The organism is Streptococcus sp. E17BB, from assembly GCF_041807725.1.
Lineage (GTDB): Bacteria > Bacillota > Bacilli > Lactobacillales > Streptococcaceae > Streptococcus > Streptococcus entericus.
In genome coordinates this window covers 1-48,994 of the sequence record NZ_JBGTZC010000016.1, presented here as the reverse complement: position 1 = coordinate 48,994, position 48,994 = coordinate 1, and the positions used below count along the sequence as shown (strand labels likewise).

The window sequence follows — 48,994 nt, the reverse complement described above, 5'->3', positions numbered from 1 at the left end:
GAAGGTCAACAATTTGTTGCTTAAAGTCATCACTAAATTGACGACGGATTTTTCTAGACATAGAGTTCTCCTGTTTTCTTTAGTGTAGAACACTTTATAAATTCTGTCTAGTTTAGTGTAACCGACTCATTTCATACTCTTAAGTGGTTAACTTTATTTTAGGACTTGCCAAGCTAAATATTTTAGACTTTTTTCAAAAAAATATTGACAATTCATTTCCTATGTGTTAAACTATAATGGTTGGTGAAACATCTAAAAATTATGTTAGGCGAACGTAGTTCAGTGGTAGAACACCACCTTGCCAAGGTGGGGGTCGCGGGTTCGAATCCCGTCGTTCGCTTTCTTTGTATGAGGCTGGGGTGGCGGAACTGGCAGACGCACAGGACTTAAAATCCTGCGGGGGCAACCTCGTACCGGTTCGATTCCGGTCCTCAGCATTTTGATAAGCACCCTTAGCTCAATTGGATAGAGTACCTGACTACGAATCAGGCGGTTAGAGGTTCGACTCCTCTAGGGTGCATTTTCGGGAAGTAGCTCAGCTTGGTAGAGTGCTTGGTTTGGGACCAAGATGTCGCAGGTTCGAATCCTGTCTTCCCGATGAAGAAGTTTGTAAATGCTAGGCGATTGTCTAGTTTTTTATCGTCTTAAAACAAGACGAGATAAAAATTACTCTATTCAGAATATTTTTTGATAATTTGACAAGCCAAGGTGGCAAGATAGAATGAATATCTAATTATATTTACCTAAGACAAGACTTCTCGCTCAGTAGTGGTTTAACTGGTTACATGTCATCATCTGCTGAATAGATGCACTTACTCTGTCACATAATCTTCATTCAATGTCAATCGCCTGACATTTAGCAATGCTTAATAGAGCTCAAGAAGTAGAAAAAACTCATCAAACGGGATACTAATAGAATCTCTTGATGAGTTTTTCATTTCATTAGTGGTTTTGCTTATCGCTCAACTAGAAGCGCTGTTCCCATACCACCGCCGATACAAAGGGTAGCAAGCCCACGTTTGGCATCACGTTTCGCCATCTCATGCAGAAGGGTGACCAGCACCCGTGCACCAGATGCCCCGATAGGGTGACCAAGGGCGATGGCACCGCCGTTGACATTGACGATGTCTGGGTTGATGCCAAGTGCTTGGTTGACGGCGCAGGCTTGGGCGGCAAAGGCTTCATTGCCCTCTACTAAGTCTAAATCGGCCACTGCCCAGCCTGCCTTGTCCAAGACCTTCTGGCTGGCAACAATGGGACCACAGCCCATGATTTTCGGATCCAGCCCAGCATTAGCATAGGCAGCAATACTGGCCAGAATAGGCAAGCCCAGCTCCTCTGCCTTGTCACGGCTCATAACAACGACAACAGCCGCTCCATCGTTGATTCCAGAAGCATTGCCAGCTGTAACCGTACCGTCGGGTTTGTAGGCTGGACGGAGCTGACTCAGTCTCTCCATAGTAAGGTTGGCACGCGGATGCTCATCCTGATCAAAAATTATCGGTTCACCACGACGTTGAGGGATGTCAAGGGGAATAATCTCATCCTTGAAACGACCAGCTGCAATGGCAGCCAGCGCCTTCTCCTGAGAGCGGAGCGCAAAAGCGTCCTGAGTCTCACGGCTAATCTGATACTGGTCTGCCACGTTTTCTGCGGTGATGCCCATATGGGTTTGGTCAAAGGCATCGGTCAGACCGTCCTTGAGCAAGGTATCGACCATTTGGACATGACCCAGACGGATCCCCCACCGCTGATTGAGGAGGACGTGAGGCGCTTGGCTCATGCTTTCTGTACCGCCAGCGATAACGATGTCAGCATCCCCCAGACGAATCGCTTGAGCCGCCAGTTGCACGGCCTTTAGACCTGAACCGCAGACCTTATTGATGGTCATAGCAGAGCTGGTCACTGGCAAACCTGCCTTCAGAGCGACTTGTCTGGCGACATTTTGTCCCAGACCAGCCCCCAGAACATTGCCCAAAATCACTTCGTCAACGGTCTCAGGTGTTAGACCAATCTTGTCCAAGGCACCTTTGACCACTGCGACGCCTAGGTCAACAGCTGATAAGTCCTTGAGGCTACCTCCAAAACTACCGATGGCCGTCCGAACGGCAGCAACGATGACTGCTTCTTTCATCTTTTCTCTCTTTTCTGATAAGTATTCTTCAAACGACCGTGGCAGAGGTAGTCAATGGTCTTGAGGTCAGCGACAGTTCGACAATTCAGCGCGCACATGATCAGGCGTAAATCGTCCTTCCAACCCTCGACGATTGCGATGACCTCTTCAAGCGGCTTGGTCTCAATCAGCTCCAAGACGGATCGAGATAAACCGACCGCCTTAGCTCCCAAGACCAGGCACTTGACCATATCCAGTGGATGTCTGACCCCACCAGATGCCAAAATCTCCACCTCATCGGTCAAATCTTGCAGGTTGAGCAGGGTCTGCACCGTGCTCTGCCCCCAGTCGTCCAGATAGGCACGATGCCCACCACGCTGGTTCTCAATATAGGCAAAACTCGTCCCCCCACGGCCTGAAATGTCGAAGGTCTTGACACCCATATCCCTAGCACGCAGCACCGTTTGTCGATCCATGCCAAAACCGACCTCCTTGAGGACGACAGGCACTGGTAACTTCTGAACAACAGCCGCTAGGTTGCTCGGCCATTGGGCAAAAGCCCGCTCCCCTTCAGGCATAAGCAGCTCTTGCATCAGGTTGACATGCACCTGAAGAAAGAGGGGCTCAACCGCCTCGACAGCTTGACGCGCCAAGGCGTAGGGCTTGTCAATGCCGATATTGGTGGCCAATAGCAGAGCTGGATGGCTGGTTTTGGTCGGAAAACTGTCGTCATTAGGGTTTTTAAGGGCAGCGCTGTAAGAGCCCGTCACTAGGAGAAGCCCACAGCGCTCTGCCAACTCTGCGAGTTTCAGGTTGATAGCCTTAGCCCACTCGCTCCCTCCGGTCATAGCGTTGATGTAAAAGGGAACCTCCCACTTGCGCCCAGCAAACTGGGTCGTCAGGTCAATATCTGCCAAGTCGACATCAGGCAGGGAGCAGTGAATCAGTTCCAGCTCATCGAAGCCATTATAGGGCGACTGATAAGCTAGCGCATGCCTGATGTGATCATCTTTACGATTACTCATGGGGTACCTCAATCCAAAAACGTTTTTTACGGCTGCCATCATCAGGGTCCTGATAGGTGTTCTCATACTGCCCACCACAGGCCAGGATGGTCTTTTCAGACCCCAGATTGGCCTCATCACAGGTGACCAAGACACGGTCAAGCCCTAACTGACCAGCCTCAAGCAGAGCCAGTCGCAACTGCTCCTTGGCGTAACCTTGCCGCCGTTCCTCTGGGTGAATGGAATAGCCGATATGTCCAGCAAAGTTAACCAGAAAAGGCTGGTCTAGAGAGTGCCTGATATTGCAAATGCCGACCATTTTCTGGTCTGATTGACGGAGGCATAGAAAGGTGGACGAAGGGACACGGCCTTGCTCAACACCTGCTGGGGTGGTGATGGCAGCGACATGACGCAACCAGTCCTCTAAATCCGACAGGGTTTCCAAGCGTGCCCCACCGTGGAGGTGTTCTCCTGATTGATCAAAAGCTGCTCGATAAGCCAAAATCTGCTCACCATAAGCTGCCGATGGTACCACTAATGTCAACTCACTCATCAAACCTCTCCTTATAAATCAACTGAATGCCCTGATCTTCCCAGCGGTCAATCAGGGTCTGGCTGTCCGTCTCATCAAACACAAGGGCAATCCCACAATCACCACCTCCTGCTCCGCTGGACTTGGCAACGGCGGATAGACCAGTTGTCGCTTGACACAAACGCTCAAGAGCTGGGGTCACAATGGCTGGGTGCAAAGCGCTCAGGAGCTGACCCGCTTGTGCGAGTCGGGTCATCACCCCTGTCTTATCCCCAGTCGTTAATGCTTGGTAAAGACCGTCAACTGTCAACCGACTAGCTGCTAAGAAGTCAGGCGGGATAGCGGACTTAACCTGATTGACCAAGTCGCTAGAAATGGCAGGTTGGCCTGTCCAACCGACCAAAAAGTCCGCTGCTAGCGCTAAGCGCATCGGTTTAATGACATAGCCCCAGTCGGCTGATAGTACTTCTGACAAGGGCTGATGCGCCAGCCAGTCTGCAACCTGTTGGCGGTCAAAGGACTGATAATAAACCCAGTCCTCATAGGCGATACAGGCCAAGTCACCCAGCGACCCATTGTCTCCACGCTTGAGGAGGACAGCCGCTGCTAAACGAAAGAGCAGGTCTGCTGACAAGCCTAGGGCATAGAGCTCTGCCATGGCTCGCAGGGCTAAAAGCACCACCGCGCCAGAAGACCCGATACCGAGCTTGCGACCATCACGCGCCATCTGGCTGGTAATGGTCAGAGCAAATGGCCGCAAAGGCTGCCCCAGATAAGCCTCAAACAACGCAATCGTCTCCTGAATCAGAGCGTAGTTGCAATCAGGGGTCAAATCCACCCCATAATCAAAAAGGTCAGACCGTAAGGCAAACGCCTCCGCCCAGTCGATGGTTGCCGTCATGCCAATAGGAATCGGCACCAGCAAGGCTGGTTGACCCGCCGTCAACACGGCATACTCCCCCGCCAAATAGAGTTTCCCGCAGGTGTGAACTGTCCGTGTCATAGGCGCTTGGTCCTCGAGACAATCACCCGATAGTCCCCAGCGAAAATCGCCTCCAAATCCTCCAAATCCTCCTCGCGGCAGAGAACCTTGACATTTGGGCCAGCGTCCATGGTGAAATAGCAGAGCCAGCCTTGTTGACGCAATTCTAGCACCCGCTCCATGGCGATGTAACTGTCTTCAGTCAGGTAGGAGAAGGCAGGAGTAGCCGTCCGTGTGGTGGCATGCATGGCCAGAGCATTTCGCTCCGTCAATTCACCAACTTTTTCAAAATCATTAGCTTCTAGGTGCTGTAGCATGGCAGTATAGTCGTCTTCAGATTGTCTGACCCAGTCCGCCCAGTTGGTCGAGATCTCCACACAGCGCTTCATGCCCTCACGGCTGGATATTGTTTTTTTTTGGTCGTTCAAAACCAGCATAATCATGCCCAATTTCAAGTCCGTCTGCACACGGAAAATCTCCCCAGTGTCCTTGTCCCAAGCCGCCAAAGGGCCAAAGAAGGACCTAGCTGACGAACCTGAAGCAAACTTAGCCACCTGAGCTAACTCTGCCTGACTGAGCCCTGTCTCAAAAAAGTCAGCCGCTGCTTTAACCAAGGCCGACAGACCAGACGAACTCGACGACAAACCAGCTGCTGTCGGCATATTATTGTGGGTATCAATCCGCACAAAAACTGACTTGTCCTTGCGGAACAAGTCCAAGACCTGGCTCATCTTGCTCTGCTCAGCTTCATCTTGCAGGACGCCGTTGATATAAAAAGCATCTCGGTCTGACACCGACAGGGTCGTCTCGGTAAACATATTTTCCAAGGTCAGGGAAATACTGCTGGTCGCAGGTCGCATGCTTGCTGCGTCCGCCTTTCCCCAGTACTTGACGATAGCGATATTGGCGTAAGATCGCACGCTTACAGGTTCTCTATCCACGTGTTGACAGCTCCTTTTTCTCTTAGGTTTTGAGCAATGGCTTGCGCAGCCTCATCAGTATCGGTCAGGGCAATGACACAGCCCCCGAGACCGCCACCGCTCATCTTGGCACCAAAGGCACCCGCAGACAAGGTAGCCTCGACCAGCTGGTCCGCTTCTGGACAGGAAACGCCTAAGGCGGCCAGTTTGCGGTGAGCTTGGGTCATCAATTCCCCCAGACTAGGCAAGTGTCCTTCAGGCAGGCGCTCTAAAAAGCTTTGAGCTAGACCACCAAGGTCTGATAGCATAGGCAAGGCAGTCTCACCTTGTTTGGCAATCCATTGAACCGCCTGACTGGTATTGCCATAAACACCCGTATCCGCAATAATCAAATGGGCTTTTAGACGAACTGGACAAGGAGAAAAGCCCTGACCACGTTGGTAACAAATAGGCATATCGCTTAAGCAAGTCTTAGCATCCAGCCCAGATGGGTTACCGTGAGCCACCTGCTCTGCCTTGTTGACCAAATCCTCCAGTAGTTCATCTGATAAGGGTTGATTATAGTAGTCAAAAACCGCTCGAATGACCGCAATCGCTACCGCTGCTGATGACCCCATGCCACGTTGCTCTGGGATGGCTGAATTGACCGCATAAGCAATGCGAGGCTCTGCGATGTCTAAAACCGTCAATGCCACTGACAGTGCTGTATCAATCGGATCCAGCGGGTCGATGACTACGGGCAGATCACAAGCGGTGACCTGACAAATGGCTGTCACTCGAGGTAAGGGCAGGGCAAGAGCGGGATAGCCATAGACCACCGCATGCTCACCCATCATAATAATCTTACTGTGGGCAAGACCCACACCGACTGTTTTTTTCATCTCTTCTATTTTAGTATAAAATGCCTGAAAATGCGATTATTTTTTGCTGGGTAGACTAAATTTCAGACCTTAGCCTGATAGGCGTCAAAAAAAAAACTGGGGTAACCCAGTTTTTTTTTTTTTGACTTAAATCACACCTTGAGCGGACATGGCTTCAGCCACCTTGAGAAATCCAGCGATGTTAGCTCCAACGACCAAGTTACCTGGTTGTCCAAATTCCTCAGCAGCAGCGGCAGCATTCTCGTAAATGGTTTTCATGATGCCATACAGTTTCTCATCGACTTCCTCAAAACTCCAAGCCAGACGTTGGCTATTCTGGGACATTTCAAGCGCAGATGTCGCAACACCGCCTGCATTGGCAGCCTTGGCAGGTCCAAAGAGTACGCCATTTTCTTGGAAGGTCGTCACAGCCTCAAGGGTTGACGGCATGTTAGCACCTTCTGCAACAGCAATGACACCGTTGGCAATCAGGGTCTTGGCATCGTCCTCATTGAGCTCATTTTGAGTGGCACATGGGAAGGCAAGGTCAGCTTTAACGGTCCAGATTGTTGACTCTCCAGTCGGCACAAACTGGGCTTCTGGATGATAGTCGAGGTATTTAGAAATCCGCTCGCGCTCAATTTCTTTTAAGCGTTTCAAGGTCTCAAGATTAATCCCATTCTCATCAATGATGTAACCAGAGGAGTCGGAGCAAGCAATAGGTTTAGCACCTAGTTGATACAATTTCTCAATCGCATAAATGGCGACATTACCTGAGCCCGAAACGATAGCTGTTTTTCCTTCAAAATGATGACCGATAGATGCCAACATTTGCTCTGCAAAGTAAACTGTTCCATATCCTGTAGCCTCTGTTCGACCAAGTGAGCCACCGTAGGTCAGGCCTTTCCCTGTCAAGACACCATTTTGGTAACCGTTGAGGCGTTTGTACTGTCCAAACATGTAGCCAATCTCTCGCGCGCCAACACCAATGTCCCCTGCTGGCACATCTACATCTGGACCGATATGACGCTGTAATTCAGTCATAAAGCTCTGAGTAAAAGCCATTATCTCACGGTCAGACTTGCCTTTAGGATCAAAATTAGATCCCCCTTTACCGCCCCCAATTGGCAGGCCAGTTAGAGAGTTTTTGAAAATCTGCTCAAAGCCCAAAAATTTAATGATGGACTGGTTCACTGATGGGTGAAAACGTAAGCCTCCCTTGTAAGGACCGATAGCCGAAGAGTACTGAACTCGATAGCCACGGTTAACTTGAACCTGACCTTGGTCATCAACCCATGGCACACGGAAGGAGACCACGCGTTCAGGCTCAACCAAACGCTCCAAGATATTGTCGTCAATGTATTGAGGGTATTTGTCAAAAACAGGAGCAAGAGAGTCAAAAACCTCCTCAACTGCCTGCAAAAATTCCGCTTCATGGGCATTATCTGCCTTTACCTGTTCGAAAACACGCTTCACATATTCTTGTCCTTTTGTCATTTGTTTTCCTTTCGTTTTCAAGAAATTTCAATATATAAAACAGTATAAATTTTCTGACTAATTTTGTCAAGGCATTTTTTGAAAAAAATACCCCTTAAATCTCAATTTAAGAGAGAAAGTGGGTATGTTTAGTGTATTAACCTAGCTGCCTAGTCCTTAATCAAGGATGTCGAGTGAACCGCACGATTATCTCGGTCAGGATAGATGTAGTTGAGGGCTTGACTGACTGCCAGAGGTGCTTCGCCAAATCCTGTCGCAATCAAATCAACTTTGCCTGGGTAACTAGCCGCATCACCAACAGCGTAAATTCCCTCTTGGCTGGTCTCTAAGAGCGGTGAGACCAGTAGGCTGGAACGTTTGCTGTCTAATCCCCATTGTTTGAGGTTCTTGTTTGAGGTCGCAAAGCCAAAGCTGACAATCAAGCTATCTAGAGGGATATCAACTGTTTCATCTGATTTGACCTTTTGAATGGTCAGTTGTCTGACCCGTTCGTCATCTCCTGTTAAGGTTAGTGGGACATAGGGTGTCATCAGACGGACGCTTGACTGCTGGAGTAACTCCACGCTGTGTTCGTGGGCTCTGAAAGCCTCCCTACGATGAATAAGTGTGACTGATTTGGCAATAGTTTCTAAAGCCAAGGCCCAATCCACCGCTGAATCGCCACCGCCACAGATGACCACATCTTGTCCAGCAAACTGGTCTAACTGGCGGACATTGTAAAACAGGTTGGTGTCTGCGTAACGCTCTTCACCCTCAAGTCCGAGTGGTCGAGGTGAGAAAGCACCATTGCCACAGGCGATGATGATACTTTTGGCCTCATGCCGACCCTTGCTGGTCGTCAAGGTAAAGTGGTCGCCAGTCTTGTCGAATGACAAAACTTCCTCCTTGAGGCAGTAAGTCACGCGGTCAGTAAAGCGTTCCAGTTGCTGGAGAAGCTTGGCTGTCAAATCACCTCCAGAAATCTCAGGGTAGGCTGGGATATCATAGATGGTCTTCTCAGGATAGAGAATGGCAGGCTGTCCCCCCAGCTCTGATAGGCTCTCGATAACCTTGACCGTCGCCCCACGCAGACCGGCATAAAAGGCGGTAAAGAGTCCCACAGGACCTCCTCCGATAATCGCAATATCAACAATTTCTTGTGTCATGGTACTCCTTTTTTAATCGGCTTCACGCCGATTGGTGATATTTTTTTGGAAATAGCTGAGCAGTCCTGCTCGGCAACCTTAGGCATCTGATGAGGGTAGGTTAGTCAGTAGGCTATGGACATCCTGGGCGCCTCTGGCATCATCTAAACTGGAGAAGAGCGCATGCGCTTTTTCAAGATAGTCTCTATTTGAAAGAATTTCACCCAAGCCTCGATAGGCACAGGCCTGAGCAACGACATTGTCTGTCTGGAGAGCATGGTCAAGGCTTTTGTGCATGATGGTCTCAGCTCTGCCATTGTCGCCCAAAAGATAGGTCAGATAGCCCACTTCATAGAGGTGAACCGCCCAAATCAAGTGGTTTTTACGAAAATGCCTGCGAATCAGCTGCTCCTCATGTGCCAACTGCTCTTGAGCAGCCGTGTAATCCCTTGCCATACGATAAACCATGGCTAGCTGATGATAGGCTTGGTGCTGATGGCTATGATTCTGCTCTGCCTGAGCCTTATTCAGATAATGCTGGTAGCTAGCCAAAGCAGCCTCTGTCTGTCCCAGCTCAGCATAGACATAACCGTAGGTTGAAAGATAATCATAATAGGCTGAAGAACGCTCAGGCACTTCGAGACGATCTAGCAGTGCCAAAGCTCCCTGTAAATCCCCCTGATCCATTAGATCAAAGGCTTGGTAGATGGACTCGCGCCATTTTTCTGACTGAATCGTGTCTAAAATCTGAGCCGTTTCCTCCGTCATCTGATACTGTGCCAACAAATCTGGTCGGCGTTCCAAGGTTTTTTTCAGGGACTGCTCCAAGCGCCAGAGGCGAATATTCTCATGGTGACCGCTCATGAGGACATCAGGCACTACCATACCACGGAAATCATAAGGGCGGGTATACTGAGGGTATTCCAAGAGACCTGATGAGAAACTGTCGTCTTGGTGACTGGCTTCTTTGCCAATGACCTCTGGAATCAAACGCACCGTCGCATCCACCATAGTCATGGCGGCTAATTCTCCGCCCGTCAGGACAAAATCCCCCAAGGAGACCTCATCGGTCACCAAGGTCTTGATCCGCTCATCATAGCCCTCATAATGCCCACAGATAAAAATCAGCTGCTCTTCCTGAGCCAGCTCCTCTGCAAAGGCCTGGTCAAATCGGCGACCAGCTGGGTCCAATAAGAGCACACGCGGTTTTTCTCTCTTCTCCAAAACCTCGATGCAATCAAAAATCGGCTGGGCACGGAGCAACATACCCTGACCACCCCCGTAGGGCTCATCATCGACATGACGAGCTTTTTCCGCATAATCTCGAAAGTTATGGTAACGAATGTCCAAAATCCCCTTATCCTTGGCCTTGCCAACGATGGAATGCTCCAAAGGCGCAAACATCTCTGGAAAAAGGGTTAAAATATCAATCTTCATCGTCCAATCCCTCTAGCAACTCGACATCCACCCGACCGGCTGCGATGTCAACCTTGAGCACCACTGGTGGAATGTAAGGCAGCAATAAGTCTCGCTTGCTTTTACGCTTAACCACCCAAACATCATTGGCACCCGGCTGGAGAATCTCCTTGATTTGCCCAATCAAGACATCGCCTTCGTAAACATCCAGACCGATAATCTCATGGTAGTAAAAATCGCCCTCTTCCAAATCAGAGAGATGTTCTTCTGCGATTTTGAGGGTATACTCCTTGTATTTCTCAACCTCGTTGATGTGGTAGAGCCCCTTAAACTTGATGATATCAAAGTTCTTTTGCTTGCGGTAGCTGGCAATTTCCACCTCCATGACAAAGTTGTCCTTAGGATCAAAAAGGGCTAACTTACTGCCTTTTTTGAAACGTTCTTCTGCAAAATCCGTCACAGAAAGGACACGCAGATCCCCTTGTAAGCCTTGGGTATTGACAATTTTTCCGACGTTAAAATAATTCATGAGTTCTCCAATTTGATTTTTTATCTATTTTACCATAAAACAGGCAACTATGCAGGACATACTGATTACACTTACCTCTATTGGACATATAAAAAACTACTCTTACTTAAGCAGCAAGAGTAGTTGTCCAGAGCAAATCTACAGGACTTGCTTTGACCGCCTTAACGACGGATTTCTTTGATACGAGCAGCCTTACCTTGAAGGGCACGCAAGTAGTAAAGTTTCGCACGACGGACTTTACCGTGGCGGATAACTTCGATTTTGTCAACACGTGGTGTGTGGAGTGGGAAAGTACGCTCAACCCCGATACCACCAGAAATCTTACGAACCGTATACATTTCTGAGATACCTTGACCTTTACGAGAGATAACAACACCCTCGAAAATCTGGATACGCTCACGAGTACCTTCGACAACTTTCGCGTGAACGCGAACGGTGTCACCAGGACGGAAAGCAGGGATATCAGTACGCAATTGACCTTCGGTCAAACTTTGAATTAATGGATTCATGTATTTACTCCTATCTTTGTCAATCATAGGTGCTTTTAAACCCAGCGGATAAACTGTATTTTTGTGCGTCCATTACACACATCGTCTATTGTACCACACTAACAAGTAGTTTGTAAAGGTATGGAATTATTTTTTTCTCAGTAGAATGAGTGATGGTTTATTTTAGGAAATGAGGACAAGACTTAGAAAAAGTACAAACTATCAAACTTATGGTTATTTTATAATTTGACGCTCAAAACCTGACTAGACCAATTTTTTTGTTGACTTCTAAAAAATAAAGTGATATGGTTGTTTAGTGATAAATGAGGTCTGTAAATCTGACTAGACCAATTTTTGGAGGAAGAGAACATGTGTGGAATTGTCGGTGTTGTTGGCAATAAAAATGCAACAGATATTTTGATGCAAGGTTTGGAAAAGCTGGAATATCGCGGCTATGATTCAGCTGGGATTTATGTGACATCCGGAGCTGATCAATCACGGTTGATTAAATCAGTCGGTCGTATCGCCGATTTGCGTGATAAACTGGGCATTGATATTCAAGGGACAGCAGGGATTGGTCACACCCGTTGGGCGACTCATGGGAAGCCTAGCGAGGTTAACGCCCACCCTCACCAGTCAGAAGATCAGCGCTTTACGTTGGTGCACAACGGTGTGATTGAGAACTATAAAGAGATTAAGGAGACTTATTTAGCGGATCACCAGTTTCTTGGGCAGACGGACACGGAGATTGCAGTGCACTTGATTGGGCATTTTGCCCAACAAGGTTTCTCAACACTAGAGGCTTTTCGTCAGGCCTTAAGCGTGATTGAAGGTTCATACGCCTTTGCGCTGATGGATAAGGCTGACGCAAGCACCATCTATGTGGCTAAGAACAAGTCGCCGCTCTTGATTGGTCTTGGTGATGGTTACAATATGGTTTGCTCAGACGCCATGGCGATGATTCGTGAGACCAGCGAGTACATGGAGATTCAGGACAAAGAGCTGGTTATCGTGACCAAGGACAAGGTGACAGTCTCAGACTATGCTGGTCAGCCGATTGAGCGTGCGAGCTACATTGCTGAACTGGACTTGTCTGACATTGGCAAGGGCACTTATCCCTACTACATGCTCAAGGAAATTGACGAGCAGCCTGCTGTCATGCGCAAACTTATTCAAAATTATACGGATGAGTCAGGTCAGTTAGTCGTTGACGAGGCGGTTATCAAGGCTGTTCAGGAGGCAGATCGCCTCTACATCATCGCAGCAGGGACATCTTACCATGCTGGTTTTGCAGCGAAGACCTTCTTAGAAGACTTGACCCAGACACCTGTTGAGTTGGGTATTGCTTCAGAGTGGGGATACCACACGCCTTTGCTCAGTCAGAAGCCACTTTTTATCTTCATCAGTCAGTCAGGTGAGACGGCTGATAGCCGTCAGGTCTTGGTCAAAGCTAACCAGATGGGGATTCCTAGCCTAACCGTGACTAATGTCCCAGGATCAACCTTGTCTCGTGAGGCAGACTATACCTTACTTCTCCATGCTGGACCTGAGATCGCAGTAGCATCGACCAAGGCTTATACAGCTCAGGTGGCGACCTTGGCGATTTTGGCGACAGCGGTTGGTCGGGCGATGGGCAATATCCGAGCAGAAGCCTTTGATGTGGTCAGAGAGCTCTCGCTGGTTGCCCAGTCTATCGAGGCCAGCCTGTCAGAGAAAGAAGCAATCGCCAGCAAGGTGGAGCAACTCTTGTCAACCAGTCGGAACGCCTTTTACATTGGTCGCGGCAGCGATTATTACGTTGCCATAGAGGCCAGTCTAAAGCTGAAAGAAATCTCCTACATCCAGTGCGAAGGATTCGCTGCTGGAGAACTCAAGCATGGGACTATCTCCCTCATCGAAGATGGCACACCAGTCATCGCTCTGCTATCTAACAACAAAACGGTGGCTAGCCATACGCGTGGTAATATCTCAGAAGTTGTTGCTCGTGGAGCCAGTGTCCTAACCATCGCAGAAGAAGGCGTAGCACAAGCTGAAGATGATATTGTCGTGACGGCGGTGCACCCCTACCTGTCACCGATTGCCATGGTGATACCGACCCAACTGATTGCTTATTACGCTTCCTTGCAACGGGGCTTGGACGTTGACAAGCCGCGTAACCTGGCTAAGTCTGTCACTGTTGAGTAAGAAAATAGTATGTCTGTTTATCAGTCGTGTGACGATTTTAACAGACATACTATTTTTACATGGGTTAATCTTTCGTACTGGGACTTTTAGCCGCTACTCAGGTTCTTAATGAAGGCTGTTCTTTTTGCTCAGTTTAGCTTGTCTAAAAGCAAGACTGCTCGACATCAGTAAGCTTAAACCACCTAAGACATTCCAAAACGCTGATTGTTCTCCTGTTTTAGGTAATTTTTGGCTAGTGGAGAGTTGAACTGGGAATTCGGAAGTTTTACGACGGTTAACTTCTATATGCTTTTCTTGGCTAAGGGGAGCGCTTAGCTGATGCAGTTGTTGTTCTTGCAGAGCTGATTCGTTACGAGCATTAGTGGTTCTTGAATCTGATTGGATGTCCCGTGTTTTTTGGACCCCAGCATTTTCTGTACTAATTTCTGATATTTTATTAGTTTTAGAGTTGTCTTCGTGGTTTGTTTTTGGCAATTGTTCTTCTAATACCGTTACTGTAAACTCTTTTTCTACTGTTTGTCCATACTGATCTTTCAAAATGACCTTGAAGGTTACTTTTCCTTTTTTGCCGTATGCAATAGGAACGCTCCATTCAGCGGTAACACCTTCAGGTAATTCCAAGAGACCGTTCAAATCATAAGTCTCAGAAATGTTGATCGTTTCTTTTCTCAATCTTGCGTTCAGGTGTTTATCGCTTACCACTGTAAAGGTGAAATCTCTTTCGTTGACTTTACCATTTCTAAACAGTCTGACCCTAGCAGTTACTTGCTCTGGTTTTGAACTATCTGGAACCGTAATCGGACGAATTAGAGTAGCACTGACATCTTTAGGTAAATTTAAGATCTGGATGATGTCATTAAGCTCATCTTTTTTGAAAATTTGTTTGGTCAATTTAGCTGTGATAGATGAGTCTTGGTTAGAGGCTAATTTAGCGGTTAAAACTTGGGTTGTCTGGCGACCAAAAATGTCTGACAAGGCAATTGTTGTTGTGACTTCACCCATGTCACTAATTGATGTTTCAAGAATGTCAGCCTTAGCATACTTAGGAACATCAATCAGTTTAGTTATCGTTGTCAACTCATCTGCTGTGATGACTTGCTTTTTCAATGTCGCTGTTAGACCAAATGGTTTTTCACCGATGACGTGCGTTTCTTCCGCAATATTCCCAGCCTTATCAACTGCTTTAATCCGAACGACATAAGTATTAGGGGCTTCTTCCAGTTTATAATAGTTTAAAGGCTTTTCGCCGTAAAAGTCAAACGGTTTACCATTGATGGTGACGATGTTGTTAGGGGCTGTTTCGTCCCAACTCAAAATATTATCGTTTAGTTCGATTTCAGGAATATCTGTTTCGGCCATCGTTGGCTTTAAGTTGGTAGTGATTGTTGGGGCTTGATTATCCTCTTTAACTGTTAATCTGATTGTTCGCGCATTTTCTTGATCATCCATCAGTTTGATTTTGATTTCATCATCTTTTTTTACAGTTAATTCATGTTTGAACGGTTTCTCATTATCACCCTCTTTTTGGTATTGGTGATGGGTTGCGATATTGTTGCCGTTTACAGTCAATACCCATTTTGGACCATTGTCTGCGACGGTTCCCTCCAAAACAACACGTCCATTTCGAGCATAGATAATGCCCTCGATACCAGTTAATGCACCATCAGCCATATTGTCTTTTTCATCGTCTAAATCAATCTGATTTTTCAACTGCAAGCGTGGCGCGTGCTCATCGTAGTAGAGGATATTGCCTTCTTCCATGACTAATTTATCGTCTTTATCATAAATTTTGATATTGATGATGTTAAAGCCTTCTTTGATGAGGACGGGAAAGTCTTTGTAGCGGTATTGCCCAGTTGCTTTGAATCGTTTGCTAAATATTGGAGCATAGTCTTTTGATTGTCCCATCTCGGGATCTGTTGCACTTTTGTTAGTTGTGGTTACGATAGCATAGTGCCCATCTTGGATAGCCATATTTAAATCATAATAAAGCTTTCCATCGTGTTCGTTAATTTTATTTTTTCCAGTAAAGCTACCATACATGGACCAGTTGAACATGTTGATGTAGGCAGGTTGGTCTTCAGCCACTTTTTCTTCATGAGGTTCTGGCTTGATATCCTGATCAAAGAGGGATTTTATGGCTTCGTCTAACAGTGACAATCTACGGCGAGGTCGGCCTTTCTCTTCGTTTAGAATAAATTCTTTTTCTTCCGATGGGTTGCCGGCAAAGTCCATAGCCCGCACTCTCAACCGATAAGCGTTCAATTTATCAACATCTTTGATTTCATAGGTATTCTCTGCGACTTTATCTACTGCAACACTTTGACTATCAGCCATGGCAAGTACTTTCCAAATCTTATGATTATCGGTGGTTTTGATGGTGACTTTGCTCTTATCTTCGCTTAATTTAGCAGTTAAGGTAGGATCAGTATTATCTATTCTAAATGGCAGATACATTGTTTGAACTGGAGCTGTATCGTGGATTTTGGTTCGGATACGGTAGTAGTATTGCCCTTCTGGAACAGTATCATCGTCTCCAATCTCAGGATTATAAACTTTCCCTTCCCACCTAAGGTCGGCCTCTATTGCAGCATTTGCAGCGTTAGCGTGGTTAGCCTCGGTCAACGTGCTGTAGAATAACTTACGTTTGAAATGTCCTGTTTTAACAACTTGTAGCACCTTACTGTTTTCTTCTTTTCCATCAACGATGGCCACTTCGTAATCCCGAACATTTCTCAAGAATGATAAACGAGGAACAACGTTCCGACTACTTGCTTCAGAAGTATCATGGCGGTTGGTAAAGGCGATGTTATCAGGGTTTGGAATATCACCTTTGTTTTCTACACCTTTTTCAAGGTAACTAACAACATTATGTCCTTTTTTACCGTCGTAAGCTGTGAAGATACCGGTTAGCCCAGCTTGGTTAGATTTCTCCCATCTAGGGGCATCAATCGCAGCCTCAGCACTCCAATCTCCCTTGAAGCCAAAGTAAGGTAAGGAGAGTTCAGGCTGAGTTTTATCTTTTGGTACAAAGTAAATAAAGCCTTCAACAAAATCATCTTTAACCTGTCCAGTTTTCAGTTTGAAAGTGACAGTTGCAGAACTATTTGGCTGAATTAGTACCTGGTGGTCACTGGTTAACTCCCCGCCATCAACTGCTATAGGGTGAACTTCGTTAATATGTTCTGTAAAGATTCCTGTCTCATCTTTGGTGAAAATGGAACTTGTAGCTTCGCGCTCAGTTTTGGTTTTCTTGATAACAGTCTCAGACAGAACTTTACTGTGTTTGATGTCAAATTGTTGCGCAGTATCTCCAAAATTGTATAAGGTTGCGGTAAATGTCACCTCATCAGATTTGATTTCTTTCAAGGTGACAACGCCTTTTTTGCCTGTTCCAGTTGCAAATACTTTGGTGGATAAAGCGGCATCAGCATCAACTAGACCAGCACCTTGTACTCTTGGAGAGTATTCCAAATCACCAGTAGTTGAACCGAGATCTTTTAGAGGCTTAGCAGTGTTCATGAGCAAGAGCTTGTTAAGCTCTACATTTGAAAATCCTTTGTAAAATCCTAGGCGCTCTTTGCTGCCAGTGATTCCTTTAATTTTATCGGAAAGGAGCGTGCTGACTCCTGCAACATATGGAGATGACATAGAAGTTCCTGACATCACACCGTAACTGCCATCGTTAAAGGTCGAACGAATGTCTTGACCTGGAGCAACTAAATCAGGCTTGAGTTCTAAATCGCTGGTCGGTCCCCAGCTAGAAAATCCTGCAATGCGGTCATGTTGTGAGAGCACATAGGGTGATTTTTCGGTAGTGAATCGAAGCTTAATGTTTTTTGTATCACCGATATTAGCGATTGGTTTGACTAATTGTTCACCAGCTTTCCCAGAAACTGAGACATACCAAAAATCAGAAGTTCTAATATGTTCGTAGGACGTAATGAATTTTTCTCGGTAATCTTCACGGCTAGCATGTAGAGGAGCATTGATCAGAATAGCCCCAATAGCTCCAGCATCTTTTAGGCGTTCAGCTTTTTTATAAACAGCATCTTCACCACGATAGATTAAGGCAACCTTTCCTTTAAGCTTGTCTCCTAGTGTGTCAACATCTTTTTGCGTAGCAAGGTTAGCATTAATCAGTTCAACAGTCTGTTCCTGTCTTGGTTTGAGGCCTTGGGTGGCTTTTCCGACATTCCAATGTGGGTAAGATTCCCCATCGACAATCATGTTTTCTGCGTACAGCACCTTGTTTTGAACAGCTCCAACGCCGATAGCTTGAGGAGTTGCTGCAAGAGCAACCATGGCGGCACTATCTTTCATCGCTAAACCACGGTTAGCATAATGGTCATAGGTACTGCTAGAGGTAGAAGAGGAGTAATTTCCGATTGAGGAGACAATAACAACCCCTTTATCCACCGCATTTTTGATTGTTTCACCATGGATATCTCCAGGTAATCCAGAACCCTCAAGTCCCAGGCTTAAGTTAACCACATCTGCCCCGTGTTCAACGGCATCATTGATTGCGTGATCCACTGCATCGTTTGCTCCTGGAGAGATTTTTTGAGTACTGTCAGAAAAGGTTTTATAGCCGAGCAGTTGCGCATTTGGAGCGACACCGACAACACCGTTAGGGTCTTTACTGTTTCCTGCTAAGATACCTGCGACATGCTGTCCGTGAGGGTCTGGAACATCATCCCTTAGTCGAAAATTCCCCTCAGTATAGTTATAGCCGTGAGGAATTTTAGCGGTAAAGTCGGTGTTCCCATCTTTATTCTCGGACGGTGTTATTTTGCTAGAAGAAATAGCGTCATCGTCTAATCTCAAGTCTGGGTGATTGGTGTCGACTCCGGAGTCAACCAGTGCGATAATTTTGCCCCGCCCATCGACATGGTGTTTTTTACGAATATCTTTCAGCTCTTCTAACGCCTCTTTCAATGGTGCTTGATCAGAAGAGGCTTTATTTAGTTCTGACTCTTCCTTGTTTGGAGTATTGGCTTGTCCAATCTCGTTATTGATCAGAGGTTGTTCAATTTCATCAGCCCATGCCAAGGATGTGCTAGCGCTTCCGATTACAACAGATGTTGCAATTGCAACGGATATTTTTTTATTCATGATATTCTCATCTTTCTAAGTACCTCCATTCACAGAATAAATTAAGATGATTAAGATTAAAAATTAAGAATTAAATTCCCTTATTCACAACAATTTTATTAAGTCTATTAAAACGAGGGTCTCTTAATTAGACGGGATTGTTCTTCTTTGTGCAGTGTTTTATGGCATTTCTTCGGAACTAGAGGGGATATAGCGAAGTTCAGAAAATATAGCATAATTGTTTACTGGAGTTAAGAAAGGACATATCGTTGAATTAGGAGTCAATGTTCGCCCAAGAAAAGCAATCAGGACATATTTTAGACCGAAAACCGCATATTAAAATAGATATTTCGCATAAAAACTACCCGAAAAGCTTATTCGAACAGTGTTCTAATATTCTCAATGAGATCAAAGATAAATAGAGCAAAAAGTTACCTCTTTAACTAATAGCAAGTGCAGCACTCAATTGATATTGTTTAGAAAGTGACTAACTTTTATGCAGGGAATCTGCTTTCTCTAGTTGCTCTCGTGATCTAGATTTAAGGTGTGAATATCGGATACAATCATATTTTACTAATAAGTTATTTAAATTGTCAAGTTTTATTATTCTAACAATGTACCAGAATAGCGGAACGAGTTTATAATTGTATCGACATTTTCTACTGCGTTTTCCCCTAAATCCGTCACCAATTTAGCCAAGATAGGGTTTTTATGCTATACTAGACAGAGATGAAGAAGATTTGGACAGCACTGGCAAAATATGCCAGCTTTGAAACCGCTGGATTGGTCTGTCGACCAATCCGTTTTGAGGATAGAGATGCCTTTTATGAGATGGTCAGTGTTCCTGACAATGCTCGCTTTATCCTACCCTTAGTTACCTCGCAAGAGCAGAGCGATGAGCTGCTGGTGCAGGCCTTTATGACGCGACCGCTAGGGATTTGGGGCATTTGTCAGAAACCGACAGATGAGCTTATCGGGCTGATTCGCTTGGATCGTTTAGATGTAAACAATGGCCGAGCTGAACTGGGCTACCTGCTCAAGCAATCCAAGTGGGGTCAAGGGTTGATGACGGAAGCTGTTAAAACCTTGACCTTTACAGCCTTTTATGAAATCAGGTTAAAGGAGCTCATCATCGTCTGTGATATTGACAATAAAGCCAGTCAACGTGTCGCTGAAAAAGCAGGTTTTCGCCTCATCAAGCGTCACCGTGGTAGTGACCGCTATACACATCAGATTAGAACCTACCTAACTTATCAACTCACATCGGGAGATTATCGCTATGAGTAAGCATCAAGAGATACTGATTTATCTGGAAAAATTACCCGTCGGTAAACGGGTCAGTGTTCGGAGCATTTCCAATCACCTCAGGGTCAGTGACGGAACCGCTTATCGTGCCATAAAAGAAGCGGAAAATCGCGGTCTGGTTGAAACAAGACCACGAAGTGGGACCGTTCGTGTGGAAAAGAAAACCAAGGAACGCTTGGATCGCTTGACCTATGCGGAGATTGCCAGAGTCAGTGATTCAGAAGTATTGGCGGGGCACTCGGGTCTGGGTCACGAGTTTAGCAAATTCTCGATTGGTGCCATGACGCGGGACAATATTCTTCGTTATTTGGTGAAGGGTGGGCTCTTGATTGTTGGAGATCGCGAAGCGATTCAGTTACTAGCCTTAGAAAATGCTAATGCCATTCTTGTGACAGGGGGCTTCAAGATTTCAGACCGTGTGATTGATACATCAAACAAGCTCGGTATTCCTGTCATGGTGACCAGCTATGATACATTTACCGTAGCGACCATGATCAATCAAGCCCTATCCAATGTCCGTATCAAGACGGATGTCAAAACTGTTGACCAAATTTACCAGTTCAAAAATGACTATGGCTGCTTGCTGGATACCGACCATGTCAGTGATTACATCATGATGCTCAAGCACCATAACCATGTCCGATTTCCGGTTGTGGATAAGCACGATACGGTACTTGGCGTCGTCAGCATGCGCGATTTAGCTGGTAAAGATGGCGATATCAGCATTGCCGAGGTCATGTCCAAAGACCCTGCTGTCACCACGCCAAATGTCAGTCTAGCCACCATCAGTCAGAAAATGATTTTTGAAGATTATGACATGCTACCAGTGGTTAACGAAAACCATAAACTGCTAGGTGTCGTGACCAGACGGCGGGTCATGGAGAGCTTGCAAGATAGTAAAAATGCCAATCTCCATACCTATAGTGAGCAGATTGTGTCCAATTTGAAATTAGAAAACGACACTTATCAGTTCGCTGTTGAACCAGCCATGGTGGACAACTCTGGTAACCTTGCTCAGGGCATTTTAGCAGAACTCATCAAAGAGGTTGTTCACCGCCGCTTAATGTCTAAAAACAAGAAAAACATCATCATTGAGCAGATGGTGATCTATTTCCTTCAGTCAGTTCAAATTGACGATGTCCTTACCATCGTACCAAACATCATTACTGAAACGAGACGCAGTGCTGCCATCGATGTCGAAATTCACCTCAACAGCCATGTTGTCGTCAAGGCACTGGTGACCAGTAAGATGAGCTAGGCACCTGCTGATATTTGGCTAAAATTAGTCAGCCACATCAATAAAAGAGAGGGGCGGATGGCCCAATCTCCGTTATATTTAGAAAGAGAATTTATGATTACTTTAAAATCCCAACGAGAAATTGATGCCATGGATCGTGCTGGTGACTTCCTAGCCAGCATTCATATCGGTCTGCGTGAGATTATTAAGCCAGGAGCAGACATGTGGGCTGTGGAAGAATATGTTCGCAAACGTTGCAAGGCGGAAAATGTATTGCCGCTGCAAATTGGTGTGGACGGTCATGTCATGGACTATCCTTATGCGACCTGTTGCGGTCTCAACGATGAAGTTGCGCATGCTTTTCCGCGTCACTATATTCTAAAAGAAGGTGACTTGCTCAAGGTTGATATGGTCATGAGCGAACCTTTGGATAAAAGCGTTCTTGATGTCTCCAAACTAAACTTTGACAATGTTGCTGAGATGAAAAAGCACACCCAGTCCTATAAAGGCGGTTTGGCAGACTCTTGCTGGGCTTATGCGGTCGGTCAGGTATCTGATGAGGTTAAAAACCTGATGGCAGTCACTCGGGAGTGTCTTTATGTCGGGATGGAACAAGCTGTCGTTGGCAATCGTATCGGGGATATTGGCGCAGCCATTCAGCAATATGCTGAAGAACGTGGCTACGGTGTGGTGCGTGATTTGGTCGGTCACGGTGTCGGTCCAACTATGCACGAAGAGCCTATGGTACCGCACTACGGTGTGGCTGGACGAGGCCTGCGCCTCAAGGAAGGGATGGTCTTGACTATCGAACCGATGATTAACACAGGCACTTGGGAGATTGATACGGACATGAAGACAGGTTGGGCGCACAAAACCTTGGATGGTGGCTTGTCCTGTCAGTATGAGCACCAATTTGTGATTACGAAGGACGGTCCTCGCATCTTGACCAGTCAGGGTGAGGATCGTACCTACTGATGCTAAAAGAACGATTTCAAACGTTAAAAGCCCACCCTCTGGTTCAGAAGTTTATCAGTCACTACCAGAGTGCAGAGATTGATTTGTCTAGCATTGCAGTTGCCTATTATTTATTATTGACACTTTTTCCCTTACTGGTACTGGTGGCTAATATTTTTCCTTATTTCAACATTGATACCGCTGATTTACTAACCTTTTTACGGGAGCAGTTGCCTAAGGAGCTCTATGATATTGTTGCTGGTTTAGTGGAAAATATTTTCAATCAACCTCTGACAGGTTTGGTTTGGCTGTCTTTGGCGACTGGTTTTTGGACCATGTCCAGAGGGTTTTTCTTCCTGCAAAAGGCAGTCAACAAGGCCTACGATAACAGTGAAGAGCACCGAGATTTTCTATTGGGGCGCTTGATAGGGCTCTTGTCAGGTGTTATTCTCATTGTTTTCCTAGCTCTGGGTATCGTCTTGTCTACCTTTGGGCGCAGTTTGCTGGATTTGCTCCACCAGCGTTTTGCTTTAGTGACAGAGCTCTATGAGCTTCTGGGGACCTTGTTGCAACCCATGGTCTGGCTTGTTTTTGGGATTGCTCTTCTTATTTTGTACTATCTTTTGCCCAATATTCGGATCACCAAAAAGCGCTATTTACTCCCTGGAACGCTCTTTACCAGTTTTGTCTTATTAACAACAACTAACCTTTTTGGGACTTACGTCAGTCAGACCATCATGCGGATGGAGAATTTGCGATTTCTTGGTTCTGTGGCACTTTTTGCCCTTATGATGTGGTTTATTCTCTTTAGTCAGGTTTTGATTTTTGGGGCAGTCTTGAACGCTTCCTATCAGGCCTATCGCGAAGGGGAACTGATTCCTAGACGAGGAACTGTTAAACAGCTGGTTACAGGGCAAAAGGAGTAAGGGATGCGTCTGGATAAATTTCTAACAGAAGTCGGTTTGGGCTCTCGGACAGAGGTCAAGACCTTGCTTAAGAAAAAACTGATCACGGTCAATGGTCAGGTCATCACTTCGCCCAAGGAACAGGTCGATGAGTTAGCTGATCAGGTCTCTTATCAAGGGGAGCCTCTGCTCTATGAGGATTTGGTCTACTACCTGCTTAACAAGCCTGCAGGTGTCATCTCAGCGACTGAAGATAGCAAGCAACGGACGGTTTTAGACCTGCTGGATGACACTGCTCGCCACAAGCAGGTCTTTCCTGTCGGTCGTCTGGACAAGGATACGACAGGCCTCCTGCTCTTGACCAATAACGGACAGCTGGCACACGCTCTGCTGTCCCCAAAAAAACACGTCGACAAAACCTATGAGGCAGATGTAGATGGGCTAATGGATGAGGATGACGTGGCGGCTTTTGCGGCCGGCATTACCCTTAGTGACCACCAGTGTCTACCGGCGGTTTTGGAGTTGTTGGACATGGCAGAGCAGACCAGTCGGGTGCGGATTACCATTCGAGAAGGGAAGTTCCATCAGGTCAAGCGCATGGTGGCTAGCCGTGGCAAGACCGTGACCGGTCTCAAGCGCCTCAGCATGGGACCATTGAACCTGCCTGATGACCTGCCTGAGGGGGCTTATCGTCGATTGACCGCAGACGAAGTCACAGCGCTTTTAGCGCTAGTGTAGGAGGTTATCATGTTTTTGGAGATGTTTCTGGAATTGCTGGCGGACCTATCTGTACTCTTTGTCGAAGATGTGGCGGCAGATCGCCCAACACCGTTGTCATGGCTAATGTATGCCCTGGCTTGGGTGATTTATCTGCTTCATCTCTGCCTTTTGGCTGTTCTTGCTCTTGCTACTGTTTTGCTGATTCGAACTGAGCTGATTGAAGCAGAGCAAGTGGCATTGATTGGGGCAGGTCTCATCTTGTTGTTTGCGACTGTTTTTTGGTTGTTGCGCTGCTTGAGGTTGACCAGACTAATCTGGCGAGCAAGTGTGCTAAGGTTGAGGAGGAAGAGATGATGACATCCATTCAAGCCCAGTGGGCTTATCATAAGTACTGGGTCATGGGACACTCGCAAGCTCATTACAATGCTATTCGCCTGCTTTTTAAGGGCAATGACTGGTCGGCAGATAAAGAAAAGGATTTTTATCGCCTCTTGGCTGAAGCGCAAGCCATTGCCCCGACAGGGGCGACCCTGAGGACTGCCTACCAGCACATCTGGGGTTATTTTAAGAAAGTAGCCAATGATGAAGAGCGGGATGCCTATAAGGAAATGATTGGGGACGAGACGACCTACGAGGAGTTGGGTGAGTTTTTGGTACAGATGATTGAGAATTACCAGCCTAAGTATTTGGTGAATTCTAAGTTTTACGAGGATGGGGGATTGTAGATGGGAATGGTCAGTTTGCGTTTGGCTAATGAGCGGGATAAGAAAGCCATTTTGTCTTTGATTGCTCAGTTTTGGCTGGTTCATAATCAGGAACAGGTGGTCGATGAGGTGCTGTTAACACACTATCAGACTTGGACAGGGCAAGGGCATTTGTTTTATCTGGTGTCTTATGGTTCAGAACTTATTGGTTTTGCCCATCTGGGTGCTCGAGGTGGTGCTATTGATTGGCTGGCAGATTTTTTTATTCGTCCTGACTATCAGGGACGAGGTTTTGGGCGTCAGGTCATGAGACTCTTGGAAGAAAAGGTTAGGGCTTACTCTGCCTCGCTTTATATTGAAGTGGCGGCGAGAAATCTGGCGGCCATAGACTTGTATACATCACTAGGCTATGATTGCTTGAATACTCTTACTATTCGTAAGGATTTTCAACCAGAGGTTTTTGATACGGTGCAGACGGCGTTCATCGCTGGACATGAGTTTGTCATTAGGCGGTATAAAGACACGAGAAGGGACGACAATTAAGATGGCTGTTTTTAACATCGAGTATTTTTCGCAAGTTTTGGACATGGAGTGGAACGTCAATGTTATCTACCCAGATGCTAGTCGAGTGAATGAGCCCGACTTGACGGACATTCCTGTGCTCTATCTCTTGCATGGCATGAATGGCAACCACAACAGCTGGCTTAAACGCAGTCACATCGAGCGCTTGGTTCGTCAGACCAATCTGATTGTGGTTCTGCCCAACACCAGCAACGGTTGGTACACGGATACCCAGTATGGTTATGCCTACTATACCGCCATCGCTGAGGAGTTGCCGCGCGTGCTCAAGCGTTTCTTCCCTAATATGACTGACAAGCGCGAGAAGACCTTTATCGCAGGTCTATCCATGGGTGGCTATGGTGCCTTTGCCTTAGCTCTCAAGACCAACCGCTTCGGTTATGCGGCTAGCCTATCTGGAGCCCTCACTTTTGAAAACTTTACAGCCAAGGAGCTGGCCAAGCCCGCTTACTGGCAGGGCGTCTTTGGTCAGGTGGATGACTGGACGACCTCTCCTTATGCTTTGGAGACAATGGCAGAGCAGCACGACAAAGAGACCCAGTTCTGGGCCTGGTGCGGTGAGGAAGATTTTCTCTATCAGGCTAACCTGACGGCTGTTGACCGCTTGAGAGAGCTAGGATTAGAGGTGACTTTTAGCCACTCCGCAGGAACTCACGACTGGTATTATTGGGAAAAGCATCTGGTTGACATTCTCAACTGGCTACCAATCGACTTTGTCATGGAAGAGCGACTGGACTAAAGCAGCAACAGACAGCTAGTCAAACCTGTTAAACCGATGAAGGAAATCATTCACTCAAGGATTAAGTCTACTTGCTCTTGCTATTTCATTTTAGGACAGCAGTCGACAAGAGGGGAGTATGACTTTTCTGAAAAAAACACTTGTGATAGTGAAACTGTTACAGGTGTTTTTTCATCCCTAAGAGAGTGAAGACGAGGTGATTCGGCTAGCTTTTGTAAACCTGTTTGTGTTATAATTTGAAAGATACATCATTTAGAAAAAAGAGTGAGGACAAACGTGATTAAAATTGCACTATTAGGATTTGGAACGGTAGCCAGTGGTGTGCCATTCTTGTTGGAGGAAAATGCCAGCAAGATTGAGCAGGCTGTCGGAGGACGACTAGAGATTTCCAAAATTCTGGTTAAGGACGAATCAGAAAAACAACGTCTTGTAGAGGCTGGTCAGGACTATCATTTTGTTACCGATGTGGCAGAGATTATGACTGACCAAGATATTGCGATCGTGGTTGAGTTGATGGGACGGATTGAGCCGGCAAAAACCTTTATCAGTCAGGCATTGGCAGCAGGCAAGCACGTGGTATCAGCTAATAAAGACTTGATTGCGGTGCATGGCAAGGAACTGTTGGCGCTGGCCAATCAGCACCAGGTTGGGTTTTACTATGAGGCGGCGGTGGCTGGTGGCATTCCGATTTTGCGGACACTAGCAAACTCTCTGACAGCTGATAAGGTCACTCGTCTGTTGGGGGTGCTCAACGGCACCTCAAACTTCATGCTAACCAAAATGGTGGACGAAGGCTGGTCTTATGAGCAGGCACTGGCAACTGCACAGGAGCTGGGTTATGCGGAGAGCGATCCGACCAACGATGTCGAGGGGATAGATGCGGCCTACAAGGCTGCTATCCTTAGTCAGTTTGGTTTTGGCATGACGGTTGATTTTGAGACCGTTCGTCACAGTGGGATTTCGACCATCACGCCTGCTGATGTGATCATGGCTCAGCAACTGGGCTATGTCATCAAACTGGTTGGTGATGTGCGTGAAACAGCATCAGGCTTATCAGTTGAGGTGGCGCCGACCTTCTTGCCAAAATCGCATCCGCTGGCTAGCGTCAACGGCGTCATGAACGCTGTTTTTGTGGTGTCTATCGGTATCGGTCAATCCATGTTTTATGGACCAGGAGCAGGTCAGAAACCGACAGCGGTGTCTGTCGTGGCGGATTTGGTCAAATTGGGCAGAGCCATCACAAATGGTCAAGTGATTTCAGCTTTTAATGGTTTTGCTCAAGAGACTCATCTGGCTCAGCCTGAGGACGTGACGAACTCCTACTATTTTGCTCTGTCCATCAAGGATGAAGCAGGTCAGTTCTTTAAGTTAGCTCAGCTATTTGCCAAGGAAAACATCTCCTTCCAACAGGTGCTACAAACTGAAGGGGACGGCGAGACCGCTCGTGTTGTGATTGTCACCCACGAGATGAGTTTAGTACAGCTGGATCGGGTACGGACGCAAATTGCAACAGCAGATCAAGTAACCCTGCTCAATCACTTTAAGGTACTGGGGGTGTGAGATGAAGATTATCGTTCCAGCGACCTCAGCCAATATCGGACCGGGTTTTGACTCGGTTGGTGTGGCAGTGTCCAAATACCTGACGGTTGAGGTGCTAGAGGGTACAGAAAACTGGATCATCGAGCATGACTTGGGTGAGGAGATTCCTGCTGATAAGACCAACTTGCTCATTACAACAGCGCTTGAAGTGAGTGAGAACCTGTTGCCACATCGGTTAAAGATGAGCAGTGATATTCCTCTGGCTCGAGGGCTGGGGTCATCGAGTTCCGTGATTGTGGCGGGGATTGAACTGGCTAATCAGCTGGGGAACTTGCAACTGTCTGATGAGGATAAATTACGGATAGCCAACAGCATTGAAAGGCATCCTGACAACGTTGCCCCAGCGATTTTTGGTAATCTCGTCGTGGCGTCTTATGTGGATGGGGAACTGAGCCATCTGGTAGCACCCTTTCCTGTCTGCTCGCTCTTGGCTTACATTCCGAGCTATGAGCTCAAGACTAGCGAGAGCCGTGGGGTCTTGCCTGAGACCTTGTCTTACAAGGAAGCAGTAGCGGCCAGTGCGGTATCCAATATGGCTATTACGGGCCTATTGACAGGTGATATGGTGCTGGCTGGCAAGGCTATTCAAAATGACCATTTCCATGAGCCTTACCGTCAACGTCTCGTCAGAGAATTTGCCAGTGTCAAATCGACTGCTCTGGCAGCTGGTGCTTACGGGGTCTATCTGTCAGGAGCAGGTCCAACCATCATGATTTTAGCCCCTAGAGACAAGGTAGAACTCATCAGTCAGGCGGTCAACCGTTTGGGTCACGATGGTGAGCTAGTGCAGTTGATTGTCGACACCCAGGGGCTAAGGGTAGAAAAGTAAGCCAGCAAAGGTGCAGTTGCTTGTGGCGGGAGTTGACCTCCTCCCATTTGCTAAAAAAGGTGACATTTGTCCATTGCCAAGTGCTTTTATAGCCTTTAGTTGCGTTATACAAGGTGACATGCAAGATGCACATCACTAAGAAAATCATGCCGCTAGCTATCATGAAAAGTCGCTTGCAAGCCTGACTTGAGGCTTGCAGTGAGAGTCTGTCAGAACAGGACACGTACCGTTTTCAGACTTTTCTAGACCACGATGAATGGGGGCTGGTCGTTGATGAACTACTTGACATGCTTAATCAGGGTGAGTTGGCGATTGAACCAGATGTAAAAGATGACTTGCAGGACATGGCTAAGGAAACGGAATGTTGTGATAGAGGAAAGGAGAAAGACGAATGGAAGAAGAGCTGATCCGTCAGGATGCCACGGGGCTGGCAGAGCTGATTCGCCAAAAAGAGCTGACGGCGCGTGAGCTGGTGGAGAAGACTATCCAGCGTATAGAACGTCTCAATCCGCTCATCAATGCGGTTGTCAGTACCCAGTACGAGGAGGCGTTAGCGATTGCTGACCAGTTAGACCGACAAGGGACGTCAGACCGTCCTTTTGCGGGTGTTCCTATCTTGCTCAAGGATCTAGGTCAAAACCAAGCAGGGCAACTCTCGACTTCTGGCTCACGGCTTTTTGCCAATTATCGTGCCAGCACCACAGATAACCTGGTCAAACGATTGGAGGAGCTTGGTTTTGTCATTCTTGGTCGCACCAATACGCCTGAGTTTGGCTTCAAAAATATCTCTGACAGTAGTTTACACGGTGCAGTCAATCTCCCTCGAGAGTTGACCCGAAATGCAGGCGGATCTAGCGGAGGCGCAGCAGCAGCGGTGGCAGCTGGGCTTGTGCCGCTAGCAGGAGCTAGTGATGGCGGCGGCTCTATTCGGATTCCGGCTAGTTTTAATGGCTTAATCGGACTTAAACCTAGTCGTGGTCGGGTGCCAGTTGGTCCGACGTCTTTCAGAGGATGGCAGGGAGCGTCTAGTCATTTTGCCCTGACCAAATCCGTTCGTGACACCAGAAATTTGCTCTGGGACTTGCAGACTTGCCAGCTGGAGAGCCCATTTCCTCTGCCGACCTTATCTCAGGAAAGCTTTTATCAGCCGATTAAGACATCGTTAAAGATCGCCTATTTTCCCCAGTCTCCTGTGGGAACACAGCTGTCAGAAGCCGCTCAAGCAGCGGTGACAGCAGCAGCCCGGGCCCTGCGTGACTTGGGGCATGATGTGGTTGAACTGGACGACTACCCTGTCGATGCGGTGGCGCTCTTGCAGTCTTATTACCTGATGAACAGTGTGGAAACCGCTCAGATGTTCGCTGAGATTGAAGAGGAGCTGGGGCGGTCGGTAAGCCTTGATGATATGGAACTGATGACCTGGGCCATTTATCGGAGTGGCTTGACCATTCCAGCTCAGATCTATTCAAAAACGCTGCAAGACTGGGATCGGTTCAGTCATCAGATGGCGGTCTTCCATGAGACTTATGATGTGCTGTTAACCCCGACAGTGGCTGATGTGGCGCCTCTACACGGTCAGTTAACCCCATCTGATGCGGTGCGTCAGCGATTAACCCAAATGGATCTCTACACCATGAGCCATCAGCAGGAGCTGATTTGGGAGATGTTTGCTCCAGCCCTTGCAGTGACACCAATCACAGCGCATGCCAATCTGACAGGACAGCCTGCGATCAGCCTGCCAACCTATGAGCGATCAGACGGTTTGCCGATTGGTGTTCAACTCATGGCAGCTAAGGGTCGGGAGGATATGCTCCTTTCAATAGCTGAGCAGTTGGAACAGGCAGGTGCTATAAAACAGCTGGCAGTTAGCCAACTGTTATAGGTTAGAAATGTGAGTTGTTCGGTTAAAAACGCTTGCCAAAAGTGATTTGACGTGTTAATCTATAGAACGTGGTAGGTTTACCAACAAAAAATAGGAGATAACTAACTCATGTTGAAAAAACTAAGTGCTCTATTTACTCTTGGCTTGTCGCTGGTTCTAGTGGCTTGTTCTGGCAAGTCAGCTGATACTGCTAAAGAAACCACCCAGTGGGAAAAGATTGAACAAGCAGGTGTCATTAAAGTTGCAACGCCAGGAACCTATTGGCCGACGTCGTTTCATAATGACAAGGACGAATTGACAGGGTACGAAATTGAGCTATTAAACGAAATTGCTAAGCGTCTCGGTGTCAAGGTGGAATACCAAGAACTGGCTTTTGCAGAATCCTTTGCTTCTGTTGATAACGGTAGTGTTGACCTTTTTGTGAACAATCTAGACAGTACCCCAGAGCGTGAGGAAAAGTATAATCTCTCTGTTCCTTACAAATACTCTGTCAGTGGGATGATTGTCCGTGCAGATGGGTCATCAGGCATCGAAAAAGCTGACTTGTCTGACTGGAAGGGCAAAAAAGCTGCTGGTGAAGCAGGAACCAACTTTATGAAATTGGCAGAAAAACTTGGTGCAGAATTGGTCACTTATGACAACGTGTCAGGCGATGTTTACCTGCGCGACGTTGAGAATGGTCGAACAGATTTCATTCCAAACGATTACTACACCCAAGCGCTCTATGTCGAAATGATGAAGGAACAGTTCCCTAACCTTGCCATGGGTAAAGCCAAGTATAACCCAACCAAACAAGCCATGGTGATGAACAAGGCTGATAACAGCTTGAAACAGAAAATCGATCCAATCATTGAAGAGATGATTGCTGATGGCACTTTAAAAGCTTTGTCTGAAAAATACTATTCAGGTGCTGATTTGACTAAGCCTGAAGAGGGTGCGGATAAATTGCCAGTAGTTGATTTTTCAAAATAAAACATCATAGAGGGACAGCCAACCAGACTGACAGCAGTCGGTGCTGTCGCTCTTTTTTGATGAAAAGTCCTAAACGTTATATGGATTAGTAGGTCATGCTGAACTTTTTTAAGAGGAGGTGACTAAAAAACCTCCCAAAGGAGGTCTTTAAAGTGGTTACTAGAACATAAACGATATCGAAGCGATTGCTGCTAGGATAGCGAAAACTATTTTCCAAGCAAGGGTATGCTTTTTGAAAAGTTTATCAGAAAAAAGAACGATCAAAAGGCAGATCCAAAAAAAGATGACTTTATATACTATGAAAAGTTACCACTTGCGCTTAGCGCATTCTTTCTAATGTCTTGCGACGATGTGTTTAACATCGCTTGAGTGCTTATTATATATTATAATTGTATTATATCAAAAAATACAAAATGTTTCAAATCGTGCGTGAATCCTTGAACGAATCGATGGATAGAAAGCCTAGAGGAAGCTTTGGAAATGGCAGTGTTGAGTGGAAGACGAGCTTTTTCAAGATAGGTCTAATGAATGTTAAGGCTTGACTGTTAGTGAATGAACCAGGCTTGGCGGTCTGACATATTGAAAAGTACAGTTGAGGTTTGGCGCTTGACTTAGCCTCTCATCTTCTCGTGTTGGAGATCAATAGCATAAATAGATCAAAAGGAGAAAAAATATGGATATTCGCTGGGAAGCAATGTTTAACCCTGAGGTGGCCAAGGAAGCTATCCCCAAAATTTTAGAGGGCTTGCCCTGGACCTTGGGCTTATCACTGATTGGTTTTGGCTTAGGAACACTATTAGGCTTTTTCGTGGCAGTGGCTCGGTTGTCGCGTTTTGCTCCCTTGCGCTGGCTGGTGCAGGCACATTTATCCCTGATGAGGGGGATTCCTATGATGGTGTTTCTCTTTTTGATTTATTTTGGTCTACCTTATGTTGGGATAAAATTTGATGCGGTAACCTCTAGCATTTTGGCTTTTAGCATCATGTCTAGTGCTTACATTTCAGAAATAATTCGCTCCTCCTTGCAGGCGGTTGACAAGGGGCAATGGGAGGCGGCACGTGCTCTAGGGTTACCCATCGCTAGCATCTACCGTAAGGTGATTATTCCCCAGGCGTTTAGGATTACCTTACCGCCGTTGAGTAATGTCTTATTGGACATGGTTAAAAGTACAGCCATTACCGCCATGATCAGTGTTCCAGAGATGTTTCAAAAGGCAAAAATCGTCGGTGGAGCCAGGTGGGACTACATGACCGTTTATATTTGTGTGTCGCTGATTTATTGGGTGATTTGTACCCTCTATGCTTTGGGGCAAGCAGAGCTGGAAAAGCGGCTTCAGGTCTATTAACTGGTTCAAGGATGGTTTGATTTTTTAGGTTAAGTCCTGTACAATAAAGCCAAAAAAAGGAGGTCGAAACATGGCACATTCAACATGGCATGACTTGATTAAGTCAGAGCTACCTGAGGGGTATTTTGCCAACATCAATCATTTTTTAAATGACGTTTATGCACAGGGAACAGTCTATCCGCCAAAGGATAAGGTCTTTGCTGCCCTGCAAACAACAGCCTTAGAAGAAGTCAAGGTGGTTATTTTAGGTCAGGATCCCTATCACGGCCCCATGCAAGCGCAGGGCTTGTCTTTTTCTGTTCCTAATGACCTGCCTGCTCCGCCATCTCTCCAAAATATCCTCAAGGAGCTAGCTGACGATTTGGGTGAGCGGTCTCATCATGATTTGACACCATGGGCTGAGCAGGGGGTTTTGCTCTTAAACACCTGTTTGACGGTGCCTGCTGGTCAGGCCAATGGGCATGCTGGTCTTATCTGGGAGACCTTTACAGATGCGGTTATCCGGGTGGTTAATCAGCAAGCGCAACCAGTTGTTTTTATCCTCTGGGGATCTTATGCACGAAAGAAAAAAGCACTGGTGACTAACCCTCAGCATTTGGTGTTAGAATCAGCCCACCCTAGCCCCTTATCGGCTTATCGTGGTTTTTTTGGCAGCCGTCCTTTTTCAAAGGCAAATGCATTTTTGACTAGTCGGGGCTTGCCAGAAATTGATTGGATCCGTTAAAGACGAATGTTTTGTAAAAATAAACTATTATTACTTTATTCTTGAACGATATTCCTGTATAATAAAAAGTGTAAACCATTTTTATTATTGGAGGATATGATGAAGAAAACATCGTTGCTATTGCCAACATTGTCTGGTCTCTTTTTGTCTGCGACAATCTTGTCCACAACAGTTCAGGCAGAGGAGACAGCTGGAAGTCAGCCATCATCTGACCAGGTTACCATTCTTCACACCAACGACATTCATGGTCGAATTGAGGAAGGACGTGATGTGATTGGTATGGCCAAGCTTGCGACAGCAGTGGAAGAAGCCCGTCAAGAAGGACCGACTTTAGTCCTAGATGCTGGTGACGCTTTCCAAGGTCTACCGATTTCTAACTCGACTAAGGGTGAGGACATGGCTGAGCTCATGAACGACATCGGCTATGATGCGATGGCAGTTGGGAACCACGAGTTTGACTTTAGTTTGGAACAGGCTGAAAAGTATAAACAATCTCTGAACTTTCCGCTTCTCAGTGCCAACACTTATGTCAATGGTGCTCGTCTGTTTGAAGCGTCCACGATTGTTGACAAGACACCTGACGTCTCTGGTGATGAGTTTGTCGTTATCGGTGTGACCACACCTGAAACATCAACTAAAACCCATCCAAATAACGTTAACGGCGTTGAGTTTCGTGATCCGATTACAGAAGTGAACAATGTTATCACTGAGATTGAGGCACGCCAGTCCTATAACAACTACGTTATCCTAGCCCACTTGGGGATTGATAGCACAACTCCTGTGGCATGGCAGGGCAGTACCCTAGCAGAAGCCTTAGCAGCTAACGAACTCTTGAAAAATAAGCGGGTGATTGTCATTGACGGGCACTCACATACTGTTTCTCAAGCCAAATATGGCACTAATGTGACCTACACGCAGACAGGAAGCTACCTTAATAATATTGGTAAAATCACGCTTTCTCAAGCAGGTGTAGAAGCTGGTCTTATTACGATGAAAGACGGCAAAGCTTTAACAGCTAACTCAGCTATTGCTGAAAAGGTAGCTGCCATCAAAGCAAAATACGATGCAGAGAACGCTGTTGTTGTTCTGGACAATAGCCTTGTTGAGCTTAATGGCGACCGCGAAAATGTTCGCGTTCGTGAAACCAATTTGGGGAATTTGGTTGCTGATGCCCTTTGGGACTACGGTCAAACAGGGTTCAGTCATCCGACTCATTTAGCAGTGACAAATGGTGGTGGCCTTCGTGCGACCATCGCTAAGGATAAACCAGTGACCAAGGGTGATATTATTGCTGTTTTGCCATTTGGTAACATTATTTCCCAGATCGAAGTGACTGGTCAGCAGATTAAAGACATGTTTACCAAGTCATTGGGTTCTATCACACAGCAAAAGGACGGTCAGCCGGTTCTTGATAGCAATGGCAATCCCTTACTTGAAGCTAGCGGTGGCTTCCTCCATGTGTCTGGGGCATACGTCGTCTATGATACCAATCTACCTGCGGAGGAACGGATTTTAGGCATTAAAATTTATGACAAGGTAACTGACAGCTATCAGGACTTGGATTTAACCAAGACCTACTACCTAGCAACCAACGATTTCCTAGCAGCAGGTGGTGATGGCTACAACATGCTCGGCGGTAAACGCGAAGAAGGGCCAAGCATGGATAGCGTGCTCTCCGATTTCCTCAGAAAAACTGAAATTTCAGAAGAGCGTTATGGCCAAATCAATCCAGAAACTCGTCTCGTTTCTGTTAAAAAAGACCTGGATACCGATGGCGATGGTTTTGTAGATTATGTAGAGCTTCTAGCTGAGACGAATCTAGAAGACAAGAACGATTATCCAGGTAAAACAACTCCTCCAGTAACTAGCCAACCGACAACGTCTACCCCAACAGCTGAAATCCAGACAAACCAGCCGACAGCATCATCAGTGTCAGCGCAAACTCCAATAAACTCTAGCAAACCAAGCTTGCCAAATACAGGAGAGCAAGGCTCAGGCGTTGCTCTTCTCGGAAGTGCAGCCCTTGTTGCAGCTCTAGGATTGGCTGGTTTGAGAAGACGCTCTAAATAAGCTAATAAACACTAGATTGGTGATGCCAGTCTAGTGTTTTGTCATGTTCACTGATGCACTTTGTATGGTATAATAGTCCTATGCAAGAACAGATGAAAACCTTGGTTGAGCAACTCAACCGCTATGCTTATGAGTACTATACCTTGGATAATCCCAGTGTGTCCGACAGTGAGTATGATCAGCTCTATCGTCAGCTGGTTGAGTTAGAGACTGCTTATCCTGAGTTTGTCTTATTTGATAGCCCAACCCATCGTGTGGGTGGTGTGGTTTTGGCAGGTTTTGACAAACACCAGCACGCCTATCCCCTCTTTTCCTTACAAGATGTCTTTTCTTTAGAGGAGTTAGAAGCATTTGACCGTCGAGTAAAGGCGGAGTTCCCACAAGCGACCTATCTGGCAGAGCTAAAGATTGATGGGCTGTCAATTTCGCTGACTTACGAGGCAGGGAAACTCGTTGTGGGTGCGACACGTGGTGATGGGACAATCGGTGAGAATATCACCGAAAACCTCAAGCGGATTAAGGATATTCCCCTGACTCTGCCTGAGCCCGTCGACCTGACTGTTCGGGGAGAGGCTTATTTGCCACGGGCTGCCTTTGACCGTATCAACACAGAGCGGCAGGAAGCAGGCGAGCCTGTCTTTGCCAATCCACGAAATGCGGCGGCGGGGACCTTGCGTCAGTTGGATACGGCTGTGGTTGCCAAGCGTCAGCTGGCGACCTTCCTCTATCAGATAGCAGGGGCAATCAGCCTAGACAGTCAGGAGGTGGTGTTAGCCAATCTGCGCCATCTGGGCTTTTCGGTCAACAATCGTTCGCTCATATCTAGTGATATGGCGGAAATTTGGCGATTTATTGAAGAAATAGCCGAGCAGAGGAACAGTCTTCCATACGATATAGATGGGATTGTGATCAAAGTTAACAGTCTAGCCATGCAGGAGGAATTGGGGGTTACGGTTAAGGCGCCCAAGTGGGCTGTCGCCTATAAGTTTCCGGCTGAGGAAAAAGAAGCCGTTATCCAGTCGGTGGATTGGACCGTTGGTCGGACAGGTGTGGTGACACCGACTGCCAATCTGACCCCAGTCCAGTTGGCAGGAACGACTGTCAGCCGTGCGACCTTGCACAATGTTGACTACATTGCGGACAAGGATATTCGGATTGGAGATACGGTTATCGTCTATAAGGCGGGTGACATCATTCCAGCTGTTCTGCGTGTGGTAGAAAGCAAACGTACCCTGCAAGAGCCTATGGCAATTCCAACCACCTGCCCCTCCTGTCAGGCAGAACTGGATCACTACGCTGACGAAGTAGCTCTGCGATGCATCAACCCGCTCTGTCCTAGCCAGATGAAGGCTCGTCTGGAACATTTTGCCAGTCGTGATGCCATGAACATCGCAGGTCTAGGTCCATCTGTGGTTGAGAAATTATTTGCCAAAGGGCTGGTACATGATGTGGCTGATCTTTATCAGTTGACCATCGACCAGTTGCTGACCTTACCAAATGTCAAGGAAAAATCAGCTACCAAGCTCTACGAAGCTATCCAAGCTAGTAAAGATAATTCAGCAGAGAAACTGCTTTTTGGCTTGGGCATTCGGCATGTGGGCAGTAAAGCCAGCAAGCTCCTCCTAGAAAAGTTTGGGAGTATACAAGCGCTAGCGACGGCTGAGGAAGATGACATCGCTGGAATAGATGGTTTAGGTGGGGTGATTGCCACCAGCCTGCTCAGCTATTTTGCCACGGAAGGCGCTAAACAGGTCCTTTCGGAGTTCGAGGCGAGGGGAGTTAATCTCGCTTATCTCGGTCAACGGGTGGCGGCAGATGCTCAGCTGTCGGGACTAACCGTAGTTTTGACGGGTAAGTTGGAGCGCCTGACCCGAAGCGAGGCTAAGGAAAAGCTAGAAGCCTTTGGCGCCAAAGTCTCAGGCGCTGTGTCTAAGAAAACTAGCCTTGTCGTTGCAGGTGCAGATGCGGGGAGTAAACTAACCAAAGCGCAAGAACTGGGTATTCCGGTCCGCGATGAAGCTTGGCTCGAGAACCTGTAGGAGGTAACGAAATGCAAAAACGTGCACGATTGATTTATAATCCAACCTCTGGTCAGGAGCTGATGCTCAAGGCAGTGCCGGAAATTTTGGAGATTCTGGAAGGTTTTGGCTATGAGACGTCTGCCTTTCAGACTAAACCAGAGGCGAATTCAGCGCTTGAAGAAGCCAAGCGAGCTGCTTTGGCAGGTTTTGATTTGATTGTTGTTGGTGGAGGGGACGGTACGATAAACGAAGTGGTCAACGGCATTGCACCGTTAGATAAACGTCCAGCTCTTGCTATTATTCCAGCCGGCACCACCAATGACTATGCTAGGGCTTTGAAAATTCCGCGTGGGAATCCTGTTGCAGCAGCAAAACTGATTGGTAAAAATCAGGTCTTGCAGATGGATATTGGGCGAGCTTACGGGGAGCGGTATTTTATCAATATCGCTGCAGCGGGTAGCTTGACAGAGGTGACGTATGCTGTGCCTAGCCAACTCAAAACCATGTTTGGTTACCTCGCCTATCTGGTTAAGGGAGTGGAGTTATTGCCTCAATTGACCATGATTCCTCTTCGGATTGAGCACGATGAGGGTGTTTTTGAAGGGGAAGTCTCTCTCATCTTTGCAGCCTTAACCAACTCGGTTGGAGGGTTTGAGCAGCTAGCACCAGATGCTCAGCTGGATAATGGATTTTTCACCTTGATTTTAATCAAGACAGCTAATTTGCTGGAAATTTTAGATTTGATTCGCTTGGTCTTAAACGGTGGCAAACATATCGAGGACAAGCGTGTGGTTTACATCAAAACCAGAACCATCACCATTCACCCAACAAGTGATCAACGCATGATGATTAACCTGGATGGCGAATATGGCGGTGATGCCCCAATTAAGTTGGAAAATCTAAATAAGCATATTACCTTTTTTGTCAATACAGATGACATTGCCGATGAGGCGATGGCGGCTAGCCCTGCCGAACTCGAACGCCTTGCTATGGCCCAAAAGTTTAGTCATGAGGTAGATGACTGGGAGAAAAGGGCTCCAAAACAAGAATAGAAGGGGATAAAAACAAGCAAAATGGTACTAGAAAACCGTGTAACGGTTCATTTTCATAGTCGGTATAAAAATTATTTTGACCTCAATTTGTGGCAATGGCGGGACTTTCAAGAGGGAAAAGAAGCGCATTTTCAACGTTTTGACAGCTTTGGTGCGGTCGCGAACCTCACCTACCCTGCTCCTTATTTCCTCCCCAAGGTCTATGTGATGATAAAGACGAAAAACTGGGGGGAAAAAACGAGTGACTACGCCATTCACCGTGAGTTTGGTATGAGAAAGACCGAGATTTGGTTGGTAGATGGTGACGAGATGGTCTATTATTCCCGTCAGGCAGCAGTAGCTAGCCCTCACTATGGGCGTCGTCAGCCGCATGCCTATGATATGGCGGTCAATAGCAGAGCTTTTGATCACAAGTGGGGATTCTCAGGTTGGTTAGGGGCTAGGTATAGTCCGGATGCAGCTGAGTTTCGCCTCTGGGCACCGACCGCTGAACGCGTTGAACTAATTTTTTATCAGTCTACTGAGGATAGAGCTAGTGTCCGTGAGGTGTTCGAGATGGAGCGAGGTCAGGTCAGCAGCCCGGGTGACCATCAGCAAAACACCTGCGGTGTCTGGTTTGCGACTATACCTGGTGACCATAACTATCAGGCTTATCGCTACCGGATTTACTACCGCAAGCGAACCTTTAAGCACAGTAGGGATCCTTATGCCACAGCGACAACAGCTGATGGGAAACGGTCAGTCTTGATTGCACCTGAGGAGTTAGTTCCGACAGGATTTGAGGTTGTTCATGGTGCAGCAGCTTCTTGGCGACTGGATAATCCTAATCAGGCCGTCATCATGGAAATGCATATCCGTGATTTTTCGAAGTCCCCTACCTCTGGTATTTCTCCAGAACATCGAGGGAAGTACTTAGGGGCTATCGAAAAAGGAACGATTAACCAGTATGGGGATAAGACAGGCTTTGATTATGTGACGTCTCTGGGGGTAAACTATATCCAGCTTCAACCAGTCTTTGATCACCACCAGACTTTTGATGACGAGGGGAACTATGCCTATAACTGGGGCTACGACCCTGAAAATTACAATGTCCCAGAGGCTTCTTTTGCCAGCAACCCGCACAATCCAGCTACTCGAATTTTAGAGCTCAAGCAAGTTATCCAAGCCTACCATGAGGCAGGAATTGGGGTGATTTTAGATGTGGTTTACAACCATACCTACTCCAACCGTGATTCAGCCTTTCAGCTGACAGTGCCTGATTATTATTACCGCATGACGGCAAATGGGTCTTTCCACAATGGATCAGGCTGTGGGAACGAGACGGCGAGTGACAAGGAAATGTTCCGCAAGTACATGATTGACTCCATCCTCTACTGGATAAAGGAATATGGGGTAGACGGTTTTCGATTTGATCTCATGGGACTGCACGATGTGGAGACCATGAATGTCATTCGCCAAGCTGTTGATGAAGTTGACCCTCGGATTCTCCTCTATGGTGAGGGGTGGGACATGGGGACAGGCTTGATTCCAGAGGCTAAGGCTAAAAAAGCCAATGCTCACCTGATGCCTGGGGTCGGATTTTTCAACGACGACCAACGTGATGCCATCAAAGGGGCAGAAGTCTATGGTGATTTCAAACGTGGTCTTGTTTCAGGGGCTGCGACAGAAGATGTTGTGGCTAGAAGTATTCTCGGCAGTGATGAGCTTAATGGCTATCTCACACCACATCAGGTTCTCAACTATATCGAAGCCCATGACAACTACAACCTTAATGACCTTTTTTGGCACTTGCACCCAGATGATGACGAGGAAATTCATCTCAGGCGCATCGAAGTTGCCAATGCCCTCAATCTGCTCCTGCAGGGCATGTGCTTTGTTCAACTGGGGCAGGAGTTTGGACGAACAAAACTTTATCCGACAGGGGAAAATGGTCAATTGACTCAGGATGACCGAGAGCGGGCCATGAATTCTTACAATGCTCCTGATGAAGTCAATCAGGTGGATTGGGATTTGGTGACGACTAACAAAGAGATGGTTGAACGGTTAAGGAACTTGATTGTTCTGAAAACGACGGACAGTGCTTTTTCATCTCCGACCTTTGAGGAGATTCGCCAGAAGACTTTTGTTAATTTTGCTGATAAAGGTTCGGGAATTATAGAATTTTCAGTAAGCGGAGAAAAAAATTACAAAATATTTTTCAATAATAGTGGAAAAAATCTCGAAATACAGATGACAAGTATCGAGAACTGTGCTATAATAGGAACAAATAGTAAACGTTTCCGTTTAACTCATTTAGAATTGGAACCGTTGACTTATCTGGTCCTTGACAATCAAAACTAATCCTTTTTTTAAGGGTTGGTTTTTGTTTTTTAGAATAATGTCAAACGTTTGACATAAAAAGGAGGGATTTATTTGGGAAAACAAGAAGTAACATGGCTCTTTGGACAAGGTGAGCAGTACTATGCCCAGAACTTTCTAGGGGTTCACCGTGAGGGGGATGGTTATGCCTTTCGGGTTTGGGCACCAAATGCGCAAGCTGTTGCTCTTATTGGTGATTTTACCGACTGGACAGCTCAGCCATTGCCCATGGCAAAAGATGAAGCAGGTATTTGGGAGGCCGTGAGCACCCAAGCGCATGAAGGGCAGTTCTACAAGTATCTGGTGACACGTAGCGATGGCTCGCAGGTGGAGAAAATCGACCCTTTTGCCCGCTATCTGGAAGCACGTCCAGGGACAGCGGCGGTTATCAAGACCGATTGGTCCTACAAGTGGGGTGATGGGCTCTGGATGGGGCGGCGCAAGCGCTGGGGCTTTAAGGAGCGGCCGGTCAATATTTATGAGGTGCATGCTGGTTCTTGGAAACAAGACGAGACGGGCAAGCCTTATACCTTTAAGGAGTTAACGGCGGAGTTAATCCCTTATCTGGTCGAGATGAACTACACCCATGTGGAGTTTATGCCCCTGATGGCGCATCCACTTGGCGCGTCTTGGGGCTACCAACTCATGAGTTATTTTGCCTTTGAGCATAGTTATGGGATGCCTGAGGATTTTCAAGCCTTTGTGGACACTTGTCACCAGCACAATATTGGGGTTTTGGTTGACTGGGTGCCTGGGCATTTTACCAGAAATGATGATGCCCTAGCCTATTATGATGGGACACCGACCTTTGAGTATCAGGGAGAGCATGAGGCCAACAACTACCGTTGGGGAGCGCTTAACTTTGACCTTGGGAAACATCAAGTTCAGTCCTTCCTGATTTCCTCAGCCCTTTACTGGATTGAGCATTATCACATTGATGGCATTCGTGTCGATGCGGTTAGCAACATGCTCTACCAAGATTACGATGATGGCCCTTGGTTGCCAAACAAGGACGGTGGGAACCATAATTTAGAAGGCATTGCATTCTTGCAGAAACTCAATCGGGTCATAAAGGAACGCCATCCTGATGTCATGATGATTGCCGAGGAGTCGACCGCTGCAACACCGATTACCCAGCCGATTGAGCAGGGCGGTCTTGGTTTTGACTACAAGTGGAACATGGGTTGGATGAATGATATTCTCCGCTTTTACGAGATGGATCCCATCTATCGGCAGCATGAGTTCAATCTAGTGACCTTCAGCTTCATGTATTGCTTCAATGAGAACTTTGTCCTGCCGTTTTCCCACGATGAAGTTGTCCATGGCAAGAAGAGCCTCATGCACAAGATGTTCGGTGATCGGTACAACCAGTTCGCTGGTCTGCGCAATCTCTACACCTACCAAATTTGCCACCCTGGGAAAAAACTGCTCTTTATGGGCAGCGAGTTCGGTCAGTTCCTCGAGTGGAAACACGACTACCAGCTGGAGTGGAGCAATCTGGAGGACGAGATGAATGCCAAGATGCAAGCCTTCACACGTACCCTCAATCAGTTCTACAAGGATAACAAGGTGCTCTGGCAGATTGACGACCGTTATGAGGGACTTGAGATTATCGATGCGGATAACCGTGCGGAGTCTGTCCTGTCCTTTATTCGGAAAAATGCCAAAGGCGAGCTTCTGATTTGCGTCTTTAACATGGCACCTGTTGAACGACCAGGTTTTACCATCGGTGTGCCTGTGGCAGGGCTTTATGAAGAAGTCTTCAATACAGAATTTGAAATCTATGGTGGCGTATGGAAAGAGCATAATCCGCTAACCAAAACACAACAAGGTCTCTGGAAAGATTATCACCATACCCTTAGCTTCACTCTCCCAGCCCTCGGTGCTTCCATCTGGAAGGTTAAGCGCAGGGACAGAAAGCAATAAGAAAAACAATAAAAAAGAGGAAAAACCTATGAAAAATGAGATGTTAGCCCTTATTCTAGCAGGCGGTCAAGGCACGCGCCTCGGCAAGCTGACCCAAAGCATCGCCAAGCCTGCTGTGCAATTTGGCGGTCGCTACCGCATTATCGATTTCGCCCTGTCTAACTGTGCCAACTCAGGCATCAACAACGTCGGTGTCATCACCCAGTACCAGCCCTTGGCGCTCAACAGCCATATCGGGAACGGTTCTTCTTGGGGACTTGATGGGATCAATAGCGGAGCGACTATCTTACAACCTTACTCCGCTACAGAAGGCAACCGTTGGTTCCTAGGTACCAGCCATGCCATTTATCAAAACATCGACTACATTGACAGCATCAATCCAGAGTATGTCCTGATCCTGTCAGGTGACCACATCTACAAGATGGACTATGATGACATGCTCCAGACCCACAAGGACAATCAAGCCAGCCTGACAGTGGCGGTTATCGACGTACCACTTAAGGAAGCTAGCCGTTTTGGCATCATGAACACGGATTCCAATGACCGTATCGTTGAGTTCGAGGAAAAACCAGCCCAGCCAAAATCAACCAAGGCTTCCATGGGGATTTATATCTTCAACTGGGCCCGTCTGCGTAAGCTATTGGTCTCTGCTGAAAAGAACAATATCGATATGTCTGACTTTGGTCAGCATGTCATCCCAGCCTATCTGGAGTCTGGTGAGCGGGTTTACACCTATAACTTCTCAGGTTATTGGAAAGATGTCGGCACCATCGAATCCCTCTGGGAGGCTAACATGGAGTATATCGCTGTTGATAACGAACTGGACAGTCGTGACCGTTCATGGAAAATTTACTCCAAAAACCATATCGCACCGCCAAACTTTATCACCGAGACAGCCAGTGTCAAGGATTCTTTGGTTGTTGATGGCTGCTTTGTGGCAGGTAGTGTTGAGCACTCCATTTTGTCAACCAATGTTCAGGTCAAGGAAGGGGCTGAGATTAAGGACAGCTTCATCATGACCGGGGCTAAGATTGGTAAAGGGGCAAAAATTACTCGTGCCATCATCGGAGAAGGAGCGATTATCAGTGACGGTGTTGTGATTGATGGGACGCAAGAGGTGCAAGTAGTGGGTTACGATGAGAAAGTAGGTATTCCAAATGAAGATTGATAAGTATTCAGCGATTTTAGGCAATGCGGTTGGCTACCCAGACATGGGCAGCTTGACAGACAACCGTCCTCTGGCTGCTCTGCCATTTGACGGCAAATACCGCCTGATTGACTTCCAGCTCTCAACACTGGCCAACGCAGGTATTCGTAGTGTCTATGGGATTTTCCGTGGGCAAAATATCCGCTCAGTCTTCGACCATATCCGATCTGGTCGGGAGTGGGGATTAAATACCCTGCTCAGCCATTATTTCCTTGGGTTCTATCAGACGGATGTGGCCAGTGAGGTGACGGACAGGGACTACTATGAGCAGATTTTGACCTACCTCAAGCGATCAGGCTCTGACCAGACAGTCTACATGTCCTGTGATATCCTCAGTAACATCAATCTTGAAGGTGTGCTTCACCTCCACAATGTCAATAAGCGCAATATCACGGTCGTTTACAAAAAATTGCCAAAAGAGGCTCGTTCGGATGCCAATGCCATCTTGACCATCGATGAGGGGGACAACGTTGTTGGTATCGAAACCAATGATGCCACGGTTGAAACGCAAAATATGTCAGCTGACATTTATGTTGTTAACACGCCTTGGTTGATTGAAAAGATGGAAGAGGAAGCTAAAAAGGACAATCCGAAGAAGCTCCGCTTCCTCTTGCGCGAGCTGATTGTGTCTGAAAAAGCTCTGGCTTTTGAATACACTGGCTACCTGTCCAATATCAGCTCCGTCCAGTCTTATTATAAGGCTAACATGGACATGCTGGATCTGCAGAAATTCCACTCACTCCTCTACACTAATCAAAAAGTGTACACCAAAGTGAAAAACGAAGAGGCGACTTATTTTGCAGACGGCTCTAAGGTGACCAATTCCCAATTTGCCTCTGGTAGCATTATTGCTGGTGAGGTTGACCATTCCATCGTGTCTCGGTCTTGCCGTGTGGAAAAAGGTGCTCATATCGCTCACTCAGTGGTCTTTCCAAAGGTCACTATCGAAGCTGGGGCAAGGGTTGAGTATGCCATTATTGATAAGTCTGTCACTATTCCAGCTGGTGTGACCATTCGTGGCAGCAAGGACAATCCGATTGTTATCGGTAAGGGTCAAGAAATCACAGGAGACATTATCGGATGAAATTATTATTTGTCGCGGCAGAAGGGGCACCTTTTGCCAAGACAGGAGGCTTAGGCGATGTCATCGGGGCATTGCCTAAATCTCTTGTTCAGCATGGGCACGAGGTGGCGGTGATGCTACCTTACTACGACGTGGTGGCAGGTAAATTCGGCGATCAGGTCGAGGAGGTTTGCTATTTTTACACTCAAGTTGGCTGGCGTCGTCAGTATGTCGGCATCAAGCGTTTGGTGCGTGACGGGGTGACCTTCTACTTTGTGGATAATCAGCATTATTTTTTCAGAGGTAAGGTTTATGGGGACTGGGACGATGGCGAGCGCTTTGCCTTCTTCCAACTGGCAGCCTTGGAAGCTATGGAGCAGGTAGGCTTTATCCCAGATGTGCTCCACGTCCATGACTACCACACCGCCATGATGCCATATTTGCTCAAGGAAAAATACGACTGGATTGACGCTTACCGTGGGATTAAGACGGTGTTTACCATTCACAATATCGAGTTCCAAGGGCAGTTTGACCCTGCCATGCTGGGAGACTTGTTTGGGGTCGGTGCTGAGCGTTATGAGGATGGCGCCTTGCGCTGGAATGATTGCCTTAACTGGATGAAGGCTGGCGTGCTCTATGCCGATCGTGTGACGACGGTCTCACCCTCCTATGCTGAGGAAATCATGACCCCTGAGTTCGGCAAGGGCTTGGACGTGATTATGCGGATGGAAGCTGGTAAGTTGACGGGGATTGTCAATGGGATTGATACCGATCTGATTAATCCGGAGACCGACCCGCACCTGCCTGCATACTTCTCCGCAGGAGACCTATCTGGTAAAACGATAAACAAGGCGCTCTTACAGGAAAAATTGGGTCTGCCTGTGCGGGCAGATGTTCCTCTGATTGGGGTCGTGTCTCGTTTGACCGACCAAAAAGGCTTTGATGTGGTGGTCAGCGAGCTGCACCATATCCTGCAATTTGATGTGCAGGTTGCCCTTTTGGGAACTGGTTATGCCGATTTTGAGCAGACCTTCGCTTGGTTTGCTAGCCAATACCCAGATAAGTTGTCGGCTAATATTACTTTTGATTTGGGGCTGGCTCAGCAGATTTATGCGGCTAGCGACCTTTTCCTCATGCCGTCAGCCTTTGAGCCTTGTGGACTGTCTCAGATGATGGCCATGCGCTACGGCAGTCTGCCCTTGGTGCATGAGGTCGGTGGTCTACGTGACACGGTTCAACCTTACAACCAATTTGACAAGTCAGGGACAGGATTCGCCTTTAAAGGGCTTTCAGGGTATTTGCTGACCAAAACACTTGAAAATGCCTTGGATGTATATTATAATCGTCAAGATGACTGGGCGACATTACAGCAGTCAGCCATGTCTCAGGATTTTTCATGGGAGACAGCTAGCCTAGCCTACATCAATTTATATGAGCAATTATAGACGGCTGCTTTGCCATTGCCAAAAAAATAAAAAGGATACTTAAAACACATGACTTTTTTTGAAAATGACCTGACGGTGGAGCATTTTGTCCGCGATTTCAAGGACAAACTCCATCAGGAAAATGCTATCAAGGTGGCAACGGCGACGCCATCAGAACTTTTTGTCGCCTTAGCGCGAGTGGTGCGCAAATATGCGACCCGTCCATGGCTTAACCGCAAACAGGAATTGGTTGATAAGCAACAAAAAATTGCTTACTATTTCTCCATTGAATTCTTGCCAGGACGGATGCTGGAGACAAACTTGCTCAACTTGGGCATTTTAGACACGGTTAAGGCAGGTTTTAACGAGCTAGGGATTGATTTTGATGCGGTGAAAAATGCTGAGCACGACATGGCGATCGGTAACGGTGGTCTTGGGCGTCTGGCAGCGGCCTTCATGGATTCCCTAGCGACCACAGGCTATCCAGGTTGTGGTAATGGTCTCCGCTACCGCTACGGTCTCTTCAAGCAACGGATTGTTGATGGTTATCAGGTGGAGTTGCCAGATACTTGGTTCGGGTCAATTGGTAACGTCTGGGAAGTCCGTCAGGACCACGACATTGTTGATGTCAAAATCTACGGCAATGTCTACCTGCAAATGGACGACAACGGCAAGTTTAAGCCTGTTTATGAAAATGCCCAGACCCTGCGTGCTGTGCCTTACGATGTACCTCAGATTGGCTTCCAAAACGGCGTGGTCAACAACTTGCGCCTCTGGGATGTCGAAATCCCTGAGGAAGAGGAACTCCACTACCCAACCATCGAGAGCCGTCGTCGGGTTAAGGACATCACTGCAGTGCTCTACCCTGAAGACAGCAGCATCGAAGGCAAGAAGCTCCGCTTAACGCAAGAGTATTTCATGACCTCAGCTGGCCTTCAAACCATCATCAAGTCCTATCTCAAGCAGGGCTTGCCGCTGGAAGCTATCCATGAAAAAGTTTCTGTCCACATCAACGACACCCACCCTGCGGTTGCACCAGCTGAGTTCATGCGTCTTTTGATTGATGAGTATGGCTTGGAGTGGGATTTGGCTTGGGCGACGACCGTCAAAACCATGAGCTACACCAACCACACCATCTTGGCAGAAGCCTTGGAAAAATGGGATGCCGGTCTCTTTACAGAGGTTCTTCCACGGATTACCCAGATTATCCACGAGATTGATAATCGTTTTGTCGCAGAACAAGCTGGTTTGGGTCGCGATACGGACTTAATCAATCGCACACGCATCATTCGTGACGGTCAGGTTCACATGGCGCATTTGGCTATCATTGGTGGGCATTCGGTTAACGGGGTGGCCAAGCTCCATTCAGACCTGTTAACTGAGGATACCTTGCGCGATTTCTATTTGCTGTATCCTGAGAAGTTTAACAACAAGACCAATGGTATCGTGCAGCGCCGCTGGACGCAAATTGCGGCACCTGAGTTGTCTGCTGCCATTGATGAAACCATTAGCAATGGCTGGCGCACGGATATTCACGAGCTCAGAAAACTGACTGCCTTTGCTGATGATGAGGCTGTGCTTGATACGTTCTATCAGGTCAAGCAGCAGGCCAAAGCCCGTCTAGCAGCTTATATCAAAGAGACAACAGGTGTTGAGGTGTCGACAGATGCCATCTTTGATGTGCAGGTCAAGCGTCTCCATGCCTACAAGCGCCAGTTGCTCAATGTCCTTCATATCATCAAACTCTATCATGACTTGAAGGATAACCCAGACAAGGACATGGTGCCTCGTGTCTTCATTTTCGGTGCCAAAGCAGCACCTGGCTACCACTTTGCCAAGTCTGTTATCAAGCTCATCAACGAATTGGCTAACCTCATCAACAATGATGCCAACCTAAATGGCAAACTCAAGGTGGTTTTCCTTGAAAATTACAACGTCAGCTTGGCTGAACTGATTATCCCAGCGGCGGATGTGTCAGAGCAAATTTCTCTAGCTTCTAAGGAAGCTTCTGGAACTTCAAACATGAAATTCATGATGACAGGTGCCGTGACTCTAGCGACCCTTGATGGGGCTAATATCGAAATCAAGGACGAGTGTGGCGATGACAACATTGTCATCTTTGGTATGACCAAGGACGAAGTTTACGCGCACTACGCGGCTCATGATTATTACGCCCGTGGGGTTTATGAGAACAATCCTGTCCTACGCCGTGTGGTCGATACCTTTGTCAATGGGACGATTCAAAACAGTCAGCGCGAAGGTGGCGAGATTTACGATGCTCTGATTACCCATAACGATGAGTATTTCTTGCTGGAAGATTTTGCGCCCTACGTGGCAGCGCAGGAGCGTATTGATGCCCTCTATCGTGACAAGAAGACCTGGTCACGCATGAGCCTGATGAACATTGCGACTTCTGATAAATTTACCTCTGACGACACCATCACCCAGTATGCTGAGGAGATTTGGAACTTGGAGAAATAATCTAAAAGTCAGCCTAGTGCTGGCTTTTGAGGCTCTTTGTCAACTGTAGTGGGTTGACCAATTTAACACCGAGAGAGGACAGTTCTTGTCTTCTCTCGTTTTATGTTTATGGCAATGAAAATGCGAGTTTTGTCTTTTCAAAGTTTCTGAAACCA

Annotated in this window: 36 protein-coding genes, 4 tRNA genes and 1 pseudogene; 29 read left to right on the top strand and 12 right to left on the bottom strand. The window is 47.0% G+C overall.

Annotated features, from left to right (window positions below):
• The first annotated feature begins 268 nt into the window (after positions 1–268).
• The 4 genes from ACERC7_RS05475 to ACERC7_RS05460 all read left to right on the top strand — a co-directional run bounded on the left by ACERC7_RS05475 (position 269) and on the right by ACERC7_RS05460 (position 598).
• A tRNA-Gly gene (locus tag ACERC7_RS05475) sits at positions 269–340 on the top strand.
• A 13-nt stretch (positions 341–353) separates the two neighbouring features.
• Positions 354–437, top strand: a tRNA-Leu gene (locus ACERC7_RS05470).
• Positions 438–446: 9 nt separating this feature from the next.
• Positions 447–520 (top strand) — tRNA-Arg (locus tag ACERC7_RS05465).
• Positions 521–524: 4 nt separating this feature from the next.
• Positions 525–598, top strand: a tRNA-Pro gene (locus ACERC7_RS05460).
• Between the two features lie 357 nt (positions 599–955).
• Here ACERC7_RS05460 and ACERC7_RS05455 read toward each other — a convergent pair.
• The 11 genes and pseudogenes from ACERC7_RS05455 to rplS all read right to left on the bottom strand — a co-directional run bounded on the left by ACERC7_RS05455 (position 956) and on the right by rplS (position 11,486).
• Entirely contained in the window at positions 956–2,134 is a 1,179-nt protein-coding gene (locus ACERC7_RS05455; RefSeq protein WP_373666355.1) for an acetyl-CoA C-acetyltransferase, read from the bottom strand.
• Positions 2,131–3,138, bottom strand: a complete 1,008-nt coding sequence (fni, locus tag ACERC7_RS05450) for a type 2 isopentenyl-diphosphate Delta-isomerase (protein ID WP_373658949.1) — start codon at positions 3,136–3,138, stop codon at positions 2,131–2,133. The genes ACERC7_RS05455 and fni overlap by 4 nt, the downstream gene beginning before the upstream one ends.
• Positions 3,131–3,670 (bottom strand): GNAT family N-acetyltransferase, encoded by a 540-nt coding sequence (locus ACERC7_RS05445; protein WP_373666354.1) that lies wholly within the window; start codon positions 3,668–3,670, stop codon positions 3,131–3,133. Before ACERC7_RS05445 ends, fni begins: the two co-directional genes overlap by 8 nt.
• Positions 3,663–4,652 carry a phosphomevalonate kinase gene (locus tag ACERC7_RS05440; RefSeq protein WP_373666353.1) on the bottom strand — a complete coding sequence of 330 codons (990 nt, stop codon included), beginning with the start codon at positions 4,650–4,652 and terminating at the stop codon, positions 3,663–3,665. Before ACERC7_RS05440 ends, ACERC7_RS05445 begins: the two co-directional genes overlap by 8 nt.
• Complete coding sequence (mvaD, locus tag ACERC7_RS05435) at positions 4,649–5,572, bottom strand: diphosphomevalonate decarboxylase (protein WP_373666352.1); 924 nt, start codon at positions 5,570–5,572, stop codon at positions 4,649–4,651. Before mvaD ends, ACERC7_RS05440 begins: the two co-directional genes overlap by 4 nt.
• A complete protein-coding gene (mvk, locus tag ACERC7_RS05430) occupies positions 5,554–6,432 on the bottom strand; it encodes a mevalonate kinase (RefSeq protein ID WP_373666351.1) in 879 nt (292 codons plus the stop codon). Before mvk ends, mvaD begins: the two co-directional genes overlap by 19 nt.
• A 126-nt stretch (positions 6,433–6,558) precedes the next feature.
• Positions 6,559–7,908: an NADP-specific glutamate dehydrogenase gene (gdhA, locus tag ACERC7_RS05425; RefSeq protein ID WP_373666350.1), complete on the bottom strand. Its 1,350-nt coding sequence runs from the start codon at positions 7,906–7,908 to the stop codon at positions 6,559–6,561.
• A 149-nt stretch (positions 7,909–8,057) separates the two neighbouring features.
• Positions 8,058–9,053 (bottom strand): NAD(P)/FAD-dependent oxidoreductase, encoded by a 996-nt coding sequence (locus ACERC7_RS05420; RefSeq protein WP_373666349.1) that lies wholly within the window; start codon positions 9,051–9,053, stop codon positions 8,058–8,060.
• A gap of 702 nt (positions 9,054–9,755) precedes the next feature.
• Positions 9,756–10,469: pseudogene (gene trmD / locus ACERC7_RS05415) on the bottom strand (tRNA (guanosine(37)-N1)-methyltransferase TrmD); the annotation flags it as partial.
• Positions 10,459–10,977: a ribosome maturation factor RimM gene (gene rimM / locus ACERC7_RS05410; protein WP_373658956.1), complete on the bottom strand. Its 519-nt coding sequence runs from the start codon at positions 10,975–10,977 to the stop codon at positions 10,459–10,461. The pseudogene trmD and the gene rimM, both read right to left, overlap by 11 nt.
• Positions 10,978–11,138: 161 nt before the next feature.
• On the bottom strand, positions 11,139–11,486 hold the full coding sequence (rplS, locus tag ACERC7_RS05405) for a 50S ribosomal protein L19 (RefSeq protein ID WP_018367386.1): 348 nt from the start codon (positions 11,484–11,486) through the stop codon (positions 11,139–11,141).
• 348 nt (positions 11,487–11,834) lie between these two features.
• Between rplS and glmS the strand changes: the two genes are divergently transcribed.
• Positions 11,835–13,649: a glutamine--fructose-6-phosphate transaminase (isomerizing) gene (gene glmS / locus ACERC7_RS05400; protein WP_373666348.1), complete on the top strand. Its 1,815-nt coding sequence runs from the start codon at positions 11,835–11,837 to the stop codon at positions 13,647–13,649.
• A gap of 105 nt (positions 13,650–13,754) precedes the next feature.
• On the opposite strand, the gene ACERC7_RS05395 is transcribed toward glmS, so the two are convergent.
• A complete protein-coding gene (locus ACERC7_RS05395) occupies positions 13,755–18,764 on the bottom strand; it encodes a S8 family serine peptidase (protein WP_373666347.1) in 5,010 nt (1,669 codons plus the stop codon).
• 708 nt (positions 18,765–19,472) lie between these two features.
• Here ACERC7_RS05395 and ACERC7_RS05390 point away from each other — a divergent pair.
• The 24 genes from ACERC7_RS05390 (at position 19,473) to ACERC7_RS05275 (ending at position 48,839) form a co-directional block, all read left to right on the top strand.
• The gene (locus ACERC7_RS05390; protein WP_373658959.1) at positions 19,473–20,030 is read left to right on the top strand and encodes a GNAT family N-acetyltransferase; all 558 of its coding nucleotides are present in this window, start codon (positions 19,473–19,475) and stop codon (positions 20,028–20,030) included.
• On the top strand, positions 20,023–21,306 hold the full coding sequence (spxR, locus tag ACERC7_RS05385) for a CBS-HotDog domain-containing transcription factor SpxR (RefSeq protein WP_373660359.1): 1,284 nt from the start codon (positions 20,023–20,025) through the stop codon (positions 21,304–21,306). The genes ACERC7_RS05390 and spxR overlap by 8 nt, the downstream gene beginning before the upstream one ends.
• Positions 21,307–21,399: 93 nt before the next feature.
• Positions 21,400–22,260, top strand: a complete 861-nt coding sequence (locus tag ACERC7_RS05380; RefSeq protein WP_373658961.1) for a methionyl aminopeptidase — start codon at positions 21,400–21,402, stop codon at positions 22,258–22,260.
• Positions 22,260–23,165, top strand: coding sequence for a YihY/virulence factor BrkB family protein (locus tag ACERC7_RS05375; RefSeq protein WP_373666346.1), 906 nt, complete (start codon positions 22,260–22,262; stop codon positions 23,163–23,165). The genes ACERC7_RS05380 and ACERC7_RS05375 overlap by 1 nt, the downstream gene beginning before the upstream one ends.
• A gap of 3 nt (positions 23,166–23,168) precedes the next feature.
• The gene (locus ACERC7_RS05370; protein ID WP_373658964.1) at positions 23,169–23,882 is read left to right on the top strand and encodes a pseudouridine synthase; all 714 of its coding nucleotides are present in this window, start codon (positions 23,169–23,171) and stop codon (positions 23,880–23,882) included.
• A gap of 9 nt (positions 23,883–23,891) precedes the next feature.
• Positions 23,892–24,218, top strand: a complete 327-nt coding sequence (locus tag ACERC7_RS05365) for a hypothetical protein (RefSeq protein WP_373660356.1) — start codon at positions 23,892–23,894, stop codon at positions 24,216–24,218.
• The gene (locus ACERC7_RS05360; protein ID WP_373666345.1) at positions 24,215–24,589 is read left to right on the top strand and encodes a DUF1722 domain-containing protein; all 375 of its coding nucleotides are present in this window, start codon (positions 24,215–24,217) and stop codon (positions 24,587–24,589) included. The genes ACERC7_RS05365 and ACERC7_RS05360 overlap by 4 nt, the downstream gene beginning before the upstream one ends.
• Complete coding sequence (locus tag ACERC7_RS05355; protein ID WP_373666344.1) at positions 24,590–25,111, top strand: N-acetyltransferase family protein; 522 nt, start codon at positions 24,590–24,592, stop codon at positions 25,109–25,111. It abuts the gene before it with no gap.
• 1 nt (position 25,112) lies between these two features.
• Entirely contained in the window at positions 25,113–25,886 is a 774-nt protein-coding gene (locus ACERC7_RS05350; protein WP_373658968.1) for an alpha/beta hydrolase, read from the top strand.
• A 276-nt stretch (positions 25,887–26,162) separates the two neighbouring features.
• Positions 26,163–27,446, top strand: a complete 1,284-nt coding sequence (locus ACERC7_RS05345) for a homoserine dehydrogenase (RefSeq protein WP_373658969.1) — start codon at positions 26,163–26,165, stop codon at positions 27,444–27,446.
• Between the two features lies 1 nt (position 27,447).
• The gene (gene thrB / locus ACERC7_RS05340; RefSeq protein ID WP_373658971.1) at positions 27,448–28,314 is read left to right on the top strand and encodes a homoserine kinase; all 867 of its coding nucleotides are present in this window, start codon (positions 27,448–27,450) and stop codon (positions 28,312–28,314) included.
• Between the two features lie 391 nt (positions 28,315–28,705).
• The gene (locus ACERC7_RS05335; protein WP_373666343.1) at positions 28,706–30,196 is read left to right on the top strand and encodes an amidase; all 1,491 of its coding nucleotides are present in this window, start codon (positions 28,706–28,708) and stop codon (positions 30,194–30,196) included.
• Between the two features lie 108 nt (positions 30,197–30,304).
• Complete coding sequence (locus ACERC7_RS05330) at positions 30,305–31,168, top strand: transporter substrate-binding domain-containing protein (protein ID WP_373666342.1); 864 nt, start codon at positions 30,305–30,307, stop codon at positions 31,166–31,168.
• 673 nt (positions 31,169–31,841) lie between these two features.
• Positions 31,842–32,513, top strand: coding sequence for an amino acid ABC transporter permease (locus ACERC7_RS05325; RefSeq protein WP_373666341.1), 672 nt, complete (start codon positions 31,842–31,844; stop codon positions 32,511–32,513).
• 70 nt (positions 32,514–32,583) lie between these two features.
• Positions 32,584–33,237: a uracil-DNA glycosylase gene (gene ung / locus ACERC7_RS05320; protein WP_373666340.1), complete on the top strand. Its 654-nt coding sequence runs from the start codon at positions 32,584–32,586 to the stop codon at positions 33,235–33,237.
• A 99-nt stretch (positions 33,238–33,336) separates the two neighbouring features.
• Positions 33,337–35,307 (top strand): cell surface ecto-5'-nucleotidase Nt5e, encoded by a 1,971-nt coding sequence (gene nt5e / locus ACERC7_RS05315; protein ID WP_373666339.1) that lies wholly within the window; start codon positions 33,337–33,339, stop codon positions 35,305–35,307.
• A gap of 80 nt (positions 35,308–35,387) precedes the next feature.
• Positions 35,388–37,346 carry an NAD-dependent DNA ligase LigA gene (ligA, locus tag ACERC7_RS05310; RefSeq protein ID WP_373666338.1) on the top strand — a complete coding sequence of 653 codons (1,959 nt, stop codon included), beginning with the start codon at positions 35,388–35,390 and terminating at the stop codon, positions 37,344–37,346.
• Between the two features lie 11 nt (positions 37,347–37,357).
• Positions 37,358–38,380 carry a diacylglycerol kinase family lipid kinase gene (locus tag ACERC7_RS05305; RefSeq protein WP_373666337.1) on the top strand — a complete coding sequence of 341 codons (1,023 nt, stop codon included), beginning with the start codon at positions 37,358–37,360 and terminating at the stop codon, positions 38,378–38,380.
• 21 nt (positions 38,381–38,401) lie between these two features.
• A complete protein-coding gene (pulA, locus tag ACERC7_RS05300) occupies positions 38,402–40,720 on the top strand; it encodes a type I pullulanase (protein ID WP_373666336.1) in 2,319 nt (772 codons plus the stop codon).
• 72 nt (positions 40,721–40,792) lie between these two features.
• On the top strand, positions 40,793–42,664 hold the full coding sequence (gene glgB / locus ACERC7_RS05295; protein ID WP_373666335.1) for a 1,4-alpha-glucan branching protein GlgB: 1,872 nt from the start codon (positions 40,793–40,795) through the stop codon (positions 42,662–42,664).
• 28 nt (positions 42,665–42,692) lie between these two features.
• Positions 42,693–43,832: a glucose-1-phosphate adenylyltransferase gene (locus tag ACERC7_RS05290; RefSeq protein WP_373666334.1), complete on the top strand. Its 1,140-nt coding sequence runs from the start codon at positions 42,693–42,695 to the stop codon at positions 43,830–43,832.
• Positions 43,822–44,955 carry a glucose-1-phosphate adenylyltransferase subunit GlgD gene (glgD, locus tag ACERC7_RS05285; RefSeq protein ID WP_373666333.1) on the top strand — a complete coding sequence of 378 codons (1,134 nt, stop codon included), beginning with the start codon at positions 43,822–43,824 and terminating at the stop codon, positions 44,953–44,955. The genes ACERC7_RS05290 and glgD overlap by 11 nt, the downstream gene beginning before the upstream one ends.
• Positions 44,952–46,379 (top strand): glycogen synthase GlgA, encoded by a 1,428-nt coding sequence (gene glgA, locus ACERC7_RS05280; RefSeq protein WP_373666332.1) that lies wholly within the window; start codon positions 44,952–44,954, stop codon positions 46,377–46,379. The genes glgD and glgA overlap by 4 nt, the downstream gene beginning before the upstream one ends.
• A 48-nt stretch (positions 46,380–46,427) precedes the next feature.
• Entirely contained in the window at positions 46,428–48,839 is a 2,412-nt protein-coding gene (locus ACERC7_RS05275) for a glycogen/starch/alpha-glucan phosphorylase (RefSeq protein WP_373666331.1), read from the top strand.
• Positions 48,840–48,994 lie beyond the last annotated feature (155 nt).

Coding starts and splice junctions, on each gene's coding strand:
- ACERC7_RS05455 (WP_373666355.1), bottom strand. CDS start 2,134: ATGAAAGAAGCAGTCATCGTTGCTGCCGTTCGGACGGCCATCGGTAGT.
- fni (WP_373658949.1), bottom strand. CDS start 3,138: ATGAGTAATCGTAAAGATGATCACATCAGGCATGCGCTAGCTTATCAG.
- ACERC7_RS05445 (WP_373666354.1), bottom strand. CDS start 3,670: ATGAGTGAGTTGACATTAGTGGTACCATCGGCAGCTTATGGTGAGCAG.
- ACERC7_RS05440 (WP_373666353.1), bottom strand. CDS start 4,652: ATGACACGGACAGTTCACACCTGCGGGAAACTCTATTTGGCGGGGGAG.
- mvk (WP_373666351.1), bottom strand. CDS start 6,432: ATGAAAAAAACAGTCGGTGTGGGTCTTGCCCACAGTAAGATTATTATG.
- gdhA (WP_373666350.1), bottom strand. CDS start 7,908: ATGACAAAAGGACAAGAATATGTGAAGCGTGTTTTCGAACAGGTAAAG.
- ACERC7_RS05420 (WP_373666349.1), bottom strand. CDS start 9,053: ATGACACAAGAAATTGTTGATATTGCGATTATCGGAGGAGGTCCTGTG.
- rimM (WP_373658956.1), bottom strand. CDS start 10,977: ATGAATTATTTTAACGTCGGAAAAATTGTCAATACCCAAGGCTTACAA.
- rplS (WP_018367386.1), bottom strand. CDS start 11,486: ATGAATCCATTAATTCAAAGTTTGACCGAAGGTCAATTGCGTACTGAT.
- glmS (WP_373666348.1), top strand. CDS start 11,835: ATGTGTGGAATTGTCGGTGTTGTTGGCAATAAAAATGCAACAGATATT.
- ACERC7_RS05395 (WP_373666347.1), bottom strand. CDS start 18,764: ATGAATAAAAAAATATCCGTTGCAATTGCAACATCTGTTGTAATCGGA.
- ACERC7_RS05390 (WP_373658959.1), top strand. CDS start 19,473: ATGAAGAAGATTTGGACAGCACTGGCAAAATATGCCAGCTTTGAAACC.
- spxR (WP_373660359.1), top strand. CDS start 20,023: ATGAGTAAGCATCAAGAGATACTGATTTATCTGGAAAAATTACCCGTC.
- ACERC7_RS05380 (WP_373658961.1), top strand. CDS start 21,400: ATGATTACTTTAAAATCCCAACGAGAAATTGATGCCATGGATCGTGCT.
- ACERC7_RS05375 (WP_373666346.1), top strand. CDS start 22,260: ATGCTAAAAGAACGATTTCAAACGTTAAAAGCCCACCCTCTGGTTCAG.
- ACERC7_RS05370 (WP_373658964.1), top strand. CDS start 23,169: ATGCGTCTGGATAAATTTCTAACAGAAGTCGGTTTGGGCTCTCGGACA.
- ACERC7_RS05365 (WP_373660356.1), top strand. CDS start 23,892: ATGTTTTTGGAGATGTTTCTGGAATTGCTGGCGGACCTATCTGTACTC.
- ACERC7_RS05360 (WP_373666345.1), top strand. CDS start 24,215: ATGATGACATCCATTCAAGCCCAGTGGGCTTATCATAAGTACTGGGTC.
- ACERC7_RS05355 (WP_373666344.1), top strand. CDS start 24,590: ATGGGAATGGTCAGTTTGCGTTTGGCTAATGAGCGGGATAAGAAAGCC.
- ACERC7_RS05350 (WP_373658968.1), top strand. CDS start 25,113: ATGGCTGTTTTTAACATCGAGTATTTTTCGCAAGTTTTGGACATGGAG.
- thrB (WP_373658971.1), top strand. CDS start 27,448: ATGAAGATTATCGTTCCAGCGACCTCAGCCAATATCGGACCGGGTTTT.
- ACERC7_RS05335 (WP_373666343.1), top strand. CDS start 28,706: ATGGAAGAAGAGCTGATCCGTCAGGATGCCACGGGGCTGGCAGAGCTG.
- ACERC7_RS05330 (WP_373666342.1), top strand. CDS start 30,305: ATGTTGAAAAAACTAAGTGCTCTATTTACTCTTGGCTTGTCGCTGGTT.
- ACERC7_RS05325 (WP_373666341.1), top strand. CDS start 31,842: ATGGATATTCGCTGGGAAGCAATGTTTAACCCTGAGGTGGCCAAGGAA.
- ung (WP_373666340.1), top strand. CDS start 32,584: ATGGCACATTCAACATGGCATGACTTGATTAAGTCAGAGCTACCTGAG.
- nt5e (WP_373666339.1), top strand. CDS start 33,337: ATGAAGAAAACATCGTTGCTATTGCCAACATTGTCTGGTCTCTTTTTG.
- ligA (WP_373666338.1), top strand. CDS start 35,388: ATGCAAGAACAGATGAAAACCTTGGTTGAGCAACTCAACCGCTATGCT.
- ACERC7_RS05305 (WP_373666337.1), top strand. CDS start 37,358: ATGCAAAAACGTGCACGATTGATTTATAATCCAACCTCTGGTCAGGAG.
- pulA (WP_373666336.1), top strand. CDS start 38,402: ATGGTACTAGAAAACCGTGTAACGGTTCATTTTCATAGTCGGTATAAA.
- ACERC7_RS05290 (WP_373666334.1), top strand. CDS start 42,693: ATGAAAAATGAGATGTTAGCCCTTATTCTAGCAGGCGGTCAAGGCACG.
- glgD (WP_373666333.1), top strand. CDS start 43,822: ATGAAGATTGATAAGTATTCAGCGATTTTAGGCAATGCGGTTGGCTAC.
- glgA (WP_373666332.1), top strand. CDS start 44,952: ATGAAATTATTATTTGTCGCGGCAGAAGGGGCACCTTTTGCCAAGACA.
- ACERC7_RS05275 (WP_373666331.1), top strand. CDS start 46,428: ATGACTTTTTTTGAAAATGACCTGACGGTGGAGCATTTTGTCCGCGAT.